At 71.2% G+C, this 56,055-nt stretch carries 58 protein-coding genes and 1 pseudogene (1 of these 59 only partly in view); 30 read left to right on the top strand and 29 right to left on the bottom strand.

Translation table 11 applies throughout. The annotated features are described in order from the left end of the window. Positions 1-127: 127 nt before the first annotated feature. Genes IE134_RS31915 through IE134_RS31925 form a run of 3 tightly spaced genes read right to left on the bottom strand, consistent with a single transcriptional unit; the run spans position 128 to position 2,603 of the window. Entirely contained in the window at positions 128-1,036 is a 909-nt protein-coding gene (locus tag IE134_RS31915) for a hypothetical protein (RefSeq protein WP_030720404.1), read from the bottom strand. Beyond that, positions 1,033-1,854 (bottom strand): hypothetical protein, encoded by an 822-nt coding sequence (locus IE134_RS31920; protein ID WP_229823796.1) that lies wholly within the window; start codon positions 1,852-1,854, stop codon positions 1,033-1,035. The genes IE134_RS31915 and IE134_RS31920 overlap by 4 nt, the downstream gene beginning before the upstream one ends. Next, entirely contained in the window at positions 1,851-2,603 is a 753-nt protein-coding gene (locus IE134_RS31925) for a hypothetical protein (protein ID WP_078614516.1), read from the bottom strand. The genes IE134_RS31920 and IE134_RS31925 overlap by 4 nt, the downstream gene beginning before the upstream one ends. Before the next feature lie 153 nt (positions 2,604-2,756). On the opposite strand from IE134_RS31925, the gene IE134_RS31930 reads away from it, so the two are divergent. Further along, positions 2,757-3,119 carry a DsrE family protein gene (locus tag IE134_RS31930; protein WP_030720399.1) on the top strand — a complete coding sequence of 121 codons (363 nt, stop codon included), beginning with the start codon at positions 2,757-2,759 and terminating at the stop codon, positions 3,117-3,119. Between the two features lie 19 nt (positions 3,120-3,138). On the opposite strand, the gene IE134_RS31935 is transcribed toward IE134_RS31930, so the two are convergent. The 8 genes from IE134_RS31935 to IE134_RS31965 form a co-directional block, all read right to left on the bottom strand. Further along, the gene (locus IE134_RS31935; RefSeq protein ID WP_030720397.1) at positions 3,139-3,396 is read right to left on the bottom strand and encodes a DUF3099 domain-containing protein; all 258 of its coding nucleotides are present in this window, start codon (positions 3,394-3,396) and stop codon (positions 3,139-3,141) included. Positions 3,397-3,535: 139 nt separating this feature from the next. Continuing rightward, positions 3,536-3,823 carry a DUF1416 domain-containing protein gene (locus IE134_RS31940; protein ID WP_003968135.1) on the bottom strand — a complete coding sequence of 96 codons (288 nt, stop codon included), beginning with the start codon at positions 3,821-3,823 and terminating at the stop codon, positions 3,536-3,538. A 39-nt stretch (positions 3,824-3,862) separates the two neighbouring features. Next, positions 3,863-4,702 (bottom strand): sulfurtransferase, encoded by an 840-nt coding sequence (locus tag IE134_RS31945; protein WP_010063601.1) that lies wholly within the window; start codon positions 4,700-4,702, stop codon positions 3,863-3,865. A 186-nt stretch (positions 4,703-4,888) separates the two neighbouring features. Then, the gene (locus IE134_RS34705; RefSeq protein ID WP_350310325.1) at positions 4,889-4,969 is read right to left on the bottom strand and encodes a putative leader peptide; all 81 of its coding nucleotides are present in this window, start codon (positions 4,967-4,969) and stop codon (positions 4,889-4,891) included. Positions 4,970-5,252: 283 nt separating this feature from the next. After that, positions 5,253-5,942 carry an LmeA family phospholipid-binding protein gene (locus IE134_RS31950; RefSeq protein WP_030720395.1) on the bottom strand — a complete coding sequence of 230 codons (690 nt, stop codon included), beginning with the start codon at positions 5,940-5,942 and terminating at the stop codon, positions 5,253-5,255. 148 nt (positions 5,943-6,090) lie between these two features. Next, positions 6,091-7,566, bottom strand: a complete 1,476-nt coding sequence (locus IE134_RS31955; RefSeq protein WP_030720392.1) for a hypothetical protein — start codon at positions 7,564-7,566, stop codon at positions 6,091-6,093. A gap of 10 nt (positions 7,567-7,576) precedes the next feature. Then, complete coding sequence (locus IE134_RS31960; RefSeq protein ID WP_030720388.1) at positions 7,577-7,831, bottom strand: MoaD/ThiS family protein; 255 nt, start codon at positions 7,829-7,831, stop codon at positions 7,577-7,579. Between the two features lie 62 nt (positions 7,832-7,893). Further along, positions 7,894-8,769: an alpha/beta hydrolase gene (locus IE134_RS31965; RefSeq protein ID WP_098895293.1), complete on the bottom strand. Its 876-nt coding sequence runs from the start codon at positions 8,767-8,769 to the stop codon at positions 7,894-7,896. 344 nt (positions 8,770-9,113) lie between these two features. On the opposite strand from IE134_RS31965, the gene IE134_RS31970 reads away from it, so the two are divergent. From IE134_RS31970 to IE134_RS31990, 5 genes are all read left to right on the top strand, one after another. Continuing rightward, positions 9,114-9,932, top strand: a complete 819-nt coding sequence (locus tag IE134_RS31970; protein WP_030720381.1) for a response regulator transcription factor — start codon at positions 9,114-9,116, stop codon at positions 9,930-9,932. A 24-nt stretch (positions 9,933-9,956) separates the two neighbouring features. After that, positions 9,957-10,997: a LacI family DNA-binding transcriptional regulator gene (locus IE134_RS31975; protein WP_010063608.1), complete on the top strand. Its 1,041-nt coding sequence runs from the start codon at positions 9,957-9,959 to the stop codon at positions 10,995-10,997. A 120-nt stretch (positions 10,998-11,117) separates the two neighbouring features. Continuing rightward, positions 11,118-12,191 (top strand): S1C family serine protease, encoded by a 1,074-nt coding sequence (locus IE134_RS31980; RefSeq protein ID WP_373296828.1) that lies wholly within the window; start codon positions 11,118-11,120, stop codon positions 12,189-12,191. Positions 12,192-12,262: 71 nt separating this feature from the next. Further along, positions 12,263-13,003, top strand: a complete 741-nt coding sequence (locus IE134_RS31985) for a response regulator transcription factor (protein WP_189432483.1) — start codon at positions 12,263-12,265, stop codon at positions 13,001-13,003. A 59-nt stretch (positions 13,004-13,062) separates the two neighbouring features. After that, positions 13,063-14,514 (top strand): HAMP domain-containing sensor histidine kinase, encoded by a 1,452-nt coding sequence (locus tag IE134_RS31990; protein WP_373296832.1) that lies wholly within the window; start codon positions 13,063-13,065, stop codon positions 14,512-14,514. Between the two features lie 10 nt (positions 14,515-14,524). Here the strand turns inward: IE134_RS31990 and IE134_RS31995 are convergent, their stop codons facing one another. After that, positions 14,525-15,460 (bottom strand): phosphatidylinositol-specific phospholipase C, encoded by a 936-nt coding sequence (locus tag IE134_RS31995; RefSeq protein ID WP_189432485.1) that lies wholly within the window; start codon positions 15,458-15,460, stop codon positions 14,525-14,527. A 380-nt stretch (positions 15,461-15,840) separates the two neighbouring features. Between IE134_RS31995 and IE134_RS32000 the strand changes: the two genes are divergently transcribed. After that, positions 15,841-16,506 carry a fascin domain-containing protein gene (locus IE134_RS32000; RefSeq protein ID WP_189432487.1) on the top strand — a complete coding sequence of 222 codons (666 nt, stop codon included), beginning with the start codon at positions 15,841-15,843 and terminating at the stop codon, positions 16,504-16,506. Between the two features lie 31 nt (positions 16,507-16,537). On the opposite strand, the gene IE134_RS32005 is transcribed toward IE134_RS32000, so the two are convergent. Further along, on the bottom strand, positions 16,538-17,179 hold the full coding sequence (locus IE134_RS32005; protein ID WP_098020441.1) for a maleylpyruvate isomerase family mycothiol-dependent enzyme: 642 nt from the start codon (positions 17,177-17,179) through the stop codon (positions 16,538-16,540). 271 nt (positions 17,180-17,450) lie between these two features. Here IE134_RS32005 and IE134_RS32010 point away from each other — a divergent pair, with 271 nt between their 5' ends. Next, a complete protein-coding gene (locus IE134_RS32010; protein ID WP_030720360.1) occupies positions 17,451-17,924 on the top strand; it encodes a hypothetical protein in 474 nt (157 codons plus the stop codon). Positions 17,925-18,351: 427 nt separating this feature from the next. Here the strand turns inward: IE134_RS32010 and IE134_RS32015 are convergent, their stop codons facing one another. Further along, complete coding sequence (locus tag IE134_RS32015) at positions 18,352-18,693, bottom strand: cupin domain-containing protein (protein ID WP_030720357.1); 342 nt, start codon at positions 18,691-18,693, stop codon at positions 18,352-18,354. A 71-nt stretch (positions 18,694-18,764) separates the two neighbouring features. On the opposite strand from IE134_RS32015, the gene IE134_RS32020 reads away from it, so the two are divergent. Beyond that, entirely contained in the window at positions 18,765-19,739 is a 975-nt protein-coding gene (locus IE134_RS32020) for a GlxA family transcriptional regulator (RefSeq protein ID WP_179888188.1), read from the top strand. Between the two features lie 361 nt (positions 19,740-20,100). Next, the gene (locus IE134_RS32025; protein WP_098895296.1) at positions 20,101-21,426 is read left to right on the top strand and encodes an LAETG motif-containing sortase-dependent surface protein; all 1,326 of its coding nucleotides are present in this window, start codon (positions 20,101-20,103) and stop codon (positions 21,424-21,426) included. A 68-nt stretch (positions 21,427-21,494) separates the two neighbouring features. On the opposite strand, the gene IE134_RS32030 is transcribed toward IE134_RS32025, so the two are convergent. Continuing rightward, the gene (locus IE134_RS32030) at positions 21,495-22,484 is read right to left on the bottom strand and encodes a GlxA family transcriptional regulator (protein ID WP_126932592.1); all 990 of its coding nucleotides are present in this window, start codon (positions 22,482-22,484) and stop codon (positions 21,495-21,497) included. Between the two features lie 161 nt (positions 22,485-22,645). Here IE134_RS32030 and IE134_RS32035 point away from each other — a divergent pair, with 161 nt between their 5' ends. Next, entirely contained in the window at positions 22,646-23,230 is a 585-nt protein-coding gene (locus tag IE134_RS32035; protein ID WP_126932591.1) for an isochorismatase family protein, read from the top strand. Between the two features lie 221 nt (positions 23,231-23,451). Here the strand turns inward: IE134_RS32035 and IE134_RS32040 are convergent, their stop codons facing one another. Continuing rightward, complete coding sequence (locus IE134_RS32040; protein WP_032769388.1) at positions 23,452-24,090, bottom strand: HAD family hydrolase; 639 nt, start codon at positions 24,088-24,090, stop codon at positions 23,452-23,454. Between the two features lie 458 nt (positions 24,091-24,548). On the opposite strand from IE134_RS32040, the gene IE134_RS32045 reads away from it, so the two are divergent. After that, a complete protein-coding gene (locus IE134_RS32045) occupies positions 24,549-25,574 on the top strand; it encodes a hypothetical protein (protein WP_189432490.1) in 1,026 nt (341 codons plus the stop codon). A 14-nt stretch (positions 25,575-25,588) separates the two neighbouring features. On the opposite strand, the gene IE134_RS32050 is transcribed toward IE134_RS32045, so the two are convergent. Next, the gene (locus IE134_RS32050) at positions 25,589-25,861 is read right to left on the bottom strand and encodes a hypothetical protein (protein ID WP_229823800.1); all 273 of its coding nucleotides are present in this window, start codon (positions 25,859-25,861) and stop codon (positions 25,589-25,591) included. Positions 25,862-26,057: 196 nt separating this feature from the next. Then, positions 26,058-27,881, bottom strand: coding sequence for a bifunctional metallophosphatase/5'-nucleotidase (locus tag IE134_RS32055; protein WP_030720334.1), 1,824 nt, complete (start codon positions 27,879-27,881; stop codon positions 26,058-26,060). 265 nt (positions 27,882-28,146) lie between these two features. Here IE134_RS32055 and mshD point away from each other — a divergent pair, with 265 nt between their 5' ends. The 12 genes from mshD to pstB all read left to right on the top strand — a co-directional run bounded on the left by mshD (position 28,147) and on the right by pstB (position 40,928). Then, positions 28,147-29,070 (top strand): mycothiol synthase, encoded by a 924-nt coding sequence (mshD, locus tag IE134_RS32060; RefSeq protein WP_030720331.1) that lies wholly within the window; start codon positions 28,147-28,149, stop codon positions 29,068-29,070. Positions 29,071-29,689: 619 nt separating this feature from the next. Beyond that, entirely contained in the window at positions 29,690-30,028 is a 339-nt protein-coding gene (locus IE134_RS32065) for a MerR family transcriptional regulator (protein WP_030720328.1), read from the top strand. Between the two features lie 136 nt (positions 30,029-30,164). Beyond that, positions 30,165-30,620 carry a GntR family transcriptional regulator gene (locus tag IE134_RS32070; protein ID WP_189432492.1) on the top strand — a complete coding sequence of 152 codons (456 nt, stop codon included), beginning with the start codon at positions 30,165-30,167 and terminating at the stop codon, positions 30,618-30,620. Continuing rightward, positions 30,617-31,534, top strand: coding sequence for an ABC transporter ATP-binding protein (locus IE134_RS32075; protein ID WP_030720322.1), 918 nt, complete (start codon positions 30,617-30,619; stop codon positions 31,532-31,534). Before IE134_RS32070 ends, IE134_RS32075 begins: the two co-directional genes overlap by 4 nt. After that, positions 31,531-32,529, top strand: coding sequence for an ABC-2 membrane transporter-related protein (locus tag IE134_RS32080; protein ID WP_189432493.1), 999 nt, complete (start codon positions 31,531-31,533; stop codon positions 32,527-32,529). Before IE134_RS32075 ends, IE134_RS32080 begins: the two co-directional genes overlap by 4 nt. A gap of 284 nt (positions 32,530-32,813) precedes the next feature. After that, on the top strand, positions 32,814-35,063 hold the full coding sequence (locus IE134_RS32085) for an RNA degradosome polyphosphate kinase (RefSeq protein WP_010063630.1): 2,250 nt from the start codon (positions 32,814-32,816) through the stop codon (positions 35,061-35,063). Next, the gene (locus tag IE134_RS32090; protein WP_189432495.1) at positions 35,050-36,162 is read left to right on the top strand and encodes a CHAD domain-containing protein; all 1,113 of its coding nucleotides are present in this window, start codon (positions 35,050-35,052) and stop codon (positions 36,160-36,162) included. Before IE134_RS32085 ends, IE134_RS32090 begins: the two co-directional genes overlap by 14 nt. Then, complete coding sequence (locus IE134_RS32095) at positions 36,129-36,596, top strand: NUDIX hydrolase (protein ID WP_179892660.1); 468 nt, start codon at positions 36,129-36,131, stop codon at positions 36,594-36,596. Before IE134_RS32090 ends, IE134_RS32095 begins: the two co-directional genes overlap by 34 nt. A gap of 198 nt (positions 36,597-36,794) precedes the next feature. Further along, positions 36,795-37,928: a phosphate ABC transporter substrate-binding protein PstS gene (pstS, locus tag IE134_RS32100; protein ID WP_030720308.1), complete on the top strand. Its 1,134-nt coding sequence runs from the start codon at positions 36,795-36,797 to the stop codon at positions 37,926-37,928. A 102-nt stretch (positions 37,929-38,030) separates the two neighbouring features. Next, a complete protein-coding gene (gene pstC / locus IE134_RS32105; RefSeq protein ID WP_030720305.1) occupies positions 38,031-39,032 on the top strand; it encodes a phosphate ABC transporter permease subunit PstC in 1,002 nt (333 codons plus the stop codon). Beyond that, positions 39,029-40,111, top strand: coding sequence for a phosphate ABC transporter permease PstA (pstA, locus tag IE134_RS32110; protein ID WP_030720566.1), 1,083 nt, complete (start codon positions 39,029-39,031; stop codon positions 40,109-40,111). The genes pstC and pstA overlap by 4 nt, the downstream gene beginning before the upstream one ends. A gap of 40 nt (positions 40,112-40,151) precedes the next feature. Further along, positions 40,152-40,928, top strand: a complete 777-nt coding sequence (gene pstB, locus IE134_RS32115; protein ID WP_030720302.1) for a phosphate ABC transporter ATP-binding protein PstB — start codon at positions 40,152-40,154, stop codon at positions 40,926-40,928. Positions 40,929-41,059: 131 nt separating this feature from the next. Here the strand turns inward: pstB and IE134_RS32120 are convergent, their stop codons facing one another. Together IE134_RS32120 and IE134_RS32125 are read right to left on the bottom strand one after the other, a co-directional pair. Next, the gene (locus IE134_RS32120; protein WP_010063638.1) at positions 41,060-42,058 is read right to left on the bottom strand and encodes an inorganic phosphate transporter; all 999 of its coding nucleotides are present in this window, start codon (positions 42,056-42,058) and stop codon (positions 41,060-41,062) included. A gap of 5 nt (positions 42,059-42,063) precedes the next feature. Further along, positions 42,064-42,684 (bottom strand): DUF47 domain-containing protein, encoded by a 621-nt coding sequence (locus IE134_RS32125; protein ID WP_003968094.1) that lies wholly within the window; start codon positions 42,682-42,684, stop codon positions 42,064-42,066. Positions 42,685-42,871: 187 nt separating this feature from the next. Between IE134_RS32125 and IE134_RS32130 the strand changes: the two genes are divergently transcribed. Then, positions 42,872-43,273, top strand: coding sequence for a metal-sensitive transcriptional regulator (locus IE134_RS32130; RefSeq protein ID WP_030720299.1), 402 nt, complete (start codon positions 42,872-42,874; stop codon positions 43,271-43,273). Positions 43,274-43,291: 18 nt separating this feature from the next. Here IE134_RS32130 and IE134_RS32135 read toward each other — a convergent pair whose 3' ends face one another. Next, positions 43,292-43,495, bottom strand: a complete 204-nt coding sequence (locus IE134_RS32135) for a hypothetical protein (RefSeq protein ID WP_030720296.1) — start codon at positions 43,493-43,495, stop codon at positions 43,292-43,294. Between the two features lie 186 nt (positions 43,496-43,681). Beyond that, entirely contained in the window at positions 43,682-44,563 is an 882-nt protein-coding gene (locus IE134_RS32140) for an SCO4651 family lipoprotein (protein ID WP_098895569.1), read from the bottom strand. A 112-nt stretch (positions 44,564-44,675) separates the two neighbouring features. On the opposite strand from IE134_RS32140, the gene IE134_RS32145 reads away from it, so the two are divergent. After that, positions 44,676-44,948, top strand: coding sequence for a hypothetical protein (locus tag IE134_RS32145; RefSeq protein WP_189432512.1), 273 nt, complete (start codon positions 44,676-44,678; stop codon positions 44,946-44,948). Positions 44,949-45,125: 177 nt separating this feature from the next. On the opposite strand, the gene IE134_RS32150 is transcribed toward IE134_RS32145, so the two are convergent. The 7 genes from IE134_RS32150 to IE134_RS32180 form a co-directional block, all read right to left on the bottom strand. After that, complete coding sequence (locus tag IE134_RS32150; RefSeq protein WP_010063645.1) at positions 45,126-45,857, bottom strand: phosphatase PAP2 family protein; 732 nt, start codon at positions 45,855-45,857, stop codon at positions 45,126-45,128. A gap of 333 nt (positions 45,858-46,190) precedes the next feature. Then, positions 46,191-47,186: a C40 family peptidase gene (locus IE134_RS32155; protein ID WP_030815596.1), complete on the bottom strand. Its 996-nt coding sequence runs from the start codon at positions 47,184-47,186 to the stop codon at positions 46,191-46,193. Between the two features lie 151 nt (positions 47,187-47,337). Then, positions 47,338-47,922 carry a hypothetical protein gene (locus IE134_RS32160; RefSeq protein WP_098019777.1) on the bottom strand — a complete coding sequence of 195 codons (585 nt, stop codon included), beginning with the start codon at positions 47,920-47,922 and terminating at the stop codon, positions 47,338-47,340. Then, entirely contained in the window at positions 47,919-50,237 is a 2,319-nt protein-coding gene (locus IE134_RS32165) for an alpha/beta hydrolase (RefSeq protein ID WP_189432497.1), read from the bottom strand. Before IE134_RS32165 ends, IE134_RS32160 begins: the two co-directional genes overlap by 4 nt. Before the next feature lie 233 nt (positions 50,238-50,470). Further along, positions 50,471-50,617, bottom strand: a complete 147-nt coding sequence (locus tag IE134_RS34560; protein ID WP_307781758.1) for a hypothetical protein — start codon at positions 50,615-50,617, stop codon at positions 50,471-50,473. A gap of 389 nt (positions 50,618-51,006) precedes the next feature. After that, positions 51,007-52,827: an alpha/beta hydrolase gene (locus IE134_RS32175; RefSeq protein WP_189432499.1), complete on the bottom strand. Its 1,821-nt coding sequence runs from the start codon at positions 52,825-52,827 to the stop codon at positions 51,007-51,009. Further along, positions 52,824-53,258, bottom strand: coding sequence for a hypothetical protein (locus tag IE134_RS32180; RefSeq protein WP_030720273.1), 435 nt, complete (start codon positions 53,256-53,258; stop codon positions 52,824-52,826). The genes IE134_RS32175 and IE134_RS32180 overlap by 4 nt, the downstream gene beginning before the upstream one ends. Positions 53,259-53,612: 354 nt before the next feature. Between IE134_RS32180 and IE134_RS32185 the strand changes: the two genes are divergently transcribed. The 4 genes and pseudogenes from IE134_RS32185 to IE134_RS32200 all read left to right on the top strand — a co-directional run. Further along, a complete protein-coding gene (locus IE134_RS32185; RefSeq protein ID WP_308431992.1) occupies positions 53,613-54,173 on the top strand; it encodes a hypothetical protein in 561 nt (186 codons plus the stop codon). 262 nt (positions 54,174-54,435) lie between these two features. Next, entirely contained in the window at positions 54,436-54,744 is a 309-nt protein-coding gene (locus IE134_RS32190; RefSeq protein ID WP_003968086.1) for a DUF8827 family protein, read from the top strand. 181 nt (positions 54,745-54,925) lie between these two features. Then, the gene (locus IE134_RS32195) at positions 54,926-55,795 is read left to right on the top strand and encodes a DUF8175 domain-containg protein (RefSeq protein ID WP_189432502.1); all 870 of its coding nucleotides are present in this window, start codon (positions 54,926-54,928) and stop codon (positions 55,793-55,795) included. Beyond that, a pseudogene (locus tag IE134_RS32200) lies at positions 55,785-56,055 on the top strand (hypothetical protein) (it continues 1,084 nt past the right edge of the window). The gene IE134_RS32195 and the pseudogene IE134_RS32200 overlap by 11 nt, the downstream one beginning before the upstream one ends.

The following is a 56,055-nucleotide window of genomic DNA, read 5'->3' on the forward strand; positions in this document are numbered from 1 at the left end:
CCTCAAGCACAGGGGGCTCCTCGTGACGAGCGGTTGGCGGCGGCGGCATGGCCGGGCCCCCAGCCTAATGGGTGGGGGCCCGGTCCTCTCGTTCAGGTGCCGGTCGCGGGCCGCGCCCGCGCGCGCCTCAGGCGAGCAGCTGGTTCTGCAGGATCAGCGTCTGGTGGAAGGGGATGCGGGCCGTCTCCCGCTTTCCGGGACGCTCGTGCACGACGAGGGCCATCGTGTCCCCCGCCAGGGTGTACGCCTGCCGGACGTGCTCGGCCCCGAAGGGCGCCTGCTCGGTGAAGACGAACGAGGACAGGTTCTCGATGTCGTTGGCCGAGCCCCAGGCGGGGTCGAGGTCGGTGGTGTCCGTACGGGCCAGCGGCTTGCCGGCCGACGACCCCACGTTCAGGTCGTCGATCATGCGGCTCGCGAACGCCGTCGAGTTGAACCGCACCAGGTAGGTCCGGGACGTCGTCCCGTCCGGCATGGTCCAGCCGCGCGCCGCTATGTGGCGCGGAGCGGCGTCCTTCAGGAGCTGGGCCACCGACCGCCGGTCCTGCTCCCGGTAGGCGTCGAGGAAGGTTTCCGTGGAGATCCAGCCGCCGGTCAGCTTCTTGTCGGGCTTCGCTCCCGCGGGGGCCGGAAGGAGCAGTTCGCGCAGGTCGGCGTGGTGGATCTCGGCCGGGTTGCCGGGCGAGAACGGCCGGGGCGAGCCGGCCGGGAGCGCGGGCAGGGTCAGTTCCGGATAGTCCCAGCGGCCGTCGCCCTCGGTGGCGAGCCCGGGGACGTCGGTGCGCTCCATCGAGGCGATCCCGAAGGCCGTACCGGTGCCGAGCACCCCGAAGGCGAGCGCGGCGGCCGTCCACCGCGCCACGGCCCGCAGGACCCGCCGGGGCGGCCTGGCCGCCGCGTCGGCGGCGGGCACCACGGGCGGGGCATCGGGCAGCGGGGGCGCGCCCTCGGGCAGTGCGTGCGGGGCGGGTGCGGGAGGCGCCTCGGGCGCGACGGTCGCCTCGGCCTCCCCCGGGGTCACCGTCTGCTCGCTCATATGTACTCCCCCGGGGACGCGATGTGGTCGAGCTGGTCCTTCACCAGGTCCCCGACCTCGGACGGGCTGAACGGCTTGCTGCCGTTCGCCTCGACGGAGACCGAGACCTCACCCTCGTACGCGATGCAGAGGACACCGTCGAGGGTGTCCTTGTCGCCCTTGGGCAGTTGGTAGCAGGCGGCCTTCTTGTGGCCCTCGACCGACGGCCCCTTGCGGAGCTCGTCGATGCCGTCCAGCAGCTTCTTGCGGTCCGCGTAGTTCCGGTGAACCGCCCGCTTGTCCCGCATCTTCACGACCTCCACGTTCACGAGGAGGTCGTTGGAGTCCGCGAGGTACGAGCGCTTCGCGATGCCCCGGATGCGCAGCTTCTCGACGAACTTGTTCAGCTCCCGGCGCTCCTTCCCCGCCAGACCGCGCCCCATCTCCTTCATCGCCGCCGAGGCCTTGGCGCCGCTCGTCTCGCTGTCGTTGCCGAGATCGCCGATGTCCGGGCCGAGCCGGTAGCCCTTCGGCACCGGGAGCAGCAGCTTGGTCAGCTCGGTGTCGTGGCGGCCCCGGGACGGATCACCGGCCGGGTCCTTGCCCTTCGGTACGTGGTCCTCGTCCCAGATCGTCGTCGTGACCGTCCGGTCGGCGGCGTCCACGGTGTTCTTCGTGTAACCGGCCACGCCGCCGATCGCCCCGAGCACCAGGACGACGGGCAGCGCGGTCAGCAGCACCCGGCGGACCCGGCGTCCCCGGTGCTCCCCGCCGGGGGCGTGCTCGGTCACGGCATCGGCCACGGGCTCGGTCCTGGGGTTCGTGTCGTCGTCGGTCACAGCCGCTCCAACTGTCGCTCGGCCAGCGTCCGGATGTCCTTCTTGCTGATCGGGGAGCTGTCGGAAATGCTGATGTCGAGCGCGATGTCGCCGCGTACGGCCAGCGCCCTGGCCCGGTAGAACGGAAGGTATCCGGGCTTCCGGTCGACCGGGTAGAGGAAGTAGCGCCCCTCGCGGCTGCCCTTGATCGCGTCGCCCACGTTGCCCGCGCCGCTCTCGTCCCTCGGCATGTACATCAACTGGCCGTCGATGTGCTCCGCCGCGCCGAGTATGTCGCCGGGCCGGAACTGGAGCAGGTGGACTTCGGTGTTCCGGTACTTCCCCTGGTCCCACGAGGTCGAGGCGACCCTGCGCAAGCCTCGCTCGGCCATCGCCTCGAACATGTGATGCGGGTTCTCGAACTTCATCTCGGCGTACTGGTCGATCGGCTCCCAGCCGTCGCCGAGGCCCAGTTCGTCGATGAGCGTCTTCTTCGCTCCCTTGGGCCGGTCGACGAGCAGCTTGCGCAGGTCTCCGTCCGTCCTGACCCGCCGGTCCTGAGCGGCCGGCAGCGGGGCCGGGGCCCGGTCGGCGGAGAGCGGCTTCGCCGGGTAGCCGAGGCCGGGCTGCGACAGGGCGGCCAGCGGCGTCGGCTCCCGCTCCGCCTGGACGCCGTAGCCCACGGCGACCCCGCCCACGATCCCGAGCAGGGCCGCCGCCGCGATGATCAGCGTCGTACGGCCACGAGGCCGGGGCCGATGCGCGGGCACGGCGGCGGAAGCCTCCGGTGCGGCAGGAATGGTGTCGTTCGGTTCCAAAAGGGTCCCCCCAAGAGACCTGAAGCGCGGGTTCCCTTACCTGCGCGCACAAGTGACCCTCAGGGGGGCAGGGAGGTTGCCTCCCGGAGGATTACAGTTCGGCATATGCCGAAGAAGCTTGTGATCAAGGTGACCGCCGGGCCCGAGGCCGCCGAGCGCTGTTCGCAGGCCTTCACCGTGGCGGCCGTGGGCGTCGCCAGCGGGGTGGAGGTCTCGCTCTGGCTGACCGGGGAGTCCTCGTGGTTCGCGCTGCCGGGCCGGGCCGCCGAGTTCGAACTGCCGCACGCCGCCCCGCTGCCCGACCTGCTGGACTCGGTCCTGGCGGGCGGCCGGATCACCCTGTGCACCCAGTGCGCGGCGCGGCGCGACATCACGGAGAAGGACGTGCTGGAGGGCGTACGCATCGCGGGTGCGCAGGTGTTCGTGCAGGAGGCCATGGCGGACGACACGCAGGCGCTCGTCTACTGATCCGCGCCCCTGGGCGGTCTCAGTGGCGCTTCCTGCCGTCCAGCTCGTCCCACCACTCGTCGGACTCGGGGTCGCCGGAGGGGTCGTCCCACCAACGGTCCTCCGGGCCCCGCCGGTTGGCGACCATCGCGGCGATCGGCGGGATCACCATGGCGACGACGCACATGGCGATGGCGACGGGCATGGACCACAGGCGCACCACGGCCCAGGCGGACACGAAGAGCACGATGCACCCGCCCATCATCAGGAAGTAGTTCCTCCTGCGTCGGGCGTACATGCTTCCAGCGTAGGACTCCCGCCGCCGGACGGCACGAAGGGCCGCACCCCGCGTCAGGTGGCGTCCAACCCCCTGGGGTGCGGCCCTCCGGCCGTTCGGTGTGCCGTGGAAGACGGCGTGCCGCGGATCCCGTGCGGGATCAGACGGCGATGGCGACCTCGGAGAGTCCGCCGGTCTGCGCGACGACCGTGCGGTCGGCGCTGCCGCCCGGAACCAGGGCGCGGAGCGTCCAGGTGCCCTCGGCGGCGTAGAACCGGAACTGTCCGGTCGCCGAGGTCGGGACCTCGGCGGTGAACTCACCGGTCGAGTCCAGGAGGCGCACGTAGCCGGTGACGGGCTCGCCGTCGCGGGTCACGCTGCCCTGGATGGTGGTCTCACCGGGCTTGATCGTCGAAGCGTCGGGGCCACCGGCCTGTGCTCCACACATGGTTCTGTCCTTCGGGTCGTCGTGGTGCTGGTCGGTGGGTTACTTGTTGGCGCCGAGCTCGATCGGCACGCCGACGAGGGAGCCGTACTCGGTCCAGGAACCGTCGTAGTTCTTGACGTTCTCCTGGCCGAGCAGCTCGTGGAGCACGAACCAGGTGAGCGCGGAGCGCTCACCGATGCGGCAGTAGGCGATGGTGTCCTTCGCCAGGTCGACCTGCTCGTCCTCGTAGAGGGCCTTCAGCTCGTCGTCCGACTTGAAGGTGCCGTCGTCGTTGGCGTTCTTCGACCACGGGATGTTGCGGGCGCTCGGCACGTGGCCGGGGCGCTGCGACTGCTCCTGCGGGAGGTGGGCCGGGGCGAGCAGCTTGCCGCTGAACTCGTCGGGCGAGCGCACGTCGACCAGGTTCTGGCTGCCGATGGCCTTGACGACGTCGTCGCGGTAGGCGCGGATCGACTCGTCCTGCGGCTTGGCCGTGTACTGGGTGGCCGGGCGGGTGGGGACGACGTCGGTCAGGTCGCGGGAGTCGAGCTCCCACTTCTTGCGGCCGCCGTCGAGGAGCTTGACGTTCTCGTGGCCGTACAGCTTGAAGTACCAGTAGGCGTACGACGCGAACCAGTTGTTGTTGCCGCCGTAGAGGACGACCAGCGTGTCGTTGCCGATGCCCTTCTCGCTGAGCAGCTTCTCGAAGCCGGCCTGGTCGACGAAGTCACGGCGGACCGGGTCCTGGAGGTCCTTGGTCCAGTCGATCCGGATCGCGTTCTTGATGTGGTTCTTCTCGTACGCCGAGGTGTCCTCGTCCACCTCGACGATCGCGACCTGCGGGTCGTCGATGTGGGCCTCGACCCAGTCGGCGTCTACCAGGACGTCGCTGCGGCTCATGTTGTTCTCCTCCGGGGCAGTCTGCGGCGGGGTGGTGCGAGATGCGGAGTTGCTCGGTGCGGGTGTACGCGCGGAGGCACGGAACGCGGCGCGTACGGGGCACGGGGTCGGCCCTGGCGGACGGTCGGGGGACGACGGTCGGAGGGCCGGGGAAGCGGGGCGGCTGCGGCGGTGCGAGCGTCCCGCTCAGAAGGTGCGACAGAGCATGGCGGCGACGCGGCACAGGTCTACTGCCCGCCGCTTCGTGAGATCCGCCTGTCGCTTCATGCGTCCGATCGTAGGGAGGTACGGACGGAGATGTCACCGTCGTGTCGCATGGTGAGACACGATCATCCGTGATGCGAGACGGGAGAGGGGTGATCCGGCCCGGGATCCGCCGCCGGGTCGCTCCGAGCCTTGCCCGCATCTGCGGAACGGACGCGGGTGTCTCACCATCCGGATCGGAGGGGCGGATCAGCCGGTCGGTGCGGCGTCCGGGCCGGTCGGGCGGGGAAGCGTCCTGGCCCCGGCCGACCGGTCGGCCCCGTCAGCCCGTCAGCCCGTCAGCCCGTCAGCCCGTCAGGGCGACGTCCGAGCCGGTCACCGAGATCTCCAGGCCCTTCTCGGTCACCTTGACCTCCTGGAGCTCCAGCCCCTCGGGCAGTCCGTCTATGTCGCCCTCGAAGTCGGTCCTGCTGCGGACCAGGTCCTCGACACCGGGGATCCCCGAGCCCGGCACCTCGTCCGCGCGCACCTTGATCGTGTGGCCGTCGACGCGGGTCACGGTGGACAGGACGCTGCGCGAGATCGGCCGGCCGAGGATCTCGACCGTGCCGGTGACCTTCGCCTTGCCCTTGCCGCCGTACTCCACGACGACGCCGTCGCTGGCCGCCGCCGTCAGGTCCTTGTACGTGACGAGCGCGGTGCCGGTGGCGCGGGTGGCGGTGGCGCTGCGGTAGCCGGAGCCGAGCTTCACGTCGTGCAGCCGGGCCCGGACCTCGCTGACCCGGATCGTGCGGCCCGCGGCGCTGGTCTCCATGCCGGTGAGGCTGACGTCGACCCGGTCCAGCCGCGATCCGGCGAGCTGGGTGAGGAAGGGGAAGCCCTTGATCGAGATCTCCGTCGTGGCGGGCCCGTCCCCGCTGATCGTGACCCGGTCCTCGGCCTCGGACTCGGCGTACCAGAGGGCCGCGCGGTCGACGGCGAGGAAGAGGCCGCCGAGCACCACCACCAGGACCAGCAGTATTCGCAGTGCGCGCATGTCTCGATTCCCCACCCTGAGCCGACGGTCCCCCTGGCGCCCGTGAGCCTACTGCGGCAGGAGTGGACGCCCTGGATGATCGACGACCGACGGCCCCCCGGTGGTTCCCGAGGGGCCGTCAGCAGCCGTACGCGGCAGGGGGCGGCGGTCAGAGGAGGGCGCGGCCGACCAGGTAGACGGCCGGGGCCGCCAGGGTCAGCGGCAGCGCCACCCCGGCGGTCATGTGCACGAACCGGGACGGGTAGTCGTAGCTCGCCACGCGCAGCCCGATGAGCGCGCAGCCGGCCGCCGCGAGACCGAGCAGCGTGCCCTGCTGCCCGAAGTCGGTCGAGTTGCCGAGGACGAGCCCCGTGCCCAGCCCCGTGACCAGCGCCATCACGAGGGAGGCCGCGCCGGGCAGCGGAAGGGCGCGGACGAGCGCGGCCGCCGCGACGGCCGCCCCGCCGACGACCACCGCGTCCGGAGCCGCCGCGAGGAATCCGCCCGCGAGCACCGCCAGGGACGCGGAGACGACGGTGGCCATCAGTCCGTACATCCGCTCGTCCGCCCCCGCGTGGCTACGGAGCTGGAGGACCACGGTGAGCAGCACCCAGACGCCGAGGGTGCCCAGCAGCGCGGCGGGGCCGTGCTCCCGGCCCGCCACGAGCAGGGCGACATCGGCGACAAGACCCCCGGCGAAGGCGAGCGCGATGCCCTGGCGGGCGGGCCACATGCCGTTGAGCCGGAACCAGCCGGCGGCCGTCACCGCCTGGAGGAGCACCACCGGGACGAGCAGGGCGTACGTCCCGATCGCCGCGCCGCCCGCGAGCAGCAGGCCGAGCGCGGCGGTGAGCGCCGCGGGCTGGATCCCCGGCGGGATGATCGGCGAGCGCCCTTCGGCGCGGGCCCGCTGGGCGTCGGTGATCCGGGCGTTGCCCAGCGTCGTGGGCGCGCTGTAGCCGGTGTCGCCGGGCCCCGGCTGCGCGGTGGTGGCGGGCGCGGGGGCGGTCACCGGCTCGGGTGCGGGGGCGGCCGGTGCGGCGGGCGTGGCCGGGACCTCGGGCGGCAGCGGGTAGGAGCCCGAGGCGCCCTGGGGCGGCAGGTAGGCGGTGTCGGCGGCCGAGGAGGGGTACGCCTGCTGCGGCTGCTGTGCCTGGTGGTGCGGGGGCTGCGGCTGCTGGTGCTGGTGCTGCTGCCCGTACGGCCCGGGCTGCGGCTGACTGTACGGCTGGGGCTGACCGTACGGCTGAGGCTGCTGTTGCGCGTACGGCTCCGGCTGCTGCGGCTGCCCGTACGGCTCCGGCTGCTGCGGCTGCCCATGGCCGTGGCCCTGCGCGTATCCCTGGCCCTGCCCGTAGCCGTCGCCCTGGCCGTAGTCGTGAGCGTGCCCGTAGCCGTCGCCCTGCCCCTGTCCGTACCCCTGGCCCCGCGCCTGCCCCGGGTCCCCCTCCGGGCGGATCGTCGGCTGGTACTGCGTGTCCCAGGTCGGCGCCTGCCACGTCTGCGTGCCGCCCTGGTCGAAGGCGGCCGGCTCCTGGGGCCCGGCGTGCTGCCCGGCCGTGCCGTCGGGCCACTGCTGCGGCGCGGGCCGCTGCGGGTGCTCGGGGTCGTACGGATACGGGTACTGCTGATCGCTGCTGCTCATGGCCTGCGGTTCACCCTCCTGCGAACGGCGGGAGCACCTCGACCGTGCCGCCCTCGGCAAGGCGTACGGTCTCATGCTCGCGGGTCCCCACGGGGTCCCCGTCGATGAGGAACGAGCACCGCCGGAGCACCTGGCTCAGCTCGCCGGGGTGCCTCGCGCGCACCGCGTCGAGCGCCTCGGCGAGGGTCGCCGCCGCGTACGGCTCCTCCGCGGTGCCCGCGGCGGCCTTCGCCGCGGCCCAGTAGCGGATCGTCCCCGCTGCCATGGCGCCACTCCTTCGGTCGGTCGGTTCGTCGGACGCCTCGTGCGTCAGCTCTCCATGATGGGTCACGCGGGCGGTGTGCCCGTCGCCCAGTCGGCGATACGGGCCAGGAGGGCGTCGTCCGCCGCGTTCTCCGCGTGGCCCATCCCCCGCTCCACCCACAGCTCCGCGCCGCCGGGACCGGCCGCCTCGGCCAGCATCCTCGGGTGGTCGAGCGGGAAGTACGGGTCGCGGTCGCCGTGCACGAGCAGCAGCGGGGCCGGGGCGATGAGCGGGACCGAGGCGACCGGGGAGAGCGGGACGGGGTCCCAGTCCTCGGTGGCGATACGGGTACGGAATCCGTAGCGGCCGACGAGGCGGCCCGAGGGGCGGGTGACCACCCAGTGCAGCCGGCGCATCGGGGCCGTCCCCCGGTAGTACCAACGGGCGGGCGCACTGACGGAGACCACCGCGTCCGAGTGCGCCCCCGTGCGCCGTATGCGCCCCTCGCGCTCCGGCACGCGAACGGGTGTAACCCCGGCCGCGGATTCCGCGCCCCTGTCGACGGGCTCCGCCGTATACAGAGCCCCGTGCCGGAGCACCACCGAGCCGCCCATCGAGAACCCGACCGTCACCACCCGGGTGTGCCCGAGCTGTCGCGCCCAGGCCACCGCCGCCGCCAGGTCCAGCACCTCGCGGTCGCCCACCGTGGAGCGCCCGCCGGACCGTCCGTGGCCCCGGAACGAGAACGTGATCACGGCCGCACGCTGGGCGAACACCCGCGCGGCACGGCGTACGGCGGGACGGTCGGCCGACCCGGTGAACCCGTGCGCGACGACGATCGCGGGGGTCGCCGCCGGGGTCGCGGCGAGGGCCTTGGCCGCCCGGTCGCCGGGTGCTCCGAAGCCCGCCGTACACGGCTCGTACACCGCTTCGACCGGCACGCCGTCATCCGTCAGCAATGTGGCGAATCGTGGGGGTGGCGTGAGCAAGGGAACAGAGGAACCCCGGAATCGACCCTCGGACACGGAACTCATGTGGGCTATTCTGCTGCGAAGAGGATCCGGGCAATGCAGCCCCCGGGTCCTTTTGTGCTTTACGGGCGTTGTTACGACGACGTTTCCACAAGCTCAGCGGTCCCCGGGGCGCGGGACCGCACGCAATACCCGCTTGACGTACGAAGCAGTGCCGCATACTCCCCCGGGTCCGACCCGGGAGTGCCCCTCTCGCAGGGAACGAGGAGGACCGACGTAATGGGCGAGCGAACCGTGCAACACGATCGACCGAACCAGGCAGGTGGGCGGCGATGAGTTCACTGCTGCTTCTGACGAACGCACTCCAGCCGTCGACGGAGGTGCTCCCCGCACTCGGTCTTCTGCTCCACAGCGTGCGGGTGGCCCCCGCCGAGGGCCCGGCCCTCGTGGACACCCCGGGCGCCGACGTGATCCTCGTCGACGGGCGGCGCGACCTTCCGCAGGTCCGCTCGCTCTGTCAGCTCCTGCGCTCCACGGGCCCCGGCTGTCCGCTGATCCTCGTCGTCACCGAGGGCGGTCTCGCGGCCGTCACCGCCGACTGGGGCGTGGACGACGTCCTGCTGGACACGGCGGGACCGGCGGAGGTCGAGGCGCGGCTGCGCCTCGCCATGGGCCGCCAGCAGATCACCTCCGACGACTCCCCGATGGAGATCCGCAACGGTGACCTCTCCGTCGACGAGGCGACGTACAGCGCGAAACTCAAGGGCCGGGTCCTGGACCTGACCTTCAAGGAGTTCGAACTGCTGAAGTACCTCGCCCAGCACCCGGGCCGGGTGTTCACCCGCGCCCAGCTCCTGCAGGAGGTCTGGGGGTACGACTACTTCGGCGGTACGCGGACGGTCGACGTCCACGTACGGCGGCTGCGCGCCAAGCTCGGCCCCGAGCACGAGTCGCTGATCGGGACCGTCCGTAACGTCGGCTACCGCTTCGTCGTGCCGGAGAAGGTCGAGCGCGCGGCCGAGGAGGCGAAGGAGCGCGCGGGTGGACGGCAGAAGGCGGACGGCCCCGGCGCCCGGCCCGTCGCCCGATCGGAGCAGTCCTCTTCGGCCACGGCGGAGGAAGAAGCCCCGGTGGAGGCTGCCAAGAGGTAGGTCCATCCGCGTAGACTGCCGCGCGTGGCCAAGGTGACGCGGGACGATGTGGCGAGACTGGCGGGGACGTCGACCGCGGTCGTCAGCTACGTCATCAACAACGGACCCCGGCCGGTCGCCCCGGCCACGCGCGAGCGGGTGCTCGCCGCGATCAAGCAGTTGGGCTACCGGCCCGACCGGGTCGCCCAGGCCATGGCCTCGCGCCGCACGGACCTCATAGGCATGATCGTGCCGGACGCCCGGCAGCCGTTCTTCGCGGAGATGGCGCACGCGGTCGAACAGGCCGCCGCCGAGCGCGGGAAGATGGTGCTCGTCGGCAATTCCGACTACCGCGACGAGCGCGAGGTCCACTATCTGCGGGCCTTCCTCGGCATGCGGGTCTCCGGTCTCATCCTGGTCAGCCAGGGCCCCAGCGAGCGCGCCGCCGCCGAGATCGAGGCCTGGGACGCCCGGGTCGTCCTGCTGCACGAGCGGCCCGAGGCGATCGACGACGTCGCCGTCGTCACCGACGACGTGGGCGGCGCCCAGCTCGCCACCCGGCATCTGCTGGAGCACGGCCACCCGTACGTGGCCTGCCTCGGCGGTACGGAGGAGACCCCGTCGGTCGGCGACCCGGTCGCCGACCACGTCGAGGGCTGGCGGCGGGCGATGCACGAGTCGGGCCGCTCCACGGAGGGCCGGCTGTTCCAGGCCCCGTACAACCGTTACGACGCCTACCAGGTGGCCCTCGGGCTGCTGTCCGGACCGGACCGGCCGCCGGCGATCTTCTGCGCCACGGACGACCAGGCCTTCGGTGTGCTGCGGGCCGCGCGTGAGCTGCGCATCGACGTGCCGGGCGAGCTGGCGGTGGCGGGCTTCGACGACGTGAAGGAGGCGGGTCTCACCGATCCGCCGCTGACCACGGTCTACTCCGACCGTCCGGCGATGGCCCGGGCGGCCGTGGACCTGGTGCTGGACGACGCGCTGCGGGTCTCCGGATCGCGGCGGGAGCGGCTGAAGCAGTTCCCGTCCGCGCTGGTGGTCCGGCGCTCCTGCGGCTGCGGGGAGCCCTCCGCGTCCGCCTGACCCGCTTGCCGCTTGCCCGCTTGCCCCCTTGCCCGCTGCGGCCTTTACAGCGGGCATACGCGGTTCTTCCGGGCTTCTCAGGACGTACTCAGGCCGTTCTCATCTTCGCGGCCCAGCCTGATGGACATGACGGAGAACCTTCGCCCGAGCGGCGCGCACTCGACGGACCAGGACCCGACCTCGTACCCGTACGCCTCCCCGTCCGCGTATGACGGCACGGCGTACAGCAGCGCTACGGGCGGTTACCCGCCGCCGCCCCCGTACGCCCCGGCCACCGGCCGGCGCAAGGCGAAGCGGCCGGTGGCGCTGCTGGCGGCGGTGGCGATCGCGGCGGGCGTGATCGGGGGCGGCACCGCCACCCTCGTCGGCCAGTTCAACGGCCGGGACTCCGCCGCCACCGGTTCGGGCGGCGCGGTCAACGGCACCACCGTCTCGCAGAGCAGCAAGGGCACCGTGGCGGGCGTCGCGGAGGCCGTCTCGCCCGCGATCGTGGAGATCGGCGCGGCCTCGTCGGCGGGCAAGTCCACCGGATCGGGTGTGGTGATCACCGAGGACGGCGAGATCGTCACCAACAACCACGTCATCTCGGGCGCGCAGCAGATCCAGGTCACCCTTTCCACCGGCAAGACCTACACCGCCGACGTCGTGGGCACCGACCCCGACAAGGACCTGGCGCTCATCAAGCTCCGGGACGCGAGCGGCCTGAAGACGGCGACGCTGGGCGACTCCTCCAAGGTCAAGGTCGGCGAGGAGGTCGTGGCGATCGGCTCGCCCGAGGGCCTCACCGGCACCGTCACCAGCGGCATCGTCTCCGCGCTCGACCGGGACGTGACCGTCGCCAAGGACGACTCCGGCAGCTCCGGGCAGGGGCAGGACCAGGGCCAAGGCCGGCAGGGCGGCGGCCAGGAGTGGCCGTTCGAGTTCGGCGGTCAGCAGTTCAACGGCGACACGGGCGAGGAGACCACCACGTACAAGGCGCTCCAGACCGACGCGTCGCTCAACCCCGGCAACTCCGGCGGTGCGCTGATCAACATGGACGGCGAGATCATCGGCATCAACTCCGCGATGTACGCGCCGAGTTCCTCGGCCGCGGGCAGCGGTTCCTCGGCGGGCAGCGTGGGCCTCGGCTTCGCGATCCCGGTGAACACGCTCAAGGCCGACCTGGACACCCTGCGCGCGGGGAACGGCTCCTGACCGTGCAAGGCTGAGAGCGCCCCCGCAGGGCGGACGGACCCAGGTCGACACGAGAAGAGGACGAGACAGCGATGAGCCCCGCCGAAGACGATCCCCAGCGCATCCTGATCGTCGACGACGAGCCGGCCGTGCGCGAGGCGCTGCGGCGCAGCCTCGCCTTCGAGGGGTACGGGACGCAGGTCGCGGTCGACGGGTACGACGCCCTGGCGATGACCGAGGCGTACGCCCCCGACCTCATCGTCCTGGACATCCAGATGCCCCGGATGGACGGGCTCACCGCCGCCCGCCGCATCCGGGCCACCGGCTCCACCACCCCCATCCTGATGCTCACCGCCCGCGACACCGTCGGGGACCGGGTCACCGGACTCGACGCCGGGGCGGACGACTACCTGGTCAAGCCGTTCGAGCTGGACGAGCTGTTCGCCCGGATCCGCGCCCTGCTGCGCCGCAGCTCGTACGCGTCGGCAGCGGCGGCGGGCGCGGAGGTCCCCGACGACGACGTGCTGTCTTTCGGGGACCTGCGGATGGACCTGGCGACCCGCGAGGTCACGAGGGGCGAGCGCCGGGTCGAGCTGACCCGCACCGAGTTCACCCTGCTGGAGATGTTCCTCTCCCACCCCCGCCAGGTGCTGACCCGGGAACAGATCCTCAAGGCCGTCTGGGGCTTCGACTTCGAACCGAGCTCCAACTCCCTGGACGTGTACGTGATGTACCTGCGCCGCAAGACGGAGGCGGGCGGTGAGCCGCGCCTCGTCCACACGGTGCGCGGGGTGGGCTACGCCCTGCGTACGGGCGGGAGCGGGGAGGCGTGAGCGGGGGTACGCCCGTCACGGACGGGCGGGAGCAGGGCGGCGTCGGCGGATCGACGCCCATCGCGGACGGGCGGGGTCGGCGGGGCGGGGGTCCGCTGCGCCGGTTCCGGGCGCTGCCGCTGCGCTCCCGGCTGGCCCTGCTGGTGGCCACGGCGGTCGCGGTGGCGGTCGCGGCGGTCGCGGTGGCGTGCTGGTTCGTGACCCGGGAGCAGCTGGAGGACCAGCTCGACGACTCGCTGCGCAACGCGAAGATGGACAACGCGCCGATGCGCGACCTGCTGTCCTCGTGCCTGAGCGGCGGGCAGCTGCCCGCCCAGGAGTTCCCCGGCCAGTACACGGTGCAGATCGTCGCGGCGAACGGCGACTACTGCACGGCCCCGAACACGACGCCCGTCCCCGCCCAGCCCAGCGACATCGCGGTGGCGGCGGGGCGGAAGGCCGACGCCCTGCACACGACGGAGAACGACCGCGGAGAGGACATGCGGGTCTACACCCGCAAGCTGCCGCCGGTGGTCAGCTCCGGCCAGGCCAACAACGAGCTGGCCGTCTCGGTGGCCCGCCCGCTCAGCGAGATCGACGCACCGCTGTCCACGCTCGCCTGGGTGCTGGCCCTGGTCGGCGGCATCGGCGTCGTCGGCGCGGGCGCGGCCGGGCTGTGGGTGGCGCGGGCGGGCCTGCGCCCGGTGGACGAGCTGACGGAGGCGGTCGAACACGTGGCGCGCACGGAGGACTTGACCGTCCGCATCCCCGTCGACGGCGAGGACGAGATCGCCCGGCTGTCGAACTCCTTCAACTCGATGGCCGCCCAGCTCGCCTCCTCCCGCGACCGCCAGTCCCAGCTGATCGCGGACGCGGGCCACGAGCTGCGCACCCCGCTGACCTCGCTGCGGACGAACGTGGAGCTGCTGGCCCGCAGCGACGAGACGGGCCGGGTGATCCCGCCGGAGGACCGCAAGGCGCTGATGGCGTCGGTGAAGGCGCAGATGACGGAGCTGGCCGCGCTGATCGGCGACCTCCAGGAGCTGGCCCGCCCGGACGCGGCCGAGCCGGGCCCGCTCCAGGTGGTGGCCCTGCACGAGGTCGCCCGCTCCGCCCTGCGCCGCGCCCGCCTGCGCGGCCCGGAGCTGACGGTCACGGAGGACCTGGCCCCCTGGTACGTACGGGCGGAGCCGGCGGCGCTGGAGCGGGCGATCGTCAACGTCCTGGACAACGCGGTGAAGTTCAGCCCGCCGCGCGCCACGATCGACGTGCGGCTGCACCGGGGCGAGCTGACGGTGCGGGACCGGGGCCCCGGCATCCCCGCCGAGGAACTCCCCCACGTCTTCGAACGCTTCTGGCGCTCCCCGACCGCCCGCCAGCTCCCCGGCTCGGGCCTGGGCCTGTCCATCGTGGCCCGTACGGTGCACCAGGCGGGCGGCACGATCGCCCTGCGCCCGGCCCCGGACGGGGGCCCCGGCACGGTGGCGGCGCTGACGCTGCCGGGAGCGCCGACGCCGCCGCCGGAGATGTGAGGGGCGGGGCTCACCCCACCGGGTTGTGCCGGATCAGTGACTCGACGAGCCCGGACCGCTGGTTCGGGTAGTCCAGCGGGACGATGCCGAGCCCGGTCCACCCGGCGGTCTCCGCGCGCCCCAGGAAGGAGTGCACCTGCGGGTTGAGCCGGTCGGCGTTCCAGCGGGGCGGCATCAGGGCGGCGGTGGAGACGTAGTTCATGTAGAACTTGCCCGGCTGCGCGGCCGCCTTGCGGAACTGGGCTTCGATCTTCGGGTACTTGGCGAACGGCTCCGCCATGTAGTCGTCCTGGATGTCGAAGAGCGCCGGGTCCGCGTACCGGACCCCGGGCAGACCGCCGTTGTCCGCGAGCAGCACCACCTTGCCGCGGGCCCCGCCGAGGTCGGGGAGGGTGGAGTCGAGGCGGAACAGCGACCGCCAGCCCCGCCGGTCGAGGTAGTCGTCGAAGACCGCCCGGAACGCGGCGTCGCTCGCGGAGGAGTGCTCCTGCTTGACCCTCATCAGCACGGTCTCGGTCGGGCGGGTGGCGAGGAAGTCCCGGCAGGCGATGAGGACATCGCCGAACATCATGTTCTGGAACGACGCCCCGTGGTGGATCGCGAACGAGCCGTCGATGAGCCGGCATCGTACGTCGAGGAAGCGGATTCCGCTGCTCAACTGCTGCGCGATCGTGGTGTTCTGACATTCCGACCAGGGCCCTCCGAACCGGGCCCCCGAGTCGTGCGTCCCCGGGATCGTCAGCCGCTGGAGCGCGGTGCCGTCGGGCAGGGCGGCCATCCAGTCCTGCGTCCCCCGGACCGCCCGGGCCTTCTCCCGCGTGGCGGCGACGGCGGGTGCCGCACCGACGATCGCGGTGGCGGACACGGCGAGGGCACCGGCCAGAAAGCCTCTGCGGGAGGGCCGGGACGAGGACGCGGACTCGGGCGTGCACACGGGGCTGGACATGCGGGGTGCCTCCAAGGGCCGTGGGGGGTCGGACCGGGCCGGGCCTGACCGGGCGGTAACCCTTGGATTCTGTCGGGTGCACGTCACGCAGAAAAGGGGGCGTGCACCCCCCGTCCGGCGACGGAGGGCCGCGCCGAGGTGAACGGAATACCGCGGAACGGAATATTCAATATGTCGCCGACCGGAATTACCGAAGCCACATAAAAAGATTGCCGGAAATAGCGAAAAACCCTTATTCTGGGCCCACTTGACCGGCCCATTCGACCGGCACCGCCGCGGAGAAAGGCGATTTCCGGCAATCCCACGAGCAGCGGCCGGCGTCTTCACTTCCCTCCGTCGCGGAATCCATCGACACCATGCGAGGAAGACCTGTGCGACGTATGACCTCTGCCCTGCTTTCCCTGAGCGCCCTGCTGGCCGCCTCCGCCCTTGCTGCGCCTGCGGCGGGCGCCGCACCGAGGAACGACAACCCGGCTGCCGCACCTGCCGGGTGGGAGAGGGTGGACGGCGCCGAGCTGGCGAGATTCGCCGGAAGCGACGGGAGAACCGAGGCCCCGGCCGCCACGGGCCGCAGCGCCTCCGCGCAGGCGGACGACTCCGGAACGTTCGCCCTCAAGTCGGCCCGCAACGGAAAGTTCACGGCCACCGAGAAGAACTACGCCGCCCCCAACACCGGTGTCCTGCGGGCGCGTTCCGCCGCGGTGACCGGCGCCTGGGAGGGCTTCGCCTTCGAATGGCACGAGGCCACCCAGACGTACGCGCTGAAGTCCCTGGCGAACAACCGCTATGTCGCGGTCGAGGGGAACTACACCGGCAACGCGCAGAACGTCCTGCGCGCCCGTTCGACCGGCGCGGGCACCTGGGAGCGGTTCACGCTCTACTACAACGAGGACGTGGACCGCTGGGCGCTCCAGTCCGCGCTGAACGGCCGCTTCGTCGCCATGGAGAACAGCTACACGGGCTCGCTCCAGTACGCACTGCGCGCCCGGTCCCTCGAAGTCACCGGCTCCTGGGAGCAGTTCGAGCTCTTCGAGATGGCCGGCTGACAGCACGGCGGGCGGCGGCGCCCGCGGCACCTCAGGCCGCGGTCCCCGCGAGCGCCCCCACCCCCGGCCCGTCCAGGTCGTCGAGCGCCACCCGGCGGCCGGACACGGCCAGGAGCAGGGACAGGGCGGGGCCCGCCACCTCCGGACCCTCCCCGATGGACAGGTCGGCGTCCGTCGCCGTCAGCCGGACGGACGCCACCACCTCCTTCGCCCCGCCGAACGACGCCGGGGTCCGTACCTGGAGGCGCAGCGCCCGGACCACCGCCTCCTGCGGATAGGAGCGGACCAGGCCCACCGCCCGCCGGATGTCCTCGCCGTGCACGACCTCCTCGACCAGCCGGGTGTCGAGCGAGGCCGGAGGCGTGGTCGTCCGCGACACCACCCGGCGCAGCCGCTCCAGCGTCTCCGCGGGCGAGGCCCCTCGCCGGAGCTCCACACCGCGCGCGTTCTGCAGATCGAAGTCGAACCGCGCCCGCACGAGTCCGGCGACGAAGCCGATTCGGGTCGTGAGCGCGGTGTCCACGAGATGGGCGGCCACATCGTGCACGGTCCACCCCGCACAGAGCGACGGCGTCGCCCACCGGTCGGCCTCCAGCCCCGCGAGGTCATCGACCAGCGCCGCGCGCTCGCCATGCACCATGCGCCAGATCCCGCGCTTCTCGTCGCTCTTCACGGCTGCCTCCACTCGACTGCGTCATGACCGGGCCTGCCGTATGAGACCCCGGACGCGCCCGGAACTCATCGCCACCGGGCACCCGGACACGTGATCAATAAAGGTGATCTTGTCCCCCTGTGTCATGAATTCGTAACAGCGCGCAAACAGCACAACTCCTCCGCGTCACGACCTGTCCGACAGGGTGTGACTCACACCACTTCGAGGCGTGAGGAGCCGGGCGCCCGACCAGGCGTCGCGCAGTGAACGCATCAAGAAACCGGGGAACGACATGAACAACATCCGACGGACGGCAGCCATCGGCGCCGCTGTCACCGCCACCGCCTGCGCGGCGGTCGCGCTCGCACCGGCCGCCGTCGCGGCCGAGCCGGCCGCCCAGCGGGCCACCGCGGCACCGAAGGCCGCCGCCGCGCAGTACAACGGGGTCTGCGGCAGCGGCTACGCCGTGGTGAACTCCGCGCAGATCGGCACCAAGGGCACGGTCTTCCTCACGTACAACTCCGCCACCGGCAAGAACTGCGTGGTGACCGTCCGCAACAAGCCCGGAAAGGCCGTGCACATGACGGCCTCGCTCGGCTTCGCCTCGCCCACCACGACGGTCACGGACACGGGGTACTTCACCACGTACGCGGGACCGGTCTACCTCGACGCACGCGGCCTGTGCGTGACCTGGCGCGGGGAGATCTCCGGCGAGGTGGCGGGCAAGAACGGCACCAACTGCGGCTCCCTGGCCGCGAACCGGTGACCGTCCCGCACTGAACGTCAGCGGCCCGCCGTGTGGTGTGCGCACACCACACGGCGGGCCGCGGCGCGTCACTCCCGGGGCCGGGACACGGACCGGGTCCACGTGGAGGAAGGCCGACGCCGCGACCGCGGCACGTCATGGGGCCTCGCGGACGACGCCGTCGGGACACAGGCTCCGGGAAGGTCCGGCGTGGCACAGCGGGGCGGAAGATCGGGGGTGAGCAGTTGGCGTGCGGTCATGGGTCCCACCTGCCGTACGAGGGGAGCCGGTCGGTCTCTCACCAGTGATTCGTAGCCGTACGGCAGGAGGATTGGGCCCGCCCCGCCCGTCAGGTCCCCTGTTCCGGACGGGCGGGGCGGGCCCGGGCTCGGGCAGCCAGGCGCTCAGGCCCCGGCACCGGCTCAGGCGCTCAGGCCCCGCGGCGGCCTCAGGCGCTCATCAGGGAGATCCCCAGCATCCGCGCCCCCTTCTCCGTCCGCGGGCGGTGTTCGCTGCCCGGCGCGAACACGACGTACGCCCCCGGCCCATGGCGCTCCCCGCCGTCGATGACCTCGCCACTCAGGACGAAGTACCGCTCCTCCGTGGTGTGTTCGTCGACCTCGGGCCACTCCGTGCCCGCCGCGAAGTCGATCAGCCAGCCCCGGGCGTACGCCGTGGCCGGCAGCCTTCGGCGCATGATCCCCGGGGCCACCTCGTGCGCCTCGACGTCGTCGACCTGGACGACGGTCTTCAGGTGGCCGGCCTTGTCCGTCCGCGTGTCCTCGCTCATGACTCCACCGTCGCGCGGGACGATCACCCGGGGCGAGTGTCTGCCCTGACATCCTGGGGTACTTTCCTGCCATGCCCGTATCCCGGCATCACCATGTGGTGGCACTGCTCAACGATCCGCAGTCGCCTTTCGAACTCGCCTGTGCGGCCGAGGTGTTCGGCGGCGTCCACACGGAAGCGCCCGCCCGCTACACCTTCGAGGTCTGCGCGCGGCGGCCCGGCCCCCTGCCGACCACCGCCGGTTACCCGCTGCTCGTCGAGAGCGGCCTCGACGCCCTGCGGAGGGCGGACACCGTCGTCGTACCGGGCTGGCAGCCGCCCGGCGGACCGGTGCCGGACGACGTCCTCGACGCGCTGCGGGCGGCCCACCGGCGCGGGGCGCGCACCGTGTCGATCTGCACGGGCGCGTTCGTCCTCGCACAGGCCGGCCTGCTGGACGGGCGGCGCGCGACCACGCACTGGCGGCGGACCGGTCAACTGGCCGCCGACTTCCCCGAGGTGAGCGTCGCCGAGGACGTGCTGTACGTCGACCACGGCGATGTGGCGACCAGCGCGGGAAGCGGCGCGGGCATCGACCTCTGCCTCCACCTCGTACGGTCCGACCTGGGCTCCTCCTACGCCGCCCAGGTGGCCCGGAGCATGGTGCTGCCGCCGCACCGGGACGGCAGCCAGCTCCAGTACGCTCCCCCGCCCACCCCGACGGGCCCGGGCACCGACGCGTCGCTGGCCCCCGTCCTGGAATGGGCCCTGACCCGGCTGGCGGCGGACCTCTCCGTCGGCCGGCTGGCCGCGTACGCCGGGCTCTCCCCCCGCACCTTCGCCCGCCGGTTCGTCCGCCAGGTCGGCGTCAGCCCCGGGCAGTGGCTGCTCCAGCAGCGCATCGACGCGGCCCGGTCCCTGCTGGAGCGGACCGATCTGCCCGTCGAGACGGTCGCGGCCCGGGTGGGCCTGTCGTCGGCGGTCAACCTGCGGCGGCGGTTCCGTACCGCTGTCGGGACGACCCCCGGGGCGTACCGCCGCCTCTTCGGCGAAGCGGGGACGGCCTGACTCCTGACTCCTGACGGAAGGCCACGCTCCGCCCGGCCCGCAGGGTCCGCCGCCGGGCGGAACGCACCACTCCCGCATGGCCTTCGTCACAGCGAAAACACAGAAAGCGTGGGCAACTGCACGCTTTGACGACGTCTGTCCACTCCGCGTGACACCGTCCCGCCCCCGGCCCTCCGGATATTCACCCGTCACCATCACAGAATCCCCATACGATCAACGCAGGCAGCCCGCGTGATCCGTACCGCCGTGGCAGCCGCTCTCTTCCGTGCTCACGCACCCGACGCCTCACCCTCCGCACCGCCGGAACGCCGCTCGCCGCACCGCCGCTCCACCTCCGTCCGGAGCCGACCCAAGGGAACCTGTGAAGATTCGCCGCGTACTCGCCACCGCTGTCGCCCTCGCCGTGACCACCCCCGCCGCGCTGCTCTCCGTGAGCCCCGCGTACGCCGACGCCAAGCCGGCGGCGCAGACGCAGGAGAAGCAGAGCAAGCCGACCATCGAGGAGCTGGAGGAGGCGGCCGCCGAAGCGCAGAAGGCGTACGACAAGGCCGCCCAGGCGAAGGCCGACGGCATCATCGAGACACGGAAGACGCTCGACGAGCTCAGCAACGGCACCCACCCCCTCGCGGTGGCCTTGGCCGCCGCCGAGCAGACCGCCAAGGACGCCGCCGCGGCGAAGGCCACCGCCGACCAGGCCGTGACCGAGGCGAAGGCCGCCCTGGAGGCCCTGCCCGGCACCGCCACGGAGGAGGAGAAGGCCGCCGCCAAGACCGCGCTCGCCGAGGCCGAGGCGACCGCGGCGACAGCCGCCACCGCCCAGACCGCCGCCGACACCGCGGTCACCGAAGCCAACAAGAAGGTCCAGAACGCGCGGGTCGCGGCGGTCAACGCCCAGAGCGTGCTCGACAAGGCGGCGGAGGACGCGCTCGCAGTGAAGGTCGCGGCGGACGCCGCGCTGGCCAAGGCCATCAAGGAGGCCGAAGAGGGCGAGGAGGGTGAGGAAGGCGGGGACTGCGAGCCCGAGCTCGACCTCACCTCCAAGGTCACCGGCCTGCCGGACAAGCTCGTCGCCGGGACGTCCACCGACTTCTCCCTCCGCGTGACCAACGGCTCCGACCGGCACATGGACGAGGTCCTCGCGTTCGTCTCGGTCCACGCGACCGACAAGAGCGGCCTCAAGGACACGGGCAAGTTCTTCCGCCTCCAGTGGTCCACCAAGTCCGCCCCGAAGTGGCAGAACGCCGACGCGGACGACTACATCGACGGCGTGGGCGCGCTGAAGCCCGGAGCGCACGCCGATGTGAAGCTGCGCCTCACCCTCGACAAGGCCACCCCGGCCGGCAACGGCGTCGCGTTCTTCGCGGCCGACTTCTTCAACGAGGACGGCAGCTGCGGCGGAGCGCCCGACCTCGACATGTACGAGTTCGACGTCAAGGCGGCCGGCAGCAAGCCCGGCAAGACGGAGGACGTCAAGCCCTCCACGACCCCGAGGCCCGGCAACACCGGCACCACCCCGCAGGGTTCGGCGTCGGGCACCCCCGCGAGCACCGGCACGAACGGCAGCCTCGCCGCGACGGGTTCGTCCTCCGCCACCACGCCGATCGCCCTCGCGGGCGGTGCGGCTGTGCTGCTCGGCGCGGCGGCGGTGTTCGTCGCCCGCCGCCGGAAGACGGGCTCGGACGCCTGATCGCGAGAGCCCTGGAAGGGTGGTGAGGGGGCGGGGTCCTGCTGTACGGACCCCGCCCCCTCACCCTGTCAGCGGGAGGCTCGGAACCGGCTCCGGTACTCGGTAGGCGTCGCGTTCAACCGCCGCCGGAACGCCCGTACCAGCGTGTCCACGGTCCCGAACCCGCAGACGGACGCGATGCGTTCGAGGGTGGCGTCGGAGGACTCCAGCTCGTTACGGGCCTTCTCGACCCGGACGGACTCGATGTAGGCGTGCGGGGTCATGCCGAGCTCGGTCTTGAAGATCCGGGTCAGGTGGCGGTCGCTGACGTGCGCGTACTCCGCGAGGTCCACGACGGTGAGCCGGCGCCCGATGTTGCGCAGGATGTGGTGCCGGAGATCCTCGATGCGCCGCGTCGCCGAGATCTGCTCCAGCGGAACGCTGAACTGGCTCTGCCCGCTCTGCCGCTTCAGGTACATCACGAGCTGCCGGGCGACGCGCAGCGCGACGGCCTCGCCGAGGTCGTCGGCGATCAGGGCGAGCGAGAGATCGAGGCAGGCGCTGATCCCGGCCCCCGTCCACACATCGCCCTCGCGGATGAAGATCGGGTCGGCGTCGACCTCGATCTCCGGGTGCTCGTCGGCCAGTTGCCGCGCGGTCGACCAGTGCGTGGTGGCGCGCTTGCCGTCGAGCAGCCCGGCGGCGGCCAGCAGATGCGCCCCGACGCAGACGGAGGTGGTCCGCCGCGTCCGCGCGGCGAGCGTCTTCACCCGTTCCACCAGCTCGGGATCGACGAGGGCGTGCACGCGCCGCTCACTGCCGACCTCCACCGAACCGGGCACGATGAGGGTGTCGATGCTCCGCCCGGCGGCCTCGTCGAAGGTGAGATCCGGCAGGATGCGCACCCCGGCCCCGGTGGTGACGGGCTCCAACGTCTCGGCAGCCAGGACGACTTCGTATCCGGCGGCGTCGTCGCTCTCGCGCCGGGCGAGCGAGAAGACCTCCGGGGGCCCGGTGACGTCGAGCAGGTCGACGCCGTCGAAGAGCACGATGACGACGAGCCGTCGGACGGTATCCATGGCTGCCCTCCTGACTTCGCTTCCCTCGCCCCCATGTCGGTATCTGCATGTTAGACGTCATTGTGGACATGCGGGCCGGCTCCTAGCGTGGAGAACAGCTCGCCGCACGGAACGGGGCGAGCACTTCCCCGACGTACGACGACTCCCGAGGCGGCACACCCATGTCCCGAACCACCCTGCGCGAACTCAACGGCTTCGACGCGACCCCGGCCACGCTGACCGGCTCGACGCTGATCCTCGTCGACTTCCAGAACACCTACACCCGTGGCGTGATGGAACTCGACGGCTGGCAGCACTCGTTGGACGCCGCCGCACACCTGCTGGCCCGGGCCCGCGAGGCGGGGACGAAGGTCGTGCACGTCATCAACGACGGCGGCGAGGGAACCCCGTACGACATCCGGGCCGAGATCGGCCAGATCCACCCGGCGGTCGCCCCGGCCGCCGGAGAGCCCGTCGTCGTCAAGCAGGCCCCGAACGCCTTCCACGGCACGGACCTCGGCGAGCATGTGCCCGAGGGCCAGGACGTGATCATCGCGGGCTGGATGACGCACATGTGCGTGACGTTCACCGCCGAGGGCGCATTCCTGCGCGGCAACCGCCCCACGGTCGTCGCCGACGCCTGCGCGACGAGATCCCTGCCGGTCCTCGGGTCCGACCTCGACGCCGCCCAGGTGCACGACGGGGCCCTGGCCACCATCGGCGACCTGTACGGGGTGGTCGTTCCGGCGCACACGTCCCTCAAGTAGTCGAGGCGTTCGCGACCGTGCAGAGGGCGGCGGGCGAGAGGGGGGCCGGCTTCCGCCTTGCGCCGAGGTACCTCATCAAAGGGGACGCGAGGGCGGCCCGGCCCTCCCTAGAACGCTGATCGGGCACGGGCGGCCCTCAGCTGTTCGGCCAGGGCAGGGATGGCACCTCCGAAGCGCTCCGCGCCCCGCTGTCACTCGCGCGGGGCCGGGGCGGCGTCACCTCACGAGCGGCCGCCCCCGAACCCGTACCCGGTCAGCAGACTCCGTACGTCCGCCAGAGACGCCACGCACACACGCGTCTGCCCCAGCGCCTCTTCCGTGTGCGTCGTCGTCAGGCCGACGGCGATACAGCCGGCCGCCACCGCCGCCTGGATGCCCGCGGGCGCGTCCTCCACGACCAGGCACTCCGATGCGGGGACCCCGAGGCGGGACGCGGCCAGGGCGAAGCAGTCCGGGGCGGGCTTCGCTTGGTGTACGTCGCTGCCGTAGACCTGTACGGCGGGGAGAGCCAGGCCCGTTGCGGCGAACCTGGCCTCCACGAAGTCCCGGGCGCCGGAGGTCACGATGGCCCACGGGCTGCCGGACAGCGACTCCAGGAGCTCGCGAGCTCCTTCGACCGGCTGGATGTCGTCCATCTCCTGGGCCAACAGTCGGTCGAGCGACCTCCGTTCGGCCGCCGGGTCCAGATGCGCGGCCACGTCCCTCACCGTGTCCTCGCGACGCCGCCCGAACGTCAGCTCCCACACCTTCTCGGGGTCCAGACCTCGCGCCGCCGACCACGCGTCCCAGACCCTGCGGTGCGCGGCCGCCGAGTCCAGCAGGACCCCGTCCACGTCGAAGAGCACGGCAGTGATTCTCATACCGTGCATGCTCGCAGAGGTCTAATTGAGCTTGTAGGAGCAGGGCTTGACCGAGCCTTCCTTGCCCCTTGCCGATGGATCTCGTCTCGCCATGTGCGAAGCCCCTACCGCGTCGCGCGCCGCCACGACCCGGTAATCCCCCGTAAAGCCCCCACCGGATCGTTCGCCACCGCGACGCGGTGAGGCGCGATGTCAACTACTAAAGAACCAAGAGAAATAACCCAACCCAACCCAACCCGACCCGGTGGGAACCTGACGGCGCCCGAGGGCGTGGGCGGACCCCGGAGGGCTTTCGCGGCTTCGTCACTCACACGGGTGACATTTCCCAACTCAGCTCGCTTTTGGGCGGGTTGCCAGGCATATGCTCACGCCAGACCACAACCCGTATACGTCGGCCCTCGACCGGGAGTGCAATCCCAACCGAGGGCCTGGCCACCTAGGAAGATTCAGCCTTCCCGATGGATACCCAGCAGAGTACTGCCCTCACCCGCGCCCTGGCGGAGGTTCCCGGACCTCTTCCCACCTCCGGCGTCATCCACATCATCATCCCGCACAACGACCGCTTCACTGTCGTCGGCAACCACCTCGCCCAGCACCCCGACCTCAGCTGCACCGCCGTCGGGATCGCCGTACGCATCCAGTCCCTGCCCCAAGGGACCGAGATCAGCATCAAGGCACTCACCGCCCGCTGCCGGGAAGGCGAGAAGCGCATCGCCGCCGCCCTGCGCGAACTCGAAGCACACGGCTACCTGCAACGCTTCCGCCACCGGCTGCCCGGCCAGAAGGTCATCACCCGCACCGTCTTCTGCAACCAGCCCGCCGCGCTGCTGCGCCCTCGAAGCCAGGCGCCCGTAGCGGCTCCGGTCCCCGCACCGGTGACGGTCCCCGCATCGGTGCCGGTCCCCGTAACTGCACAGCCCCCGGCGCAGACTCAAGCGCAGCCCCAAGCTCATACGCCGGGGCCGGACTCACAGCCGGAGCCGGAACCGGCGCCCGCCCCACCCTTCGTACCGCTCGTACCGCCCCCGACCGCCCCCAAGCCGCCGCGCCCGCCCCTCCCCCAGCCCGGCACCCTCACCCCCGAGCTCGGCCGCTCCGCCACCGCGCTCCTCAGCGATCTACGCCGCCACGCACCCGAGTTCACGCTCTCCGAGGGCGACATCCACCACCTCGCGCCCGCAGTCGCCACCTGGCTCGAACGCGACGCGCACCCCGACACCATCCGCCGTACCCTCACCGACGATCTGCCGCAGCCCCTCCGCCACCCCGTCAAACTGCTCAAGCACCGACTGACCGCCCTGCTGCCCCCACCGCTCCCCGGCGCATGCGACCTCGCGGCTCCCGCCCGGCCCCGCGTGGTCGTCACGCCCTTCCAGACCTGCGACGACTGCGACCGCGCCTTCCGCTCACCCGACCCCGGCCACTGCCGCGACTGCCGCGAAACCCGCGAGCATCGAGGCGAGGGCGTACGCGTCGCCGCCTGATCCGCGGACCCGCCCTAGCGCCCCTGCTCCCGCAGCCTCCGCCGCATGCGCGAGGCGGGGATCGCGAGGGCCAGCAGGACCGGGATCCCGGCGGCGATACCGACCCAGAGGACGAGGGCGAGGTAGCCATAGGCCGCGTTCCTCGTGTCCTGGTCCGCCCGTACGAGGAAGACGACACTCACCACGAGCGCCACCGCCATGAGGGCCCCCACGACGATCGCGGACCAGGTGAGGATTCCCGCCCGACGGCGGTAGTCGGCGGTGATCTCCCGGGGCTGGGGCGGCACGAACCCCCAGGGAACACTGGGCGCACCGGGCGTGTGGGGTCGGTGAGGTGGCGGGGGCGGCTGCTGGGCGGACATGGGCCCAGTTCTACGCCGCGCCGCCCCCGAACACCACCCCGTCCTGGTTCGCGTACCCAAGAGGGGCAAGCGAGAAGGGGCGGCCGGCCCGCAGGCCCGCCGCCCCTCATGCACCGGGGAGTTACTGGATGACCGTGATCCGGTCCGTCGCCGGCGGGGCCAGCGGGGCGGTGGCCGTGGAGTGGGCCGCCAGGTAGGCGTTGAACAGGTCCAGGTCGGACGCGCCGACCAGCTTGTTCGTGCCCTGGCCGAGGGCCGGGAAGCCGTCGCCGCCGCCCGCGAGGAACTCGTTCATCGCGACGCGATAGGTACGCGCCGGGTCGATCGCCTCGCCGTTCAGCTTGATGGTGCCGGCGACCACGCGGTTCGCGCCGCTCTTCGTCAGGTCGAGCGTGTAGGTGAGGCCCTTGGAGACCTGGAGGATCTTCGGGCTGGCCTCGTTGGGCCCGCTGACCTGCTGCTGGAGCGCGGTGACCAACTGGGCGCCGGTCAGGTCGACGACGTTCATCATGTTGGTGAACGGCTGCACGGTGAACGCCTCGCCGTAGGTGACGACCCCGTCGCCCTCACTGCCGGACGCCTTGTGCACCAGGTCCGCGCGGATACCGCCCGGGTTCATGAACGCGACTTCCGCGCCGCCCTTGTCGGCCGGGGCGAGGCCTTCGAGCTGGGCGTCGGCGATGACGTTGCCGAGCGGCTTCTCGGGGGCCGTGGAGCCGCGGCCGTTGATGTCGGCGCTGATCCAGCCCTGCGGCTTGTTCGCAATCGGGGCCGCGAGCTTGTTCCAGCGGTCGATCAGGCGGGTCATGTCGGGGGCCTTGGGCTGGTCCCGGGTCACGATGTGGTTCGCGGACTTCACCGACGTACGGACGATGTCGTTCGTGCGGCGGTCGTAGGTCAGCGTGGTGTCCGTGTACAGCTTGCCGAACGACGACGCCGACGTGACCATGCGCGGCTTGCCGGAAGGGTCCGGGACCGTGCACACGTACGCCTGGTGGGTGTGGCCCGTCACCAGGGCGTCCACCTTCGGCGTGATGCCCTTGGCGATGTCGACGATCGGGCCGGAGATGCCGTCGCCCGCGCCGGGGCTGTCGCAGTCGTAGTTGTACGAGGTGGAGGCCGGGGCCCCGCCCTCGTGGATCAGGGCCACGATCGACTTGACGCCCTTGCGGTCCAGCTCGCGGGCGTACTTGTTGATCGTCTCGACCTCGTCGTGGAACTTCAGGCCCTTGACGCCGTTGGCCGTGACGATGTCCGGGGTGCCCTCCAGGGTCACTCCGATGAAGCCGATCTTGACGCCGTTCTTCTTCCAGACGGTGTACGGCTTCAGCAGCGGCTTGCCGGTCTTCTCCTTGGTCACGTTGGCCGCGAGGTAGGGGAAGTCCGCTCCCTTGAACTTCTTGCCCTTCTCGTAACACCCCTCGACCGGGTGGCAGCCGCCGTTCTGGAGGCGGGCCAGCTCGGTGGCGCCCTCGTCGAACTCGTGGTTGCCGACCGCCGTGACGTCCAGGTCGAGACCGTTCAGCGCCTCGATCGTCGGCTCGTCGTGGAAGAGGCCCGACAGCAGCGGACTCGCGCCGACCATGTCACCGCCGGCCGCCGTGACGGAGTACGGGTTGCCCTTGCGCGCGGTGCGCAGCGAGGTCGCCAGGTACTCGACGCCACCGGCCGGGATCGCCTTCACCGTGCCGTCGGGCTGCGTCTCCGAGACGTTGCCCGCCGAACCGGCCGGCGGCTCCAGGTTGCCGTGCAGGTCGTTGAACGACAGCAACTGCACGTCGACGGTACGGGGCTTGTGGCCGTGCCCGTGTCCGCCGCCGTGCCCGTGGCCCCGGTCATGGGCCCCGGCCGGCATCGCGGCGACGAGCGCGCCCACGGTGGCCAGACCGGCCGCGGCGGCGAGCACCCGCCGGGACGCGCGGTTCTTCTGTGGAGTCGCTGACATCGGTCCCCTTGTGTGTCAGTTCAGTGGTGTCAGTACTGCATCCTGCGAGCCGCAGCCTAGAGTCAACGCGCGTAGCGCAACAGGTGTTCGGGGTTACGGACTGGTTGCCATCCGGCCACATGGCTCCGAATGGCTCCTTTGCGTGCCGCAGAGGGCCGAACTCCCCGCCGAAGGGGCCCGTCCGCGTACCCGCCCCGCCACAGGCGCCCCGGCCGCGCACCCGCCGCGCCGCCACCGGGCGCACCCTCGCCGTACGCTCGGAGGCATGACGACTGACGCACCCCTCCCCGCTCCCGGACGCGAGATTCAGGCCCTCGACGCACTCGACCCCGCACAGGCCGAGGCCGTCCTCGCCCTGCTCGCCGAGGCGGCCGCGTCCGACGGCCGGCAGGCGGTCTCCGAGCAGGGCAGGCTCCGGATCCGGGGCGGACACCGCGACGGCGTACGGCACTTCCTCCTCACCGTCGACGGCACGCTCGCCGGATACGCCCAGCTGGAGGACACCGATCCGGTCGAGGCCCCGGCCGCCGAGCTGGTCGTCCACCCCGACCGGCGCGGCAACGGACACGGCCGGGCGATCGGCGCCGCCCTCCTCGCCGCGACCGGCAAGCGGCTGCGGGTCTGGGCGCACGGCGGCACCTCCGCGGCCCGCCACCTGGCCCAGGTGCTCGGCCTCTCCCTCTTCCGCGAACTGCGCCAGCTGCGGCGGAGCCTGATCCCGCTCGACCTCGCCGAGCCGGTCCTGCCCGAGGGCGTCACCGTACGGACCTTCGAGCCGGGGCGGGACGACGCCGCCTGGCTCGCCGTGAACCGCGCCGCCTTTGCCCATCACCCGGAGCAGGGGTCGCTGACCCAGCAGGACCTGGACGACCGCAAGGCCGAGCCCTGGTTCGACCCGAAGGGCTTCTTCCTGGCCGAGCGGGACGGGGAGATCGTCGGCTTCCACTGGACGAAGGTGCACGCCGAGGAGCAGGTCGGCGAGGTGTACGTCGTCGGGGTGCTGCCCGAGGCCCAGGGCGGGGGCCTCGGCAAGGCGCTGACCTCGATCGGCCTGCACCACCTGGCCGCCCAGGCGCTGCCCACCGCGATGCTCTACGTGGACGCGGACAACACGGCGGCCGTGACGGTGTACGAGCGCATCGGCTTCACCACGCACGAGGTGGACCTGATGTACCGCACGGAGTCCTGAGGCCTCATGTACCGCGCGGAGTCCTGAGGCCTCTCGCCACAACAGCTTCCAGAGCGTCGACGCCACAGAAGTAGCTCGTCCGACTCGGCAGAAAATCTATCGTGGCGGGAGTAGACATCCACCTCTCGGCGGGGTTAACGTTTTCCTCGTAGCCGGAAGAAAAGAGGGCACGGCAGACACGAACTGCCGTGCAAGCAGGTCAGAGCAGTAAGCGGAACGGCAGTGGAGCGAGGGAGCCGGAAACGGTGGGTTCCCCCACTGGCTGCCGGGCCGGGCGGCCCCAGGGGCCGCATGCAGTACCGCAACATCCGCAGTACCGAGCAGTACCCGCAGTACCCGCAGTACCCGCAGTACCGAAAGAGTGAAACCGAACGAGGTAAGGAGCAGACGCCATCAGGATCGCCCGGGCGAGGAGGATTCCGCTCGGGTACCGCAGAGACCCCGGAACGGAAGGTGGTCCCCGGTCACGCATTCGCGATCCCCGCTTCCCCGCCCCCTCGGGCGGACCGGCGGAACAGATGAGCCGGCACAGTCGGCCGGCAGATGGTGTTGAAAGCTCGGGGCCCGAGCACCGCGAGGTGCTCGGGCCCCCCGACGTGTCCCCGAAAGAAGAGGTGCTATGCCCCCTCGCAGTACCCGCCCCGCCGACAAGTTCGACGATGACGACTACCCCGCCTACACCATGGGCCGGGCCGCCGAGATGCTCGGCACCACCCCCGCCTTCCTCCGCACGCTCGGCGAGAACCGCCTGATCACCCCGCTGCGCTCCGACGGAGGCCACCGCCGTTACTCCCGCTACCAGCTGCGCATCGCGGCCCGCGCCCGTGAACTGGTCGACCAGGGCACGAAGATCGAGGACGCCTGCCGCATCGTCGTCCTCGAGGACCAGCTGGAAGAGGCACAGCGCATCAACGAGGAGCTGCGGGCCGACCGCACCCCGGCCCCGCCGGCCGCGTAACCGCGCATCCGCGCAGCGCCCGGCCGGCTGCCCGACAAGCTCTTCTCCGAACGCCTCCCGGGGCGGCGTCACTTGACGCCGCCCCTTCTTTGCACCACCCTTTCACTACTCAATTAGTGAAAGGGTGGTTCTGCGCATGGCAGCCGAGTCCGCAGCGGTCGAGTTCCGTATCGACCGGCGCAGCGGCGTCGCCACCTACCTCCAGATCGTCCAGCAGACGAAGCAGGCCCTGCGCCTGGGCGTGCTCGAACCGGGCGACCGGCTGCCGACCGCCCGCGAGGTCGTGGCAGCCACCGCGATCAACCCGAACACCGTCCTCAAGGCCTACCGGGAGCTCGAGCGCGAAGGGCTCGTCGAGGCCCGCCGGGGGCTCGGCACCTTCGTCCGCCGGACGCTGGGCGGCGCGCCTGACGCGACCGCCGCCGACGCGCCCCTGCGCACCGAACTCGCCGACTGGGCCCGCCGGGCCCGGGCGGCCGGGCTGGAGAAGGACGACGTCGGCGCGCTCTTCACCGCCGTACTGGACAGCACGTACAGCACGAACGGCACCGAATCCGCGGGCCGTTCACACAAGGGGGACCAGGAACGATGACCGGCGTCGCGATCGAGGCACACGGCCTCGGAAAGACCTACGGGCGCAGAGGCGGCGGCCACCGCGCCCTGCACGACTGCTCGTTCCGGCTGCCCGCCGGACGTGTCTGCGCCCTCGTCGGGCCCAACGGCGCGGGAAAGTCCACTCTGTTGAACCTGGCGGCCGGTCTGGACCGCCCCGGCGCCGGGTCCCTCGCCGTCCTCGGCTCCACCGAGCCCGCCGCCGTCCGCGACCGGATCGCATACGTCGCTCAGGACAAGCCGCTGTACCCGCAGCTCACCGTCGCGGACACGCTCTGGGCCGGAGCGGAGCTGAACCCCGGGCGCTGGGACCGCACCACCGCCGACCGGATCGCCGGAACGCTGCCGCGCGCCGCCCGCGTCCGTACGCTCTCCGGCGGGCAGCGCACCCGGCTCGCGCTGGCCCTCGCGCTCGGCAAGCGGCCCGAACTGATGCTGCTGGACGAGCCGATGGCCGACCTCGACCCGCTCGCCCGGCATGAGCTGATGGGCGTCCTGATGGCGGAGACCGCCGAGCACGGCACCACGATCGTGATGTCCTCGCACATCCTCACCGAGCTGGAGGGCGCCTGCGACTACCTCCTGTTCGTCGACGGCGGACGCGTCCGGCTCGGCGGCGAGGCCGACGACATCGTCGACGCGCACGCCCTGCTCACCGGCCAGGCCCGCGATCTGGCCCCGCACACCGTCGTCGAGTCCCGGACGACGGGGCGCCAACTCACCGCGCTCGTCAGAAAGGAGGGCCCCGTGGACACCGCCGCCTGGGCCGTCACCCAGCCCTCCCTGGAGGAGCTGCTGCTCGCCCACCTCCGCTCACCGGAGGCTCCGCCGCTGCTGACGCCGAGCGCGAGCCCCGTCCCGGGCGCGGTCCGCGAGGAGGTGGCGTCCGCGTGAGCACCCTCACCCGCCCGAGGACCGACGCCGTCGCCACGGCCCCCACCACCTTGCGCGGGCCTGTCCGGGTGCTGCTGCGCGTGCACCGCAAGGCCCTGTGGGCGGCGGGCGCCCTGCTCGTCCTCGGCATCGGCATCGTCGTCGCGCTCCGTGTCTGGATGGCCTCCGCGAAGGAGCTGTGCGCGGACGGCGACATGACACCCTGCGGAGGCAGCTACCTGCCCAGCTACGCCCGTACATCCACCGAGCTCTTCCTGTCCGACGGCGGCACGGTACTGCTCCTGCTGGCCGGGCTCATCGGTGTCTTCGTCGCCGGACCGCTGATCGCCCGCGAACTGGAGAGCGGCACCTTCCGGCTGGCCTGGGCGCAGTCCGTCTCCCCCGCCCACTGGCTCGCTGCCCGGCTGGCCGTGCCCGCCGCGCTGGCGGTCGTCGGACTGACGGTCCTGATCGCCGTCTACCGCTGGGGGCTGTGGGCGCTCCGCGGATACCCGTACTCGCACCTGACCACCTGGCACGGCTCCGGCATCTTCCCCGGCACCGGGCCCGCCCTGCTCGGCTTCGCGCTGCTGGCGGTGGCGGTGGGCGGGCTGTGCGCGGTGCTCGTCCGCCGAACGCTGCTGTCCATGTCCCTCACCGCGCTCGCCCTCGGGACGGTCGCCCTCGGCCTGGGCAAGAGGCGTTACGAACTGTGGCCACACATCCTCCGTCAGGGTCGAGGCCCCCAGGCGGTCAGCCCGGGCGACTGGCACCTCGATTACGGCATGCTCACTGCGTCGGGCCACAGGCTGTACTGGCAGGACTGCTTCGACACCGGCATGGTGGAGGACGCCAGGGCCTGTATGCGTGCCCGGGGCGCCGTCGACCACTTCACCGAGGTCCACCCCGCCTCCCACTACTGGCCCCTCCAGCTCGTAGAGACCGGCATCCTCCTCGCCCTCGCCGCCCTCGCCGTGTTCGCCGCCTTCCGGGTCCTGCGCCGCCTGCACGGCTGAGCGGGAACTCCGGCGAGACCCGTCGTCCGGGCCCCACACGGGGTGGGCCCGGACGACGAACACGTACAGTGACCGCGAGACCCACCCGCAGGCACACCGCTTCCTGTACGTCATGTCGCCGTTACCGGCCATTCAGACGCTCTTGCGACCCTCGCGGGATGCAGCCAGCTGTGCCCGCCCCCCGCCGCAACGGGAGAGCCCGTGACCCGGGGTTTCCCGGGCCTTCCGCGATCTTTCCGGGCTCCGACGCGCCTGAGGGGCGTTCCGCGCGGAACAATAGGTCCATGAGCCAGCAGCCCAGCTCCGAGGTCCCCGTCCAGCCCGCCGCCCAGCCGTCGGTCGGCTCGCTCGCCGCGCACCGGCCGCACGCCACCCCGGCGTCCAACGGGGTCAGCTTCTCCACCGCCGCCGACCTGGATCCCGACCTCGACGCCGACGCGGACGCCTACGAGCCCGACCGGGACGGCGACGAACTGCCCCAGGGGCGTTTCCTGGACCGCGAACGCAGCTGGCTCGCGTTCAACGAACGGGTCCTGGAGCTGGCCGAGGACCCGGCCACGCCCATCCTGGAGCGGGCCAACTTCCTCGCGATCTTCGCCTCGAACCTGGACGAGTTCTTCATGGTCCGGGTGGCCGGTCTCAAGCGCCGCATCGCCACCGGCGTCGCCACCCGCTCCGCCTCCGGCCTCCAGCCCCGCGAGGTCCTGGACCTCATCTGGACCCGCTCGCGCGAGCTCATGGCCCGGCACGCCGCCTGCTTCCAGCAGGACATCGCCCCCGACCTGTCCGACGAGGGCATCCAGCTGATCCGCTGGCCGGACCTGACCGAGAAGGAGCAGGCCCGCCTGTTCACCTTCTTCCGGCAGCGCGTCTTCCCGGTCCTGACCCCGCTGGCCGTCGACCCCGCGCACCCCTTCCCGTACATCTCCGGGCTCTCCCTCAACCTCGCCGTCGTCGTCCGCAACCCGGTCAGCGGCCACCGCCACTTCGCCCGGGTCAAGGTCCCGCCGCTGCTGACCCGCTTCCTGGAGGCCTCGCCCCAGCGGTACGTCCCCATCGAGGACGTCATCGCGGCGCACCTGGAGGAGCTGTTCCCGGGGATGGAGGTGCTGGCGCACCACATGTTCCGGGTCACCAGGAACGAGGACCTGGAGGTCGAGGAGGACGACGCGGAGAACCTGCTCCAGGCGCTGGAGAAGGAGCTCATGCGCCGCCGCTTCGGCCCGCCGGTGCGGCTTGAGGTCGAGGAGTCCATCGACCCGTACGTGCTGGACCTGCTGGTCCGCGAGCTGAAGGTGTCCGACGCGGAGGTCTACCCGCTGCCCGGCCCGCTCGACCTCACCGGGCTGTTCGCGATCGCCTCGCTGGACCGGCCCGAGCTGAAGTACCCGAAGTTCGTCGCGGGCACCCACCGGGACCTGGCCGAGGTGGAGTCCGCCTCCGCGCCCGACATCTTCGCCGCCCTGCGCGAACGGGACGTGCTGCTCCACCACCCGTACGACTCGTTCTCCACCTCCGTCCAGGCGTTCCTGGAGCAGGCGGCGGGCGACCCGGACGTGCTGGCCATCAAGCAGACGCTGTACCGCACCTCCGGCGACTCCCCGATAGTGGACGCCCTGATCGACGCGGCCGAGTCCGGCAAGCAGGTCCTCGTCCTCGTCGAGATCAAGGCCCGCTTCGACGAGCAGGCCAACATCAAGTGGGCCCGCAAGCTGGAGGAGGCGGGCTGCCACGTCGTCTACGGCCTCGTCGGGCTGAAGACCCACTGCAAGCTCTCCCTCGTCGTCCGCCAGGAGGGCGACACGCTGCGCCGCTACTCCCACGTCGGCACGGGCAACTACCACCCCAAGACGGCCCGGCTGTACGAGGACCTCGGCCTGCTCACGGCGGACCCGCAGGTCGGGGCGGACCTCTCCGACCTGTTCAACCGGCTCTCCGGCTACTCGCGCCGCGAGACCTACCGCCGCCTGCTGGTCGCCCCGAAGTCCCTGCGCGACGGGCTGATCGCCCGCATCAACAAGGAGATCGCCCACCACCGGGCCGGCCGCCCCGCCTATGTCCGGTTCAAGGTCAACTCGATGGTCGACGAAGCGATCATCGACGCCTGCTACCGGGCGGCCCAGGCGGGCGTTCCCGTCGACATCTGGGTGCGCGGGATCTGCGCGATCCGCCCCGGGGTCGCCGGGCTCTCCGAGAACATCCGGGTCCGCTCCATACTCGGCCGCTTCCTCGAACACTCCCGGATCTTCGCCTTCGGCAACGGCGGCGAGCCCGAGGTGTGGTTCGGCAGCGCCGACATGATGCACCGCAACCTCGACCGCCGGATCGAAGCCCTGGTCCGGGTCACCGACCCCGCCCACCGCGCCGCACTCAGCCGACTCCTGGAGACCGGTATGGCCGACACCACCTCCTCCTGGCACCTGGGCCCCGACGGGAACTGGACCCGGCACGCCACGGACGCGGACGGCCAGCCGCTGCGGCACGTCCAGGAAATGCTCATCGACGCCCGGAGGCGCAGGCGTGCGACGCCCTGACCAGCAGACGACGACCCGGCCCACGACGGATCCCGCCCCGGGGACCGGCACCGGAGCGGACGCCGACGCCGACGCCACGGTGGACGCGCCGCCGGGCAAGGGCGAAGACCAGGACCGCCACCCCGCCGGGGACCTGACCACGGAGGCCGTCCTCGCGCCCTACCTCCGCGGGCAGGCCGCGGACTTCCTGCGCAGCCTGCGCCTGCACCACGAACACAGCGCCCCCGCCGACGCCGGCGGCCACGACGCCGCGGCCGCCACCCGCGCCCTGCGCCGCGCGGCCCGCCGGATCAGCGGCTCCCTGCACACCTTCCGGTCCGCCCTCGACCCGCACTGGGCCGACCAGCTCCGCGCCGAGCTGGCCTGGCTCTCCGGCGTACTCGCCCGGGAACACGCCTACGCCGGCCGGCTCACCCGGCTCGTCGAGGCCCTGCACCAGCTCTCCGGCCCCGCCCTCCCCGCCGCCCGGGGAGCCAGGGCCGCCGGGGAGGCCTCCGCGTCCGACGCCCAGGGCCGCGCCGCCCTCGGGGTCGGGGCCGCGCGCGCCGGGGCGCTGCTGGAACGCCGCCTCACCCTCGCCCGGACCCGGTCGCACTCCGCGGCCCTCCAGGCGCTCGGCTCCTCCCGGTTCCACGCGGTCGCCGACGCCGTCGCGCTCCTGGCCTCCGACGTACCGCTGGCCCCCGGCACCACGGGCCGCACCCCCGAGGCCCTGCTGGAGCCCGCCGAACGCGCCGAGCAGCGCCTCCTCGCCGCGGTGGCCGCCCTCCCGCCCGCCGACTCCGAGCCGTACAACGAGGCGCAGGACGCGGCGTGGCACCAGGCCCGCCTGCTGCTGCGGCTCCACCGGTACGCCCACGAGGTCGTCCTCGGCGCCGCCGCCCCGGCCCTCGCCTCCTGCGGGCACGCCCTCGATCTGCACCGGGACGCGGTGGAGGCGGCCGCGGCGGCGGCAGCGGCGGCCCGCACCCCCCGGATCGCCCCGGCCACGGCGTACGCGCTGGGCGTGCTCCACGCGGACCAGCGCCATGAGGTGGAGGCGGCGCGGGCGGTGTTCCGCGAGACATGGCCGTACGCCACGGCCCTGACGGCGCCATGAGCGGCGACCCGCACGGCCCCGTGATCCGCGCCGCGGGATGCGTGCTGTGGCGGCGGACCCCGGACGGGACCGGGCCCGGGACCGGCGTGGAGGTGTGCCTGGTGCACCGCCCGAAGTACGGCGACTTCTCCTTCCCGAAGGGCAAGCTGAAGCGCGACGAGGAGCCGCTGGCCGCCGCCGTACGGGAGGTGCTGGAGGAGACCGGGCACCACTGCGCCCCCGGCCCCCGCCTCCCCACCTCGCGTTACGTGGTGGACGGCCGCCCCAAGGTCGTCGACTACTGGGCGGCCGAGGCGACCGGCGGCGCGTTCACCGCCAACGACGAGGTGGACCGCATCCTGTGGCTGGCCCCCGACGCCGCCCGCGCCCGGCTCACCCAGCCCCGTGACGTCCGGCAGCTGACCGCGTTCCTGGACGTCCTGCCCGCGTCCTGATCAGCACTCCGGACCGGCCCCGCACCCGCCTGCCCGACACGGTTCACCTGCCGTTCACTCTCCCCCGTCGGCGGCTTCACCTGTTCTGCCTAATTTCGGACGTACAAGGTGCGCGGCGGCAAGCCACAGCACCCCTCCTCATCGCACGCCGTCGTAGAACGAGACGACCACGGCGGCTCCTGGAAGGAACACCCGAAAGTGAAGCTTCAGCGCAAGAACCGGCTTCGTGCCACCGCGCTCGGTGCCCTCGCCGTCTCCGGCGCCCTGGTCCTCACGGCGTGCGGTTCGGACGACAACACGGGCGGCGCCACCGGCACCGGCGAGAAGACGACCGCCGCGTCGAACGTCGACTGCGGCAAGGCCAAGGGCCAGCTGCGCGCTTCCGGCTCCAGCGCGCAGAAGAACGCGATGGACCTCTGGGTCAAGAACTACATGGCCGCCTGTTCCGGTGTGGAGATCAACTACAACTCGTCCTCCTCCGGCGAGGGCATCGTGGCCTTCAACCAGGGCACCGTGGGCTTCGCCGGCTCCGACTCGGCGCTGAAGCCCGAGGAGGTCGCCGACTCCAAGAAGATGTGCAAGACCGGCCAGGGCATCAACCTGCCGATGGTCGGCGGCCCGGTCGCGATCGGCTTCAAGCTGGAGGGTGTCGACAAGCTCACGCTGGACGCCCCGACCCTCGCGAAGATCTTCGACAGCAAGATCAAGAAGTGGAACGACCCGGCGATCGCCAAGCTGAACGACGGCGTCAAGCTGCCGGACAAGGCGATCCAGGCCTTCCACCGCTCCGAGGACTCCGGCACCACGCAGAACCTCGGCAAGTACCTCGGCGCCGCGGCTCCCAACGACTGGAAGTACGAGGCCGAGAAGAAGTGGCCGGCCCCCGGTGGCCAGGCCGCGTCCGGCTCCTCCGGCGTCGCCGCCCAGGTGAAGCAGGTCGACGGCGCGATCGGCTACTTCGAGCTCTCCTACGCCAAGTCCCAGTCCATCCCGACCGTGGACATCAACACCGGCGGCGCCGCCCCGGTCCAGGCCACCTCGGAGAACGCCTCCAAGGCCATCGCCGCCGCCAAGATCAAGGGCACCGGCAAGGACCTGGCGCTCGACCTCGACTACACCACCAAGGCCGAGGGCGCCTACCCGCTGGTCCTGGTGACGTACGAGGTCGTCTGCGACAGCGGCAACAAGCCCGAGACGCTCGACACCGTCAAGTCCTTCCTCTCCTACGCCGCCTCCGACGACGGCCAGAAGATCCTGACCGAGGCCGGCTACGCCCCGATCCCGGCCGAGATCAACGCCAAGGTCCGCGAGACCATCGGCACCCTCTCGTAACACCCCGGGGCGGCCGGGTCCCCACCCGGGACCGGCCGCCCCGGCCATCCGGTGCACCGCCGCCAGGGGAGCCACGGCTCCCCCACACAGACCGGAAAGACCATGGCTTCCACCACACCCATAGACATGCCACCGGCCCCGCCGGCCCCGCCCGAACGAGCCGGGCGCCCCCGGTCCACCGGGCGCGCGGGCGACAAGATCTTCCTGGGCCTCTCCCGCGGCTCGGGCATCCTGCTGCTCGTGATCATGGCGTCGATCGCCGTGTTCCTCACCTACCGCTCGGTGCTCGCCATCTCGAAGGACGAGGGCAACTTCCTCACCACCTTCGACTGGAACCCGGCCGGGGACCCCCCGGTCTTCGGCATCGCGGTCCTGCTCTTCGGCACGGTCGTCAGCTCGATCATCGCGATGGTCATCGCGGTTCCGATCGCTGTCGGCATCGCCCTGTTCATCTCGCACTACGCGCCGCGCAAGCTGGCCGCCCCGATCGCGTACGTGGTCGACCTGCTGGCCGCCGTGCCCAGCATCGTCTACGGCATCTGGGGCGCCCTCGTCCTCGTGCCGTATCTGGAGGGCCTCAACCTCTGGCTCGACCAGTTCTTCGGCTGGACGTACATCTTCGAGAAGACCGAGGTCGGCGTCGCCCGCTCGCTCTTCACCGTCGGCATCCTGCTCGCGATCATGATCCTGCCGATCGTGACCAGCGTCAGCCGCGAGGTCTTCCTCCAGGTCCCGAAGATGAACGAGGAGGCCGCGCTCGCGCTCGGCGCCACCCGCTGGGAGGTCATCCGCCTCTCCGTGCTGCCCTTCGGCCGCTCCGGCATCATCTCCGCCTCGATGCTGGGCCTCGGCCGCGCGCTCGGCGAGACGATGGCCGTCGCCACGGTCCTCTCCCCGAACTTCCTCATCTCGCTGCACCTGCTCAACCCGGGCGGCGGCACGTTCGCCCAGAACATCGCGGCCAAGTTCGGCGAGGCCGACGCGTTCGGGCGGGACGCCCTGATCGCCTCCGGTCTCGTCCTCTTCGTCCTCACCCTGCTGGTCAACGGCGCGGCCCGGCTCATCATCGCCCGCCGCAAGGAGTACTCGGGGGCCAACGCATGAGCCACGCACCCACCGGCGTCATGGAACGCCCGTCGCCCGCCTCGCCCTCCCCGAAGAGCAGCCTCGGCAGCCGCTCCCTGCCCCGCCTCGCGCCGCTCGGCTTCGCCGTCGTCTCGGTCGCGCTCGGCGTCGGCCTCTCGCTGGCCGCCGGCTGGGAGAGCCGCATCCAGTGGGGCATGATCTCGGCCCTGTTCTTCCTGGCCATCTCCTACGTCGCCACGACGGTCGTGGAGAACCAGCGCCAGGCCAAGGACCGCCTCGCCACCAGCGTGATGTGGGTCTGCTTCCTCATCGCCGTCGTCCCGCTCGCCTCGCTCCTCTGGACGACGATCGTCCGCGGCGCCGAGCGCCTCGACGGCTACTTCCTCACCCACTCGATGGCCGGTGTGCTCGGCTCCGAGGCCAGCGGCGGCGTCTACCACGCGCTGATCGGCACCCTGGAGCAGGTCGGCATCGCCACGGTGATCTCCGCCCCGCTCGGCCTGCTGACCGCCGTCTACCTCGTCGAGTACGGCAAGGGCTCGCTGGCCCGGGCCGTCACCTTCTTCGTCGACGTGATGACGGGCATCCCGTCCATCGTGGCCGGTCTCTTCATCCTGTCGATCATGCTGATCGCCAACCTGGAGCCCTCCGGCCTGATGGGCGCGCTCGCCCTGACGATCCTGATGATCCCCGTCGTGGTCCGCTCCACCGAGGAGATGCTCAAGCTCGTCCCCAACGAGCTGCGCGAGGCCTCCCTCGCCCTCGGCATCCCGAAGTGGCGCACCATCCTGAAGGTGGTTCTGCCGACCGCGATCGGCGGCATCACCACGGGCGTCATGCTCGCCATCGCCCGTATCGCCGGTGAGACCGCCCCGATCATCCTGCTGGTCTTCGGCAGCCAGCTGATCAACACGAACCCCTTCGAAGGCGCCCAGTCCTCGCTGCCGTTCTACATCTACGAGCAGTACAAGATCGGCGAGGCCGCGTCCTACGACCGCGCCTGGGCGGCGGCCCTGGTGCTGATCGCCTTCGTCATGATCCTCAACCTCGTGGCCCGCGGCATCGCCCGCTGGAAGGCCCCGAAGACCGGTCGCTGACGCGGCCATCAGCGACCTCCCGAAAGAAGCAGTGATTCCCATGGCCAAGCGCATCGACATCAGCGGCCTCACCGCCTACTACGGCAGCCACAAGGCCATCGAGGACATCTCGATGACCGTGGAGCCCCGCTCCGTGACGGCCTTCATCGGCCCGTCCGGCTGCGGCAAGTCCACCTTCCTGCGCACCCTGAACCGGATGCACGAGGTCACCCCCGGCGGCCGCGTCGAGGGCAAGGTGCTGCTGGACGACGAGAACCTCTACGCCTCCAACGTCGACCCGGTCACCGTGCGCCGCACGGTCGGCATGGTCTTCCAGCGCCCCAACCCCTTCCCCACCATGTCGATCTTCGACAACGTGGCGGCGGGCCTGCGGCTGAACGGCAGCTACCGCAAGAGCGAGCTGAACGACGTCGTGGAGAAGTCCCTGCGCGGCGCGAACCTCTGGAACGAGGTCAAGGACCGGCTGAACAAGCCCGGCTCCGGCCTCTCCGGCGGCCAGCAGCAGCGTCTGTGCATCGCCCGCGCCATCGCGGTCGAGCCGCAGGTCCTGCTGATGGACGAGCCGTGCTCGGCGCTCGACCCGATCTCGACCCTCGCCATCGAGGACCTGATCGGCGAGCTGAAGGAGCGCTTCACGATCGTCATCGTGACGCACAACATGCAGCAGGCGGCCCGCGTCTCGGACCGCACCGCGTTCTTCAACCTCGCGGCGGTCGGCAAGCCGGGCAAGCTCATCGAGATAGACGAGACGGAGCGGATCTTCTCCAACCCGTCGGTCCAGGCCACGGAGGACTACATCTCCGGCCGCTTCGGCTGAGCACCCGGGCTCCACGCCCCCGATACGGCCTTGCGGTGCTGCATGGCGGTGCCACCACAAGGCGAAAGGGTCCGCCCCCGTACTCGAACGAGTACGGGGGCGGACCCACACGTGTCACCGGCCGGAGCCGCTCAGCCGAAGAGCAGCAGGACGGCCCCGTAGCTCAGCGCGGCGACCAGGGCCGCGGCGGGCATGGTGATGAACCAGCCCAGGATGATGTTCTTCGCGACGCCCCAGCGCACGGCGTTCACGCGCTTGGTGGCGCCGACGCCCATGATCGCGGAGGTGATGACGTGGGTGGTCGAGATCGGCGCGTGGAAGAGGAACGCCGAGCCGAACATGATCGAGGCGCCGGTGGTCTCCGCCGCGAAGCCCTGCGGCGGGTCCAGCTCGATGATCTTGCGCCCGAGGGTCCGCATGATGCGCCAGCCGCCCGCGTACGTACCCAGCGAGAGCATCACCGCACAGGCGACCTTGACCCAGACCGGGATCTCGTCGTTCGGGCCCTCGACATCGGCGATGACCAGGGCCATCACCACGATGCCCATCGTCTTCTGCGCGTCCTGGAGGCCGTGGCCGAGCGCCATGCCCGCCGCCGAGACCGTCTGCGCGATCCGGAAGCCGCGCTTGGCCTTGTGCGGGTTGGCGTTCCGGAACATCCACATGATGCCGACCATCACCAGATAGCCGACGACCAGACCGATGACCGGGGAGAGGAACATCGGGATGACGATCTTCTCCAGGACGCCGGTCCAGATGACGTCCGTGCCGCCGGCCAGCGCCGCCCCGACCATGCCGCCGAACAGGGCGTGCGAGGACGAGGAGGGGAGGCCGTAGTACCAGGTGATCAGGTTCCAGATGATCGCGCCGACCAGCGCCGCGAACAGGATCCCCATCCCCTTCTGCCCGACGGGCGTGGCGATGAGCCCTTCGCTGACGGTCTTGGCGACCCCCTGGCCGAGGAAGGCGCCGGCCAGGTTCATCACCGCCGCCATCGCCAGAGCCGCACGCGGGGTCAGCGCCCGGGTGGAGACCGAGGTGGCGATGGCGTTCGCGGAGTCGTGGAAGCCGTTCGTATACGTGAAGCCGAGCGCGACGCCGATGGTCACGATCAGCGCAAAGGTGTCCACGAGGTTCAGGACTCCTTGACCGCGATGGTCTCCACGGTGTTGGCGACGTGCTCGAACGCGTCAGCCGCCTCTTCCAGCACATCCACGATCTGCTTGAGCTTCAGCACCTCCATGGCGTCGTACTTGCCGTTGAAGAGGTGGGCCAGCAGCTTGCGGTGGATCTGGTCGGCCTGGTTCTCCAGACGGTTGACCTCGATCCAGTACTCGGTGAGGTTGTCCATGGTCCGCAGCCCCGGCATGGCCTCGGCGGTCAGTTCCGCCGCCCGGGCCAGCACCTCGATCTGCTGCTCGACGCCCTTGGGGAGCTCCTGGACCTGGTAGAGGACGACGAGGTCGACGGCCTCCTCCATGAAGTCCATGATGTCGTCGAGCGAGGACGCCAGGTTGTAGATGTCCTCGCGGTCGAACGGCGTGATGAAGGAGGAGTTGAGCTGGTGGAAGATCGCGTGGGTCGCGTCGTCCCCCGCGTGCTCCGCTGCCCGCATACGCTCCGCGATCTCGACTCGGGAGGCAGAATCCGCCCCGAGCAGTTCCATCAGGAGTTTCGAGCCCGTGACAATGTTGTCCGCGGAGGCGGAGAACATGTCGTAGAAGCTCGTCTCCCTGGGGGTCAGACGAAAGCGCACGTGGGGTCCTCGGGATGCTTTGGATTCGGTCAGGCTGATGCTAGGCGCATCATCCGGCCACGGCTAACCGGCGTTCTTCAGTGTCGCCCATCGGACAGGGCGATCGACACGGACCCCCGGTCACGTTTCGACAGGATTCGTTACGATATACCCGGCAGGGGTATATCAGGACAACGGGAGGACGCAGATGACCACGACGGGAACCGGGGCCGGGGCCGGAATCACGGGGGCCGAAGCGGCGGGCGTGACCGCTCCTGACCCGGAGGCGACCGCACCTGTGGACATCGTCACGGACCACGACCGCGGCATCCACGGCTACCACCACCAGAAGGACGAGCACCTCAAACGGCTGCGCCGGATCGAGGGCCAGATCCGCGGCCTCCAGCGCATGGTCGACGAGGACGTCTACTGCATCGACATACTCACCCAGGTGTCGGCGTCCACGAAGGCCCTGCAGTCCTTCGCCCTCCAGCTGCTGGAGGAGCACCTGCGCCACTGCGTCGCCGACGCGGCCGTCAAGGGCGGCGAGGAGATCGACGCGAAGGTCGAGGAGGCCACGAAGGCGATCGCCCGGCTGCTCCGCACGTGATGCGCGGCGGCGCGGGCGTCACCCCCGGCGGGCGGCCTGCCGGGGGACCGTCGCCCAGGACTCGGCACCCCGGACGTCGAGCACCTCGTCGATACGGTCGGGACTGAGGCGCTCCTCGTCCACGGCCGACGCGGCGATCATCAGCTCGCCGCACAGCTCGATCTCGGCGAGGGCCACACAGTCCTGAGCGTTCGGAGCGCTGAGCGTCACCACGTGCGTCACCTCTCTCTGCCGTCCTCCCGGCCGTCACCGGCCTCTGGCAACACCGACATCCCAGCCTAGGGAGCGCGACAGGTGCCGCGCATGGCACGGACGGACCATTTTGAGCCCCCTCCCAACCGGCCCCATCCCCCGGCCCGTCCCGGTACCCGCGCCTCCCCCACCCCGCCCGGCACCCCCCGGCGCCCCTCAGCCCTGCCGGATCTCGCCGGTGTAGATGGCGTCCTCGTCCGGCAGCTTCACCGTGACCGGCAGCCCGAACCCGTACAGCAGCAGCGTCGAGACCACCGACACCTCCGGGCCCCGGGCGTCGGTGGAGAAGGTGAAGCGGTGCCGGACCTTCCGCAGCCGGCCGTCCTCGTCAAGGTAGGCGTCGAAGGGCACGGCGTCCTTGCTGAACCCTTTCGCCGCCGCGCTCAGCGCCCCGCGCGACTGCGGCGAGGCGGTCCGGGCCGCCCGGCCCAGGTCGGCGACGCCCCGGTAGTGGTGCACGGTCACCCCGGCCAGCTCGGTCTTCCCCGCGTACGTCACACCGGCCGCGCCGCGCAGCAGCTCGGCCGCCGCCATCGGGTCGGTGACCCCGCCGGTGACGAGGTTGCCGTCCTTCAGCCCGGTCGTGTCGATCCTGACCCACTTGTCGTCGGGCACCCCGGCGCCGCGGTTCTTCATGTAGAGCGCCCCGGGGGCCAGCAGCTCGGTGATCGGCCGGTGGCCGTCCGCCCCCGCGGCGTCCTTGCCCGCCGGGTCCTTGGGCAGCACCACCCGGAGCCGCCCCATCTGCTTGCGGAAGTCGTAGGCGCCCTGCCCCCGGATCGTCACCCGGGTGCCGCCGGCCGCCGTCTCCATCGACGTACGGGTCTCCGCACCGCCCGCCTCGACGAGGACGTCCGCCGCCTGCCCGAGCAGATCGAGCGGCCGGTCGGCGGCCACGGAACGCTGCCCGGATCCGTCGGCCGCGCCGCCACCCCCGTCCACGCCGAGGCACCCGGCGGTGACCGCGATCACCCCGGCCGCGGCGAGGGCGCGGACAGCGCGGGCCCCGCCTCCGTCCCTGTACTGCTGCACCACCATCGCCTGCCAACCCCCAACGACTGCCGCCCGGCCGAGCCCTGACCCGCTCCGCATAACGAGTGCCGCCGTCCCCCGTCACGCCACGGGGCGCTGCGGCCAGTACCGTGGACGGGTGCATGAGGATTCCCCCGCCGCGGCACGCACCACCGCCGCGCCGCGCACCCCCGCCCGGACCACCCGCGCCCTCACGGAATCGCTGACGGAACCGCTGTCCGCATCCCTGCCGGAGGCTCCCCCTCCGGGCCCGCCCGCCGGGCACAGCGCCACGACGATCGAACGGGGCTCGTTCTGTCTGGCCCGCTGCAGCTGCGGCTGGTCGGGACCGGCGCGCAGATCCCGGGACCGGGCCCGCACCGACGCCGCCGAACACATCGCCGCACCCTGACCCACCGCGCGGCTACGGGGTCACCGGCCCCGACCCCGTACAGCACGAACCCCCAGGCGCAAGGAGCACCTGGGGGTTCGTGGCCATCATTCGTGGCAATCAGGAGTCAGGGACCAGGGAGGGACCCGGGATCGTTCAGGCGGCCGGGTGGCGGCCCTCAAGCGGCCGGGCCGGCCGTCAGGCGGCCAGGTCCTTCTCCCCCGGGTCGCCCCGCCGGGAACCGGGCCGAGGCTCGGGGATGCCGACCGCCTCGCCGCGCTCGTCCGCGTACGCGACGGCCGCGCTCTTCGACCGGACGAACCAGCCGACGCGCGGCGAGCGGGCGACCGCCGCCATCAGCGGGGTCAGCAGCGCCATGGCGAGCGGGGCCAGCAGCAGGGTGACGGCCGTACCGAGGGCGAAGCCGCCGATCACGTCGGTCGGGTAGTGAACGCCCATGTAGATCCGGCTGAAACCGGCGAAGAGCGCGAGGCCGATCGCGTAGAGGCCGAACTTCCGGTTCGCCACGAAGATGCCGACGGCGATGCCCATGGCCAGGGTGGAGTGGTCGCTGACGAACGAGAAGTCCGTCTTGCCGTGGATCAGGACTTCGAGGCCCTCGTGGTCGTTGAAGGGGCGTGGCCGTTCGACGAAGCCGCGGATGGGGACGTTGATGAGGATCGCGATGGCGGCGGCGAGCGGCGCCCAGACGATGGCGGCGGCAGCCGTCACGGCGTCCTCGGCCGTCCCGCGCCCCCGCATGCTCCACCAGCACCACAGGCCCACCAGAACGAGGCCGACCATGATCCCGTACTCGCCGACGTACTCCATGACCCGGTCGAACCAGGTGGGAGCGGCCTTCGCGAGGCCGTTGATGTCGTAGAGCAGACTGACGTCCGGGTTCGACCCGTCGAGTTCGAGTCCAGCCATCTGCTGCGGCCCCTTGCCTTGTCTGCTTCTCTGCCGCGACGCGCGTCCTTGCGCGCCGCCCTGGTCGAACCCCCGTATCCGGTGCGATCCGTTGCCGCACTGCACCGCACAGCTTCACTGCGACGCATGGTCAGTGCGTATGGCGTTCCGTTCCCTGTCCAGGGAACGGCCCCGGCGTCGCCTGCGTTCCGTTCTCCACCGAATGATCACTATGACGTTATCGAAGAGTGACTCGTCGTCGCAGCTCAGGGCCCAGGCTTCACAGAGAGTTCCCGCCAGGGCCGACTGCCCGTCAGCACCCTTCACCACTCCCGGAGCCCGTCGAGACGTACGTCACCCCGTGGGCAGATCGGTCGGAAGGGCGGCGGCACCGTCCTTGGTGACCCGGGTCGCACCGAAGTAGTCCGGCGTATCGATCTTGTCGAACCGAATGACCGCCCCGGTGAACGGCGCATTGATCATATAGCCGCCCCCGACGTACAACCCGACGTGCCGGATGGCCCGCGAATTGGTGAGGTCGTCGGAGAAGAACACCAGATCCCCCGGAAGCAGCTCGTCCCGCGAGGGATGCGGTCCGGCGTTGTACTGGTCGTTGGCAACGCGCGGCAGCTCGATCCCGACCGTCCGGTACGCGGCCTGGGTCAGCCCGGAACAGTCGAACCGCCCCTGCTGCTCGGGCGTACCGTTGCCGCCCCACAGATAGGGCGTGCCGAGCTTCTTCTGGGCGAAGTAGATGGCCCCGGCGGCCTGCCGGGAGGGCGCGACCCGGCCGACGGGCCGGGCGAAGCTCTTCTCCAGGGAACGAATGATCTTGACGTAGTTCTGTGTCTCTTTATAAGGAGGCACGCCGCCGTACTTGATCACCGCGTACGCGCCGGCGTTGTACGCGGCGAGCATGTTGTTCGTCGGGTCGCCCGGCACCTTCTTCACGTACCCGGCGATCTCGCAGTCGTACGAAGCGGCCGAGGGGATCGCGTCGGCGGGGTCCCACACGTCCCGCTTGCCGTCGCCGTTGCCGTCGATCCCGTGCGTGGCCCAGGTGCCGGGGATGAACTGGGCGATGCCCTGCGCGGCGGCAGGGCTCTGCGCCCTCGGGTTCCAGCCGCTCTCCTGGTACAACTGCGCGGCCAGCAGGGCCGGGTTGATGGCGGGACAGAGGTTGCCCCACTTCTGCACCAGCGGCTGGAAGCGCGCGGGCACCGCCCCCTTGGCCAGCGCGACGGCACCACCGCCCCCCGACCCGGCGAGCCCGGCGGCGGCGGAGTACGTACCGACGACGAGCAGCGCCAGGAAGCACATGACCATGCCGACGCCGATGCCACCGAACACCCAGAATTTCCGCACCCCTCAACCATCCCCCATCGAGGCGCGCTTCAGAGGTGTTTTCGACGGTGTGTACGAGTCATCCGCGGCACACCACCGGCGCACCCGAAGCACACGGGGGCGCCGACGGCTCACGAGCACCAGAGCTGACGATCTCTCACCCTCCGCTGCCGGACCAGAAGTCGGACCGGACATTGGGCCGGGGCAGCGGATAGACGTCCTCGTAGGCGGGACCGTTGGGCTCGGTGGTGGGGGCGGCGACCTTCGACTCCTCCACACAGGGGCTGTCGGCTTCCAGGAAGGCCTGCCCCTTCCCCCGGAAGGAGACGCTGACACCGAATCCGCTCCTGGTGACCGCGTAGACCGCAGGGAACTTCTCGTCCTTGTTGACGGCCTTGATCCGGTAGTCGTTCTTCCGCCAGAAGGTCTCGGCGCGGTCGAGGAACGTCTGCCGGCGCTCGGGGGAGACGATGGTCATGACGGTACGCCGACGGGTGACTCCGCAGGCCCGGGTGGTGGTGGGCCCATGGGCCCACTGCACGTCGGGGTCAATGCCCTTGAGGACGGCATCGAGCATGGCGTCGGACTGCTCGGCAGCCTCCTGCATATCCATCGTCGCCCCGCTCTCCTTCCCAGCGCTCGCGCCGTCCCCCTGCTCGCTCCCGCACCCGGCCAGCGGAACCCCGAGGGCCAGGACCAGGACCACCGCGACGGGGGGCAGGGCCCGCTTCGCTCGCCTCACTTCGGTTCCTCCATCTTGAGCCGGTCGGCGTTGCCCGACACGATCAGGGCGATGCTGTCCGCGGACACCGCGTCACGTTCCGGGCTGAAGTAGTTCGAGTGCGAGTCCAGACTGATGCCGCTCCCGCTGACGAGGGGCGGCCCGTCGGCCACCGGGAAGCGCCGGGCCCCGAACGCCTTGCTCGCGGGATCCTTCCCGAACCAGAGGTCGTCATCACCCGGATCGGCGAGATCGCCGGCGACGTACGCCCCGCCGGGCCCGCCCAGGGCCAGCCCGAGCCCGCCCACCACGACCTGGGTCTTCGAGGGCAGCTTGGTCACCGGGTCGTTGGCGGCGGCCCCCACGAAGACGTGCTCGCTGCCGACGCCGAGGTCCACGGCATGGTCGACGCCGACCCCCGGACTGCCGACGAGGATGATGTCGTCGACCCCGGGAATCCCCCCGGGCCGGGCGGCGGCCGCGCCCACGGTCCGGGACCCGTAGGAGTGCCCGATGGCGGTCAGATGCGGGTCCTTGTTCTGGTTGGTGACGGAGATCCCGCCCATGAAGTCGCGGTAGGCCGCCCCGCCCTTCTCGGCCCGCCCGGTGCCCATGACGGCGAAGTAGCCCGCCGCCCCGTCCTTGTCCGGCAGCTGCGGGGCGTCGTACCCGAGCCAGACGATGGACGCCGTGGACTCGTCGTACCCCTGCGCCCCGATCGCGGTGTCGCGGGCCCGCCCGAGGTCGTTCTTGGCGAACTCCTCGTCGAGGGAGGTGTTGAGCCCCGGCACGTAGGCGGACACATGCTGCGACACGTCCGGATTCCCGAACGACACGATCGCCCGCCCGTTCCCCTCATCCCCGACCCCGATGAGATACATGGGCGGCTTCCCGTTCTCGTTCAACTGCCGCTCGATCTCGCGCAGCCCGGCCAGCTGGTCGCGGGCCTTGTCGGTGTCGACGCCCTCCAACTTGTCGATGAGCGCCGGGAGGTTGCGGCGGTTGGCGGCGTCCCGGGCGAGGACGGGGATGCCGTCGAGGCTGCCGATCCGCTCCGGGACGAGCTCGATGTACCGCTCCCGCTCCTCCGGCGAGAGCCCGTCCCACCAGGCCTTGCGCTGGGCGGGCGTGGCGTTCTGCGGGATCCGCTCACCGAGGTGCGCACGCTCGGCCTCCCGCACCTCGGCGTCGACCCGCGCTCCGGACCCGGGTATCGCCAGCCCGGCACCGACACCGCCGACGGCCTTGTTCCAGTCCCAGGCCGCGCCGATGTAGTCACCCCGCGCCCACTTCCGCTCCGCGTCGCGGGTGTCGCGCCCCCACTGATCGGCGATGCGCTGCCCGGTCTCCCCCGGCCGCAGAACGGCCCCGACGACCCCTCGGACGTCACCCCCGACCCCGTCCCCGAGAAAGCCGTCGATGAACCCGCCGCCGTGGGGGCCTGGGGGTCTACTCGCGTCGACCGGTGCGGTGAGGTCGCTTTGGGGGGAGGGGGTGGTGGCTTGGGGGGTGTTGGGGGTGTGGGCTCCGGTCGTGGTGGTGTCGCCGGTGGTGCCGGGCTGGCCGGTGGTGCCGGTGGTGCCGTTCTCGCCCCTGGTACCGGTGCTGCCGGTACCACCGGTGAGGCTGGACTCGTCCTCTCCACCACTGCCGTCGGCGGCGCCGGCCCCCGGGGGGTCATGGGGCCTGCTGCCACTCCCGTCGGCACTCCCGTCGCTGTTCCCGTCGGTGCCTCCACCGTCGGCCACGACGTCGCGCCCCGGCGCCGGGCACGAACTGCCGGTCAGTTCACAGATCGCGCTGCGGATCTCCGCGGTGAGCTGCTGCCCGGTCCCCGTGGCCATGAGCCCGCCGACGAGAGCGACGACGACCAGGACGAGGCCGAGGTACTCCAGCGCGGTCTGCCCGCCGTCGCGGCGGAGCCTCATCATCCGGGCGAAGCTGAAGAGCCGTTGCTCGGCCCGTTGCTCCAGTCCGCTGCGGAACCACCGACGGCTCTCCGGCCGGCACAGCAGCACGATGACGGCCACGGGCACGGCCAACCGCGCGAGGCCCTGCCCTTCGGCCCCGCCACTCAGCTCGGCGAGGGCACCGAGGACGGTCCAGGCCAGCACGGCGAGGAGCGCGTACCAGACGCGAACCCCGCCATGCCGGACGTACAGCGACAGCACGAAGACGGCGGCCCCGGGTAACGACGCGTAGAGCAGCAGTCCGAGGAGGTACCCGTCGACCGCGTCCACGGAGGAGGCCGTCGACAGGGCCCGGACGGCGCCCACCAGGGTGGCCACGAAGAGGACGTGAACCAGGATCAGGGCCGCCTGCAACGGCCGGGGCATCAACCGCCCGCCCGAGCCAGCTATGGCAGCGCTTACATCGACGCCAAGAGGGACCGCGCTTCTTCGTATGCCGGACAAGAGCAGTCCCCTACCTCGTGAGTGGGCGGAACGGGCGACAGGTCAGTCACTCCGCGTATGCGACCACACGGGCGGGGGGCGCGACATGGGCCCCAGGACCCAATGCAGGGCTCAAAGCCCTTGCGTGCAGGTCGAGTTGAGCCACCGTGGCCCGATCACGACCTGGTTGCCGACCAGAAGTCGGAGTGGATGTTGGGGCGGGGGATGAGCTCTGCGTCGGGGGCGAGGAACGCGGTGGCCTGGCTGGTGGAATCGGCGACCTCGGAGTGGCGGACGCAAGGGCTGTCTACGTCGAAGTGCACTTGGCCTTTGTCGGCGACGATCAGGGAAACTTGAAACCCATCCTGGGTCCTCGCGTAGATCGCGGGGACGTCTACATCATTATTGATGACTGTCATACGGTAGTCGCTCTTTCTCCAGAAACGGTCCACCACGCCAAGAAGGCTCCCCCTCCGCTGAGCGGAGACAACAGTCATGACTGTCCTCCGTCGAGTAACAGTGCAACTGCCCGTGGTCGTAGGGCCATGCACCCAATCCACACTCGGTTCGATCTCAGCGAGAACGCCGTCCAGAATCTCGTCCGCACGTTCCGCAGCCCCCTGCATGTCCATATTTCCCTCTCGCGTTCCAATACAGCCGACCAGCAACGCCCCGACGAGCACCATCAGAATTCGCGATGCGCCTCGGAAATTCACCGCGCATCTTCCGTCTTGATTTTGTGCGAACGACCTGCGGCGATCAGCGCCATATTGTCAACCGACGCCTTATCCAACTCCGGGTCAAAATACTCGGAATGCGCGTCAATCGTCGGCTTCCCTCTCCCGATCAGGGGCGGACCATCCCCCACCTCGAACCGCCTCGCCCCGAACGCTTCACTGGCAGGGTCTCTGCCGAACCAGACATCATCGTTCCGCCTGTCGACCAGGTCACCGAAGGCGTAGGCGGCCGCCGGGCCCCCGAACCCCACCCCAGCCACCCCGAGCACTGATTCAGCCTTGGATGGAAGCTTGGTCACCACGTCGTTTGCAGCAGCCCCGACAAAGACATGGTCCCGCCCTACTCCCAAGTCATCGGCACTGTCGACACCCACTCCCGGGCTTCCGACGAACACGATTTCATCGACACCGGGAATTCCCCCAGGGTGTTGCGCAGCACCGCCCACCGTCCGGGACCCGTAGGAGTGTCCGATGGCCGTCATATGAGGATCCTCATGGTCGTTAGCCGCCTTAATCCCTCCCATGAACTCATGAAATGCTCTACCGCCCTCCTCTGCCCTGCCATCCGCAGCGACAGCTAAGCTCCGGAGCCCGTCAGGTGACTGGGGCGCGTCATAACCGAGCCAGGTAATGGCAGCGGCCGGTGCTCCATGACGATTGGACGCGATTGACAGATCTCGCGCCCGCTTCAGATCCCCCTCAGCAAACTCCTTGTCCAACGCCGTATTCAACCCCGGCACATAAGCCGCCACATTCCGCGCCGTATCCGGATTCCCGTACGAAACGATCGCCCGACCGTTCCCCTGATCCCCGATCCCGAGCAGATACATCGGCGGCTCCCCCGCCTTCGGCCCCGCCCGCAGCTGCCGGTCGATCTCCCGCAGCGCCGCAAGCTTGGTCGCCGAATCGTCGTCGTCCCGCCCCTCCAGCTTCCCCATCAGCAGCTGCAGGTTGTCCCGGTTCGCCGCGTCCCGGACCAGGGCCGGAATCCCGTCCAGGTTGCCGATCCGGTCCGGGTACACCGCGAGGTACTCCTCGCGCTGTTCGTCCGTCAGGCCGGCCCACCACGCCTTCCGCTCCGCCGGACTCGCATCGTGCGGGATCGCGTCCCTCAGGTATCCGCGCGCCGCATCCCGCACCGCCGCCGCATCGGCCGCCGCGTCCGTCCACGTCGCCACCGGAACGCCCAGCCCCTCGTGTGCCTTCAGCGATCGCAGAATCCTGGTGTACCGCCAGTCCGCATCGGCCGCCGCCCGCACCGCCTGCGCCACCCGGTCCGCGATGTCCTGGGCCTTGCCCGCGTTCGGGTTGGGCGCGACGAGACCCGACGGCGGGACCATGCCCGGGTTCGGCACCCCGGACGCCGTCCCGCCGGCCAACGGCTTCCCGTCGACGAGCCCCTCGCCCGCCGCCGGATACGTCACCGAACCGTCCGCGTGCACCGTGAACCTCAACGCAGCCGCATCGTCCAGCGCCCCCTGCAACACCCGCTGCTGGGTCTTGATCTCATGGGCCAGGCTGTTCAGCGTGGTCCGCAGCAGCCCGCACTCGGTGTAGATGTACTGGAAGTTCATCCCCAGCCGCCGCAACCCCCGCACGGCCGCGTCCGGTGCCTCCCCCCTCTGCGTATCGCGCAGCCCCGGCAGGAGCTGTCCTTCGATACGGTCCCGGGCCGCGTCCGCCCGGTTGCTGACGCGCCCCCAGCCGTCCGCCGCCTGCTCCAGTTCGGCGCACTTCACCTCACGTAACACCGACCAGGTCAGGCCGGAACTCGCCCCACCGCTCCGCCCGCTCACCGCGCACCACCGACGCTCGGCGTCTTCACCCCGTCGAAGCCGCTCTTCACCGCTTCGTTGGCCTGCGTCTGACCCCGGACGACCGCCCGCATCTTCCCGCCGAGGCTCCCGCACTCCTTACGGGCGTCCTCGAACCGGCGCTCCCACGACGCCCGCACGGCACCCAGTTCCGCCAGCGCCGACAGCGCCCCGGCCCCGGCGGTCACGCCCTGGTGCGCCACGTCCAGTTCACCCTTCACCGGGCCGAGGAGCGTGACCAGCTGATCGGCCCCACCGGCGGCCCGCAACCACGGACCTCGGCTGTGCCGGAGATCCCCTCCCCCGGCCGCCCCCGCCGATCCGGCAGCACCCGCCGGTCCGGCCCACGCCCCCACCCGCTCCCGGTCACCGTCCGGCTGCCCGACCACGGTCACTCCGCCCACACCGCTCACCCCGTTCTCCGATCTCTTGATCGTGGAGCGGCACTGTGCCAAATCGGCGACACACGACATGCCGTACGTCAGCACGCGAGGGCCCAGCGCCCTCCGCACCCGGTCCCGTGATTCCCGGCCGGGCGAAGCGGGGGCCCCGTTCCCGTGGTGCCCACCCGGTTCACCCGAACGAAGGGGGAGGCGGACACGGGCGCACACACCGGCGCACGGCGGCGGTCGCCTCCACGGGAAACCGGGCGGAGGCCCTCTCCGCCGCACGGCGGAGCTCGGCGCCCCGGGCCTCGTACCGCAGAACCGCCGACTCAGGAACAGAAGCTGACGCCCCGCCACAACCCACGAACCACGATGGAACGCATGCGAACTCGAAAGGAACACCGCACCGGCTCCACCCCCGTCCCCGCACCGTCCAGCCCTCCGCCCCGGTGGGCGGTTCGCGCCGCGCACCTGATCACGCTGCTCGCGCTGCCGACCGGACTGTGGCGGCTGGCGATGGTGTGCGGGTTCCCGTCCGGTTACACCGAGGCCGGCTTCGTACCGTTCGACACCCCGGGCTCCAAGCTGTGGATGCTGACGCTGAGCGTCGCCTGCGAGCTGCTCGCGCTGCTCTCGCTCGGCCTGGTACGGCCGTGGGGAGAAACGGTGCCCCGCTGGATACCGGTCATCGGCGGCCGCCCCGTTCGCCCCTTGGCCGCCGTCGTACCGGCCGCCGCCGGGGCCCTCGCGCTGACGGCGATCTGGGCCGCCATGCCCCTGTGGTGGATGTACCCCCACGCGGACATGACCCCCACCGGCCGTCTGCTGGTCGGTGTCATCTACCAGCCGCTCGTCTTCTGGGGACCGCTCCTGGGGGCCGTCACCGTCTCCTACTACCGGCGCACCAAGGGCTCTCGAACGGCGCATACGAACACGCCGTGACCCGCGAACGCTGCGACCGCATCAGAACCCATGGCCACCGTCGTTGCTCCTGGTCACAGTGCGTGATACACAGAGTAACCAGGCATGTGCGTGAGGAGCGGACGATCCGCAGGTCAGGGCGGCCGCCCCGGTCAAACGTGCGAGATCCGGGTAAAGAGACCCGGGAAGGCGTCGTGCGAGCACGGTTTCATCAGCGAAGATAGAAGGCGACCCATGCCGGACGGCACGGGCAGCGAACTACCCAACAGGGGCGGTGACTTACATGATCCTGGCAGCAGAGAAGGGCGACATCACCACCATCATCGGCGGAATCGCTCCGGACTGGGGGCCGTTCGGGACGCTGGGCAACGAGGCGCGCATCATGATCGAGGTGGTGATGGCCATCGCCATCCTGCTCTGCCTCGGCATCGCGATCTGGGGTGCTGCGAAGCAGCGCATCGGAGCGACGGCACTGCGCGACACGTTCAGCGCGGAGCAGGGCAAGGGTCTGATCGTGGCAGGGCTGACAGGGGTCTTCATCATCGGCTCCCTGGGGACCCTGTTCACCATCGTGTACGGAATGGCCGTCTGACCCACCACCGGCCGACTCCCACCGGGCCGTCCCAGCCCGCTCCCCACCATCCGCCCGTCGCGCCCACCGGCTGAGGTTGCGTTTCCCTGATGTCGAGTCACCACACCGCGCTCAAGCGGCAACCAGCAGAGCTACCGTCGTCCTGCGCGGATCCGCACACGACCGAGGGAGCGAACGCGGCATGAGTCCCGGTGACGAGCACGACTACCGCGGCAAGGACCAGGGGGGCCGCGCGGACGACCCGTACAGCACGCTCGGCGGCACCCGTCAGACCCGTACCCGTCTCCCCGACGGCGACCCGGGCAACCCCACCGCGCGCCGCCCCGTCCGCAACTCCCGCTCCCTCGTGACGATCACCGGCATCGTCGTCCTCCTCGTCGCCGCCATCGCCTTCGCCAACCGGGGCGGTGGCAGCGACGACGACGCGTCCCCGGGCGCCAAGAGCTCCGGAGCCGCGGGAAGCGGTCCCACGGCGGCCACCGGCACCAAGCCCGTCGAGGGCAAGAACGGCACAATCCCCTCCGGCTTCGCTCGCGACGAGCAGGGGGCGCAGAGTGCGGCGGCGAACTATGCGGTGGCGTTGGGGTCGGCGGCGATGTTCAATTCCGAAACGCGTCGCGACATCGTGCAGTCCATCGCGGACAGCACTACAGCAACGAAACTCCAGTCCGGATTCGATGCCGACTACTCGCAGGGCTTCCTGGAGCAGATCGGCCTCGACACCGACGGCAGCGCCCCGACCGGCTCCACCTTTGTCAACCGCACACTCCCGGCCGGGACGAAGGTGAAGTCCTACTCATCGAGCACGGCGGAGATCGAAGTCTGGTGCTCCGGCCTGTTCGGCCTGACCGGCGAGAAGTCGACGAAGCCGGTCACCAGTGGGTGGTTCACCGTGACCATGCAGCTGAAGTGGAACGGTTCCGACTGGAAGATCCTCGAGACCAGCCAGCGGAGTGGTCCTTCTCCTGTTACCGGCGACAACCCCGTGTCCGGATCGGATGAGATCGCGGACGCGGTCAATCAGTTCGGGGGGTTCACCTATGCCCGATAGCCGTCGCCGCTGGTCGCTCGGCTTCAGCGTGGCAGCCGCGCAAGCCTCGGTACTTGTGTTCGCCACGCGGGCGGCAGCCGACCCGACTCCCACTCCGACGCCCAGTGGCAGCAGCGACCCCTGCGAATTGATCGCCGGGCCGGCTCGCGACTACTGCCAAGGGGATGACTCTCCGCGTACCCAGGACGTCCCCCCACAGACGCCCTCGACCCCCTCTCCTCCCTCGCCCAAGGCTGCGCCGACGCCGCCTCCTGGATCGT

The sequence above is a fragment of the Streptomyces rubiginosohelvolus genome (assembly GCF_014649875.1).
Classification (GTDB): Bacteria; Actinomycetota; Actinomycetes; order Streptomycetales; family Streptomycetaceae; genus Streptomyces; species Streptomyces rubiginosohelvolus.

Coding starts and splice junctions, on each gene's coding strand:
- IE134_RS31915 (WP_030720404.1), bottom strand. CDS start 1,036: ATGAGCGAGCAGACGGTGACCCCGGGGGAGGCCGAGGCGACCGTCGCG.
- IE134_RS31930 (WP_030720399.1), top strand. CDS start 2,757: ATGCCGAAGAAGCTTGTGATCAAGGTGACCGCCGGGCCCGAGGCCGCC.
- IE134_RS31935 (WP_030720397.1), bottom strand. CDS start 3,396: ATGTACGCCCGACGCAGGAGGAACTACTTCCTGATGATGGGCGGGTGC.
- IE134_RS31940 (WP_003968135.1), bottom strand. CDS start 3,823: ATGTGTGGAGCACAGGCCGGTGGCCCCGACGCTTCGACGATCAAGCCC.
- IE134_RS31945 (WP_010063601.1), bottom strand. CDS start 4,702: ATGAGCCGCAGCGACGTCCTGGTAGACGCCGACTGGGTCGAGGCCCAC.
- IE134_RS34705 (WP_350310325.1), bottom strand. CDS start 4,969: ATGAAGCGACAGGCGGATCTCACGAAGCGGCGGGCAGTAGACCTGTGC.
- IE134_RS31950 (WP_030720395.1), bottom strand. CDS start 5,942: ATGCGCGCACTGCGAATACTGCTGGTCCTGGTGGTGGTGCTCGGCGGC.
- IE134_RS31955 (WP_030720392.1), bottom strand. CDS start 7,566: ATGAGCAGCAGCGATCAGCAGTACCCGTATCCGTACGACCCCGAGCAC.
- IE134_RS31960 (WP_030720388.1), bottom strand. CDS start 7,831: ATGGCAGCGGGGACGATCCGCTACTGGGCCGCGGCGAAGGCCGCCGCG.
- IE134_RS31970 (WP_030720381.1), top strand. CDS start 9,114: ATGAGTTCACTGCTGCTTCTGACGAACGCACTCCAGCCGTCGACGGAG.
- IE134_RS31980 (WP_373296828.1), top strand. CDS start 11,118: ATGGACATGACGGAGAACCTTCGCCCGAGCGGCGCGCACTCGACGGAC.
- IE134_RS31985 (WP_189432483.1), top strand. CDS start 12,263: ATGAGCCCCGCCGAAGACGATCCCCAGCGCATCCTGATCGTCGACGAC.
- IE134_RS31995 (WP_189432485.1), bottom strand. CDS start 15,460: ATGTCCAGCCCCGTGTGCACGCCCGAGTCCGCGTCCTCGTCCCGGCCC.
- IE134_RS32000 (WP_189432487.1), top strand. CDS start 15,841: ATGACCTCTGCCCTGCTTTCCCTGAGCGCCCTGCTGGCCGCCTCCGCC.
- IE134_RS32010 (WP_030720360.1), top strand. CDS start 17,451: ATGAACAACATCCGACGGACGGCAGCCATCGGCGCCGCTGTCACCGCC.
- IE134_RS32015 (WP_030720357.1), bottom strand. CDS start 18,693: ATGAGCGAGGACACGCGGACGGACAAGGCCGGCCACCTGAAGACCGTC.
- IE134_RS32020 (WP_179888188.1), top strand. CDS start 18,765: ATGCCCGTATCCCGGCATCACCATGTGGTGGCACTGCTCAACGATCCG.
- IE134_RS32030 (WP_126932592.1), bottom strand. CDS start 22,484: ATGGATACCGTCCGACGGCTCGTCGTCATCGTGCTCTTCGACGGCGTC.
- IE134_RS32035 (WP_126932591.1), top strand. CDS start 22,646: ATGTCCCGAACCACCCTGCGCGAACTCAACGGCTTCGACGCGACCCCG.
- IE134_RS32040 (WP_032769388.1), bottom strand. CDS start 24,090: ATGAGAATCACTGCCGTGCTCTTCGACGTGGACGGGGTCCTGCTGGAC.
- IE134_RS32045 (WP_189432490.1), top strand. CDS start 24,549: ATGGATACCCAGCAGAGTACTGCCCTCACCCGCGCCCTGGCGGAGGTT.
- IE134_RS32055 (WP_030720334.1), bottom strand. CDS start 27,881: ATGTCAGCGACTCCACAGAAGAACCGCGCGTCCCGGCGGGTGCTCGCC.
- mshD (WP_030720331.1), top strand. CDS start 28,147: ATGACGACTGACGCACCCCTCCCCGCTCCCGGACGCGAGATTCAGGCC.
- IE134_RS32065 (WP_030720328.1), top strand. CDS start 29,690: ATGCCCCCTCGCAGTACCCGCCCCGCCGACAAGTTCGACGATGACGAC.
- IE134_RS32070 (WP_189432492.1), top strand. CDS start 30,165: ATGGCAGCCGAGTCCGCAGCGGTCGAGTTCCGTATCGACCGGCGCAGC.
- IE134_RS32075 (WP_030720322.1), top strand. CDS start 30,617: ATGACCGGCGTCGCGATCGAGGCACACGGCCTCGGAAAGACCTACGGG.
- IE134_RS32085 (WP_010063630.1), top strand. CDS start 32,814: ATGAGCCAGCAGCCCAGCTCCGAGGTCCCCGTCCAGCCCGCCGCCCAG.
- IE134_RS32095 (WP_179892660.1), top strand. CDS start 36,129: ATGGCCGTACGCCACGGCCCTGACGGCGCCATGAGCGGCGACCCGCAC.
- pstC (WP_030720305.1), top strand. CDS start 38,031: ATGGCTTCCACCACACCCATAGACATGCCACCGGCCCCGCCGGCCCCG.
- pstA (WP_030720566.1), top strand. CDS start 39,029: ATGAGCCACGCACCCACCGGCGTCATGGAACGCCCGTCGCCCGCCTCG.
- pstB (WP_030720302.1), top strand. CDS start 40,152: ATGGCCAAGCGCATCGACATCAGCGGCCTCACCGCCTACTACGGCAGC.
- IE134_RS32130 (WP_030720299.1), top strand. CDS start 42,872: ATGACCACGACGGGAACCGGGGCCGGGGCCGGAATCACGGGGGCCGAA.
- IE134_RS32140 (WP_098895569.1), bottom strand. CDS start 44,563: ATGGTGGTGCAGCAGTACAGGGACGGAGGCGGGGCCCGCGCTGTCCGC.
- IE134_RS32150 (WP_010063645.1), bottom strand. CDS start 45,857: ATGGCTGGACTCGAACTCGACGGGTCGAACCCGGACGTCAGTCTGCTC.
- IE134_RS32165 (WP_189432497.1), bottom strand. CDS start 50,237: ATGCCCCGGCCGTTGCAGGCGGCCCTGATCCTGGTTCACGTCCTCTTC.
- IE134_RS32185 (WP_308431992.1), top strand. CDS start 53,613: ATGCGAACTCGAAAGGAACACCGCACCGGCTCCACCCCCGTCCCCGCA.
- IE134_RS32190 (WP_003968086.1), top strand. CDS start 54,436: ATGATCCTGGCAGCAGAGAAGGGCGACATCACCACCATCATCGGCGGA.
- IE134_RS32195 (WP_189432502.1), top strand. CDS start 54,926: ATGAGTCCCGGTGACGAGCACGACTACCGCGGCAAGGACCAGGGGGGC.